The following is a 56,141-nucleotide window of genomic DNA, read 5'->3' as shown; positions in this document are numbered from 1 at the left end:
CGGCCTTCCGGCACCGGTCATGGCCCCGGCCCATGATCCGAAGTTCGAGCTTGCCGGCAAGGGCAAGGTGGAATTCGAACCGAGCCTCGCAGCGCTCAACATGATGCTGACCATCGCCGTCGAGCGCGGTCCGGCCTTCCGCTTCCGCGGTGACACGGGACGCGAACGCAAGCGCTGACGGGCCGTGGCGGGCGGGTGTCCATCACGTCAGCGGCGTTGAAAGCCGCGGCTGCCCTGACGGCGATAGCTCTCCGGTTCATCGCCGGTGATGTCGGGACGGGCGTCGAACACCAGCCGCCCGGTCCCTGACAAGGCCAGGAAACGTTCGCCGCGGGCACGTCCCAGCAGCGTCAGGCCGGCTCGGCGGGCCAGGTCCACGCCCCAGGCGGTGAAACCCGAACGGGAAACGAGGATCGGGATGCCCATCTGCACGGTCTTGATCACCATTTCGGAGGTCAGTCGACCGGTCGTGTAGAAGATCTTGTCGTGGGGAGGGATGCCATACCGGAACATGTATCCGGCGATCTTGTCGACCGCATTGTGACGGCCGACATCCTCCATATAAATCAATACGCGGTCCTGCTGGCAGAGTGCGCAACCATGAATGGCGCCTGACTTGAGATACAACGAGGGCGTGGTATTGATTGTCCTGGTCAGCGACGCGAGCCAGCTCGTGTGCAGCCGCGCATCCGGATCGAGGCCGATCTCGTCGAATCGTTCCATCAGGTCGCCGAAGACCGTGCCCTGGGCGCAGCCGGAGGTGCGGACCTTCTTTTTCAGCTTCTCTTCGTAGTCGGTCTCGCGTGCCGTGCGCACGACAATGGTTTCCAACTCGTCGTCATGGTCGATGGAGGTGATCTCGTCGTCAGGACGAAGCATGTTCTGGTTGAGAAGGTATCCTAAAGCCAGATATTCAGGATGGTCACCGATCGTCATCATGGTGACGATTTCCTGCGAATTGAGGAAGAGTGTCAAAGGGCGTTCATGGACGATGGGCGCTTCGACCGTGCGGCCGTCCTGGTCGATGCCGCTGATCATCCGCGTCAGGCGGGGATCGTCGGGATCGGGCAGCAGGATCGGGATGTCACTCATTGCCAGCCTCACTCCAGTCCGACGCGCTGAATTCTGCCGGATGCTAGCATTCCGTCCCTAGCCTTGTCACTCGATCGTGGAGCTTGTCCCCGTCGCGCCATGTCCTCCTCCTTGCGCATCGCCCGATGGTCGTGAAGCGGCTTCGGCGGAGCCTGCACCCTTGTCAACTGGCGAACGGAGTGTCATCTCGGATGGTGGATCTGCAATCGAAACGGTATCGACAGGCATGGCTCGCGACAGGAGTGGCCGCCGGAGCAAGCCGCGTGGCGGCGGCACGGCGTCGAAAACCCGATCCTCGTCGGGCACGGGGATCTTTCGCCGTCTGATCGGACTGATACCGGCATTGATGGTGCTGGGACTGGTTCTCTGGGTGGCCATTTTCTATTGGGTCGGTCCCGATCTTCCGGATACGAACGAGTTGTTCAAGAACGCCCGGCAGGCGCGGGTGACCGTCCTCGCGGCGGATGGCTCCATCGTCACCGAACGGGGGGCCGTCGGCCCGGACTATGTCCGGCTCGACGAGATCAGCCCCTATGTCGAGGCGGCCGTGATCGCGACCGAGGATCGCCGCTTCTACAGTCACTTCGGTCTCGACCTGTTCGGCACGGCAAGGGCGCTGGTGGCCAATCTCGGTGCCGGCGGCGTGGTCGCGGGCGGCTCCACCATCACCCAGCAGCTGGCCAAGAACCTCTACCTCACGCCGGAACGTTCCTTGACCCGGAAGCTCAAGGAACTGGTGCTGGCCCTGTGGCTCGAAGCGCGACTGACCAAACAGCAGATCCTTGAGGTCTACCTCAACCGGGTCTATCTCGGCGCGGGGGCCTATGGCGTGCAGGCTGCCGCCGAGCGCTATTTCGCCAAGAATGCGGCCGATCTGACATTGGCCGAGTCCGCCATGATCGCCGGCCTGCTGAAGGCACCGTCGCGATATGCGCCGACCAACGACCTCGCCCTTTCGCGGGCCAGGGAGAAGACGGTCCTCAACGGCATGGTCGAGACGGGGATGATCGACAGGGCGCAAGCCGATGCCGCCGCCAGCCAGACCGTGACGATCTCCGCTCGTGGCGGCGCCGATTTCGCCGGCTATTTCGTGGACTATGTTCTCGACGGTCTCACGCAGTATCTCGGCAAGCCGGATCGCGACTGGATCGTGTCGACGACACTCGACAGGCGGCTGCAACTCGCGGCCGATCGCGCGGTCGCCGATCGCCTTGCCGGCCATCCGGAACTTCAGGCCGCTGTCGTGCTCCTCGACGACCATGGTGCGGTGCGTGCCATGGTCGGTGGCCGAACCTATCGCGGCGACGGGTTCAACAGGGCGATCAGCCCCCGCCAGCCGGGCTCGGCATTCAAGCCGTTCGTCTACATGGCGGCGATGGACAAGGGGCTCCATGCGCAATCCAGGGTCGAGGATGCCCCGATCCGGATCGGCAAGTGGCAGCCGCGCAACAGCGGCAACAAGTATTACGGCGAGGTCACGCTGGAGACGGCGTTTGCCAGATCGCTGAATACGGCAGCCGTGCGCCTCAGCGAGGGGGCAGGGGTCGACCGGGTCATTGCAAAGGCGCGGCAGTTCGGAATCCAGAGCGAATTGCGCCCGGTGGCGTCGATCGCGCTGGGAACGTCCGAAGTGACACCTCTGGAACTCACGGCCGCTTACCTGCCTTTCGATTCGGGTGGTATCCGCCATCCGTCATTCGCTGTCGAGCGGGTCATGGATGCGTCGGCCGACCTTCTCTATTCCTACGTGCCAGCCGAAGTGAAGGTCATTGGCGAGCCGCAATTGTCCGAAATGCGGGAATTGCTCAAGGCGGTGGTTGTCGATGGAACGGGACGGGCGGCTGCCCTCGCCGGCCGGCAGGCCTTCGGCAAGACCGGTACCACCAGCGATGCCCGTGACGCATGGTTCGTCGGCTTCGCCGGCGATTATGTCGCCGGTGTCTGGGTCGGGCGGGATGACAACAGTGCCATGCATGGTGTTTCCGGCGCCAACCTGCCCGCGCAGATATGGCACGACGTGATGACCGCAACGCCGCGGGATGCGCCCGAGGCTCCCCTTCCGGTCGTCCGGCCTGCGCCGATGGATGGGGAAGAACCTCTTTCGACCGTGCTGGCGAAAAGGGGGCTCGACACGTTGCTCAACTGGATCGGCGAAAAGATCGACCAGATCACCCGCTAGTGCATCATTTCCTGCGCCCGAGGTGCTTCCGGCCGTCTAGCGCCGCTTCCAGGCAATGGTCACGCCGTCGCCAATGGGCACCAGTGTCGCCGAGAGGGTGGAATCGGCCATGATGCGGGCCTGGGTCTGGCGCAGGCTTTCCACCTGATGCGAGTGATCCCCGGGATCGGCGACGGCTCCATGCCAGAGCATGTTGTCGAGCGCGATGATCCCGCCGGGTCGCACCAGACGCAGGGCGTGGTCGAGATAGATGCCATAGCTCTTCTTGTCGGCGTCGATATAGACCAGGTCGAACGATGCATCCTCGTCGATCCCTTCCAGGCTCTCCTGCGCAAGACCGGTGCGCATGTCGATGCGGTCTTCCACTCCTGCTGCCCGCCAGTGCCTGCGGCCGACCTGCGCCCAGTCGTCATTGACATCGAGCGTGATGACCCGGCCATCTCCGGGCAGGGCCAGTGCCATGGCCAGGGTGCCATAGCCCGTGAAGCAGCCGATTTCCAGAACCTTGCGCGCGCCGATCATGCGGAGCATGAGGCCGATGAGCTGCATCTGTTCCGGCGAGCTCTGCATGCCGCCGTGAGCCATGCCCGCCGTTTCGAGACGCAGGGCACAAAGCTCGGGATGCTCCCGCATCCCGGCCTCGATCAGATAGTCCTGCAGCCGGTCATCGAGCGCAAGGCCGCGCGGACTCATGGGACAAGCGTTCGCGCGGCGTCCAGAACCTCGTCGACGTGCCCCGGTACTTTCACCTTGCGCCATTCGCGCAGCACCGTCCCGTCGGCGGCGACAAGAAAGGTCGACCGGTCGATGCCCATGTAGGTCTTGCCGTACATGCTCTTTTCGACCCAGGCACCAAGGGCCTCGACGAATGCGCCATCCTCGTCCGAGGCCAGCGTCACGCCCAGCCCGTGCTTTTCGCGAAACCTGGCGTGCTTCCTGATACTGTCCTTCGACAGGCCGATCACGCGCACTCCCAGGGCCTCGAAATCACCGAGCCGTTCCGTGAAGCCGATCGATTCCGTCGTGCATCCCGGAGTATCGTCCTTGGGGTACAGGTAGAGCACGAACGGTGTACCCTTGAGGCTCTTCTTGCTGATCTCGCCATCATTATCGGTCGGCAGGGTGAAGTCGGGCAGGCTGTCTCCCCGGGTGATGCTCATGTGCGATGTCCTCCGGCATGGGTATCTTCGATGGCGGTCGTCGGCGGGCACAGGATATCGAACAGGCCCGTCACTCCGTTCTGGGTGTCGGTCAGGAATGCTTCCAGTGCACTGAAATGGCTGATCGGCAGGGCCAGGTCGAGTTGCCTGTTGGCGGCCCGGACCAAGGCCTCGCGCAGGCCCGCGGGTGCCTCGGACGGCTTGAGCCGCGCGGCCGTCGAAAGCCGCAGGACGGCCTGCAGGGTCTGATGCAACCGGACGGCCCTGATGGCGAGATCGCCCTGCGCCTGATCGATGACACCGTGACTGACTCCTTCGGCGATCATGCCGCGGATGCTGGTTGTCCGTGCTGCGGGATCGTTCGGCAGGATCCGCAACTGGAGATACTGGGCGATGAACTCGACCTCCACCAAACCGCCACGTGCATGTTTCAGGTTCCACGGATCGTCATTGCCATGTTCCTTGAAGATGCGTTCGCGCATCCGCCGGACGTCGTGTTCGAGCTCCGCGCGATGGCCCCGCCGGCTGAGCGCGTGTCCGATGACCTGGTCGATGGCCTTGGCCAATGCCCGGTCGCCGGCAATGACCCGGGCGCGCGTCAGGGCCTGTCGTTCCCAGGTTTCCGCCGTCTCCGCGTGGTAGGCGCGGAAATTGGCCAGGCTGCAGGCCACCGGCCCGACGTTCCCCGACGGTCGGAGACGGGTGTCGATCTCGTAAAGTCGCCCTTCGGCAGTACGTGCGGACAGCGCAGAAACCAGCCTCTGTCCCAGCCTCGCATAATAGACCTGCGCCGGTAGCGGCCGCTGGCCGTCGGATACGGCATCTGTCGGTGCGTCATAGGCAAAGACGAGGTCGAGATCGGAGCCGGTGGTGAGTTCCCGCGAGCCGAGCTTGCCCATGCCGATGATGACGAAACTGCCGCCGTCGATGACGCCATGCTGTTCCGCCAGCCAGTCGATGGCCCGTGGCAGCAGGGTATTGACGATCACCTCGGCGATCACCGTGTGGGTCTCGTTCGACCGTTCGGTTTCGGTCAGTCCCAGAAGGCAGTGCAGTCCGGTCTGGAACTGGCGCCCGTGCGCCCAGCGGCGACCGATGTCGAGCACGTCCTCGATGTTGCGGGCATCCACCAGCCGTGCCTCGAACTCGGAGCGCAGCTCCTCGGCTGACGGCAGGCCTTCGAAGAAATCGGGAGCCAGCATCGCCTCGAACAGGCTTGTGTCGTTCGACAGGTGTCGCGCCAGTCGCGGTGCCGCACCCATGATGTCGCACAACAGGACCAGCAGCCGCGGATTGGCGCGGATCAGCGAAAACAGCTGGACGCCGGCCGGCAGGCTGCTGACGAAGGTGTCGAACAGGCGGAAGGCCTCGTCGATGTCCGCCTGCCGCTGCATCGCGGCGAGCATGCCGGGCATCAGTTCGGTGAGCAGTTCGCGCGCACGGGTGCTGCGTGTGGCGCGGATGTGGCCGTGATGCCAGGAACGGATGGTGCTCGCCACGTGCTCGGGATCCCGGAAGCCCATGTCGCGCAGGGTCTCAAGCGTGCCCGGATCGTTTTCGGTGCCGGTGAAGACCAGCTGGCGACCGGCCGCGAGGTCGGTCTCGCTCTCGAACAGGGCGGCGTAGTGCTTCTCGACGGTGCGCAGGACCCTGGAGACGGTACGTTCGAGGTCCCCGACGGTCTCGAAGCCGGCGAAGCGGGCGAAGCGGGCGAGTTCCTGCTCGCGTGCCGGCAATTGCTGGGTCTGCTTGTCGGCAATCATCTGCACGCGATGTTCTAGCGATCGCAGGACGATATAGGCGCTTTCCAGCTCCTCGGCGGCATCGCCGTCGATCCACTTGCCGGCGGCGAGGGACTTGAGTGTCTTCAGCGTCTGTCGGCTGCGCAACTCGCGATTGTGGCCGCCCAGGATCAGTTGCTGCGTCTGGGCGAAGAACTCGATTTCGCGAATGCCGCCACGTCCGACCTTGAGATCATGGCCGGCCACGCCCACCGTCCCGAAGCCGTGATAGGCGTTGATCTGCCGCTTGATCGAATGGATGTCGCGGATGGCGGCGAAATCGAGATGCTTGCGCCATATGAACGGCTGCGTGCGCTTGAGGAAACCCTCGCCGGCAGCGATGTCTCCGGCCACCGCCCGCGCCTTGATGAAGGCTGCCCGCTCCCAGTTCTGCCCGTGCCGCTCGAAATAGATCTCGGCATCGTCCACCGACAGCGCCAGGGGATGGCCGGGCAGATGGGGGCGCAGGCGGAAATCGGTGCGGAAAACGAAGCCGTCGCGGGTCCTGTGCTGGAGGATGTGCTCAAGCGCACGGGTGATCTTCACGGCACAGGCCATCGGCGTTTCGCGGCCGGTATAGCGGATCTTCTGTCCATCGAAGAGGACGATGAGGTCGATGTCGCTCGAATAGTTGAGCTCGCCCGCTCCGTGCTTGCCCATGGCGAGCACGAGGATGCCGCTCTCGCCCGGACCGCCTTCGCCGTCGATCTCGCCGCGCCTGGCGGCTTCGAGGATCAGGTGGTCGGTCGCCGTCCGGGTCGCCAGGTCGGCCAGCCGGGTCAATTCGCCCGTGACCCGTTCGAGCGGCCAGAGACCTTCGAGATCGGCAAGGGCGATGACCACGGCGGCATCGCGGCGCATCAGCCGCAGTCGGCTCATCAGACGGGTACGGTCCTGCTGCGGATCGACATTCCCCACATCGAGAATATCGTCAATCAGCACATCCGGGCCGTTGTCGACATAGTCCAGCAGAAGCGTCGGACGGGCCTGCATGGCATCGCTGAGGAAGCTGCTGGCAGCCCATATGCCATGCAGGACAGGCCCGATCCGTGGATCGTCGACAAGTGCGGCAATCCGCTCGCGCTCGCCGGGATCGGCCATGCGTGCGGCCGTGTCGCGCCATCGACCGATCCTGTTCAGCAGGTCGCCGTCGGCGGATGGAAGGGGGGGCATGAGGGCAGGGTGATGCAGCGGACGCCTCGTCAAGACCAATGGCCGGATCCAGTTTCCGGCATCATGGAGAGGCACTCGCCTTGCGGTCAAGCCCCGGAGCGCGGAACCGAACCGTTCATGCCGGCCTGACGATGACGTGCCGCTTCTTTCCGGCGGAAAGCTTGATCTGTCCACCGGTGATCCGGGCCGCACCCACGACCATCGTCTCGTCATCGATACGCTCGTCATCGAGACGCGCACCGCCGCCGCGTACCAGTCGCCGGGCCTCGCCGTTGCTGGAGGCCAGCCCGGCCAGCGTGAACAGCTCGACCACGGGCAGCCCGCCATCCGCGAAACGCGAGGCATCGATCTCGATGGTGGGAAGTCCCTCATTCGAGGAACCCTGTTCGAACACCGACCGCGCCGCCTCGGCTGCCGCCTCGGCCGCCTCGGCACCGTGGCACAATGCTGTCGTCTCGTTGGCGAGAACCTTCTTCGCCTCGTTGATCTCCGCCCCTCCCAGGGCTTCGAGCCGGGCGATCTCGTCCAGCGGCAGGTCGGTGAACAGCCGCAGGAAGCGACCGACATCGCCGTCCTCGGTATTGCGCCAGAACTGCCAGTATTCGAAGGGCGAGCGCATGTCGGCGTTGAGCCAGACAGCACCGGAGGCGGTCTTGCCCATTTTCGCGCCGGAAGCGGTGGTGATCAGCGGCGTGGTGAGACCATAGAGCTGCCGGCCGTCGATGCGCCGGCCAAGCTCCACGCCATTGACGATATTCCCCCACTGGTCGGAACCGCCCATCTGCAGGGCGCAGTCGTGGCGGCGGCCCAGTTCGAGGAAGTCATAGGCCTGCATGACCATGTAGTTGAATTCGAGCAGGGTCAGGGGCTGTTCGCGTTCAAGGCGCAGCTTGACCGAGTCGAAGCTCAGCATCCGGTTGATGGTGAAGTGGGTGCCGAAATCCCGCAGGAACGGGATGTACTTCAACTGGCCGAGCCATGCGTCGTTATCGACCATCAGCGCCCCGCCGCCATTGAAATCGAGGTATTTCGACAGGGATTCGAGCAATCCGTCCTTGTTCGTCGCGATCTGCCCGTCGGTGAGGAGTGGCCGGCTCTCGTCGCGGAACGACGGATCGCCGACCTTGGTCGTGCCGCCGCCCACCAGGGCAATGGGACGATGGCCTGTGCGCTGCATGATCCGCAACATCATGATACTGACAAGGCTGCCGACATGAAGACTTCTCGCCGTGCAGTCGAAACCGATATAGGCCGTGACCGGTCCTTCGCAGGCGCGGGCATCGAGACCTTCGGAATCGGTGCATTGATGGATGAACCCCCTCTCGTCGAGGGTGCGCAGCAGCTCGGACTTGAACGCCATGAATGCCTGTCTCTCGGGATGAACGTCTCTTGCCAGCGGAAAGTGCCCGCGATCGACGTTCCCTTGTCTGGTTATGTCAATGGAAGCGGGAGAAGCCGGGGCCTCGGTCCGATGGCGGGCTAGCGGCCCACCGCCATGCGGTTCGACGCGGGCTTCAACCGCCTGTCGAGATAGTTCTCGCAGATCGCGTCGAGCTCGTTCATCTGGTTGCCGAACACGTGGTCGGCTCCTTCAATCTGGTGGAAGTCGATGGTGATGCCACGTTGCTGCGACAGCTTGTTGACCAGCTTGACCACCGATTCCGTCGGGGTCACCGAGTCGCGCTCGCCATGCACGATGAGCCCGGATGACGGGCAGGGCGCAAGAAACGTGAAGTCGTACATGTTGGCCGGCAGGCCGGCACACATGAAGCCCTGGATCTCGGGCCGGCGCATCAGCAGCTGCATGGCGATCCATGCGCCGAACGAGAAACCCGCCACCCATGCGACATTGCTGTTGGGATTGTGGCTCTGCATCCAGTCGAGTGCCGCCGCGGCATCGCGCAGTTCGCCCTGGCCGTGATCGAACACGCCCTGGCTGCGGCCGACGCCGCGGAAGTTGAAGCGCAGCACGGAGAAACCCCGGCGCTGGAACATCCTGAACATGCCGTGCACCACGCGGTTGTTCATCGTGCCGCCATATTGGGGATGCGGATGCAGTACGATGGCCAGGGGAGCATTCGGACCCTCGCCATGGATATAACGTCCTTCTAAGCGTCCGTCCGACCCCTGAAAGATGACCTCAGGCATATTTTTTCTCTCTCTGCGCAAGGCGTGCAGCGCACGTTCCGCCATTCCATGCAGGGACCGCCCTTTTGTGGAATGTCCGGTCGTGACGCTTGATGATTGACCCGCTTTCTCGCCTCCCTATATGACATGGAGGACCGCTTTTCGACCATCCTGACCATCATTGCACACCAAGATGTGTCATGTGGGGAACAGGCCGGTTCAAAAACGCGAAGCTAAGCAGCTGTATCATATCGCATCGAGGGCCGCATGTTCAAGAGTTTGAAGGACGATGTCGACGCCGTTTTCGAGCGCGATCCCGCTGCGCGGTCGCGCTTCGAGATTCTCCTTTGCTATCCGGGGCTTCACGCGACCCTGTTCCATCGTTTCTCCCACCTCCTTTGGCAGAAGAACTGGAAGCTGACCGCGCGCTTCCTCTCCCAGGTGGGTCGTTTTCTGACCGGCATCGAGATCCATCCCGGTGCCACGATCGGCAAGCGTTTCTTCATCGACCACGGCATGGGCATCGTCATTGGCGAGACGGCCGAGGTCGGCGACGACGTCACCCTGTACCAGGGCGTGACGCTCGGCGGGGTGAAGTTCCGTCCGGGCAAGCGCCATCCGACCATCGGGGACGGCGTCGTCATCGGTGCCGGAGCGGCGGTACTCGGCCCTTTCACCGTCGGCAGGAACGCCCGGATAGGCTCCAATGCCGTCGTGCTCAAGGAGGTTCCGCCCGATACGACGGTGGTGGGCATACCTGCCCGAGCCGCGGGACCGAGGGTGGTGACGGGAGGAACGCCATGCTTTCCGGCCTACGGGACCGATCCGGGCGATACCAGCGACCCGGTCATCCGGGCCATCGACCGCCTTTGCGAGCGCGTGAGCGAACTGGAGTCGAGGCTGGCGGCGCGTGAACCCCTCGACGAGGACGGGAAAGCCGGCGAGGAATGCGATGACGCGAGGGTGGCGCGGCTGCGGGCCATCGGAGGCGGGAACTGAGCCGGACCGGGCGGGATCCGGTCTATCTCGATTATAATGCCAGCGCTCCCCTTCGTCCCGAAGCGATGTCCGCCTATTGGGAAGGGGCGGCAATTGTCGGTAATCCCAGTTCGGTCCATGTCTTCGGGCGGCGCTCAAGGGCGGCGCTCGAACGGGCCCGCCGGGTCATCGCCCGCGCCGTGGGCGGCCCATCCGCCGGGACGATCCTGACGAGCGGGGCGACCGAGGCCAACGGCCTTGCCCTGGCCCAGGCAGGCGGCGGTCCGATCCTGACCTCGGCGATCGAGCATCCTTCCGTTCTCGACGCCCGTGACGCCCTCCGTCTGGGTTGCAACGGGGACGGGCTGGTCGATCCCGATGATCTGGCCGTGGCCATGGAGCGTTATCATCCTGCCCTGGTATCGGTCATGCTCGCCAATAACGAGATTGGAACGGTGCAGCCGATGGAGGCTCTCGCCGCCATCGTTCACGAGTACGATGCCTTGCTGCATGTCGATGCGGTTCAGGCCTTGGGCCGCATGGATGTCGACATGTCAGGGCTCGGCGCCGACATGCTGTCCATCTCCGCCCACAAGATCGGCGGACCGAAAGGAGTGGGAGCGCTGGTCGTCCGCGACGGGCTCGACATCGCGCCGAACATGCGTGGCGGCGGACAGGAACAGCGGCGGCGCTCCGGTACCGAACATGTCGCCGGCGCCATGGGGTTCGCCGCCGCCATCGACGCCATCGACAGCCGCGAGCGCGAGCGCATCCGGCAGTTGCGGGACGCGCTTGAGAACGCGCTGGCAGGCGAGGCGGTGATCGTGGCGCGACAGGCTCCGCGCATTCCCAACACCAGTGCGATCGCCATGCCGGGCGTGACGTCGGCCATTCAGGTGATGAGCCTCGACCTCGATGGTGTGGCCGTCAGTTCGGGCTCGGCCTGTTCATCCGGCAAGGTCTCGCGTTCGCATGTGCTGGAGGCGATGGGCGTGGATGAGGCCATCATTTCCTCCACCATTCGCGTCAGTCTCGGTTGGGATACCAGTGACAGGGATATCGAATGCTTCATCGAGGCCTGGCGGCGTGTCCGCAACCGCTGCGGTTCGGGTGGCTGAACCCCTCCCTGACCGGACGGCGATATTCTACCAGCGCATGGCGGCGGTGTGGACCGGTGCGTCCCACAGGCGCCTGAGTTCGTCATCGAGGCGGGTGACAGTGATCGAGCAGCCGGCCATGTCCAGCGATGTGCAATAGTTGCCGACGAGGGAACGTCCGATCTTGATACCTTTCTCGTCGAGCCACCGGGTTGCCGAATCATGGAGCAGATAGAGTTCCATTGCCGGTGTGGCGCCGAAGCCGTTCACCAGCAGCAGCACCTCGTCGCCCGTCCGGACACCGAGGTCGCTGGCGATGGCATCGAGCATGGTCGAACAGAGCTCGTCCGCCGGTTGCATCGGGATGCGCTTGCGTCCGGGCTCGCCATGAATGCCGACGCCCATTTCAATCTCGTTGTCACCTATCTCGAATGTGGGAGTTCCGGCGGCAGGCACGGTGCAGCTGGTGAGGGCGACCCCCATGGACCGCGTCGCCGCGACCACCCGCCCGGCCATCGCCCGGCAGGCTTCGAGGTCGGCGCCTTCCTCCGCGAGCGCTCCGGCGATCTTCTCGACGATGACCGTCCCCGCGACCCCGCGCCGTCCCGTGGTGAACAGCGAGTCCTGGACGGCCACGTCGTCATTGACCAGCACGCTGGCATGGTTGCCCTCGTACATCTCGGCGGCCATCTCGAAGTTCATCACATCGCCTTCGTAGTTCTTGACGATGAACAGCACGCCCGCGCCGCTGTCGACCGCCTGGGCCGCCGCCAGCATCTGGTCGGGCGTGGGCGAGGTGAAGACCGCGCCGGGGCAGGCGGCATCGAGCATGCCCTTGCCGACCAGTCCCGCATGCATCGGCTCGTGGCCGGAACCGCCGCCCGAGATCAGCGCCACCTTGCCGGCTGGCGTCTTCCCGGCGCGGGTGACGAATGCGGGTTCGGCCGAAGCCCGGACGATGTCGGCATGGGCCCGGGCGAAGCCGCGCAGCGATTCTGCAAGAACATCGTCGACGGCGTTGATCAGCTTCTTCATCTCTCTCACTCCTCGAACGTGGCAATGGCCTGCTTGACCGGGCCGAGCATGGCGGGGGCCACGGAGATCTTGCCAAGGCCGGCCGCGAGCAGGGAGCGCAGCATGGCGGGATCGGAGGCCATGTCGCCGCACAGGCTCACCTCCAGACCTCGGGCCCGACCGGAATCCGCCACCTCGCCGATCAATCGCAGTACGGCCGGATGACGCGGATCGAGCAGCCGGGCGACGGCGCCGCTGGCATCGCGCGAGGCGGCCAGCACGTACTGGGTCAGGTCGTTGCTGCCGATCGACATGAAATCGGCCCGCAACCGGTCGGTGACGAGGGCGGCGGCGGGCGTCTCGATCATGACGCCGAGCGGCGGCCGGCGTGCCTCGATCCCGGCATCATTCAGCTTTTGGAGAAGGTCTTCAATAAGAGCGTTCGTCCGGTCGATTTCCTCCTGCACGCTCACCATGGGCAACATGATGCGCAGGTCGCCATGCACTGCCGCGCGCAGCAGGGCCCGCAACTGGACCGCGAAGATCGCCGGCCTTTCGAGGCAGAGGCGGATGCCGCGCAGGCCGAGGAAGGGATTGGTCTCGTGTGGCTGGCCCAGGGCGCGTATCGGCTTGTCGCCGCCGACATCAAGCGTGCGGATGATGGCCGGCTTGCCGTCAAGCCGTTCAAGCACGCTGCGATACAGCCGGTACTGGGTCTCCTCGTCGGGAAGGTCGCCATCGGCATCGAACAGCAGTTCGGTCCGGCACAGCCCGACCCCGTCGCAGGCACGCCAGGTCGCATCGCCAATGGCCGACGGATCGTCGATATTGATGTGCACTTCGATCCTTCTGCCGTCAGACGTCATTGCCGGACCGTGGAAAATCTCCTCACTGACAACATACCGGTCCTGCGACCGCGCAAGGGCGGCCAGTGTCGCCGTCGACGGATCGAGCACCAGCCGGCCGCTGTTGCCGTCGAGCACGGCCTTGCAGCCGGGCTCGAACCCGTCGCCGAGCCTGACCGCCATCGGCAGGCCGCGGCTGCGGGCGAGCATGGCCACATGACTGGTTACGCTGCCCTCGCGCAGGGCGATACCCTTCACTTTCGTCCGGTCGAGAGCCAGGAACCGCGAGGGTGCAAGGTCGACGTCAAGCAGGATCGCATCGTCCCGCAGTCCGGTCTGATCGCCTTCACCGCGGCCACCGAGGGCATCGGCGACCGACTGTGCCATATCCCGCAGATCGGCGGCTCGCGCGCGGAAATAGGCGTCTTCTTCGTTGGCGAACGGCCCGATCTGCGCTTCCATCACCTGATGCCACGTGGCCAGCGGCGATGCCGGTGAACCTCCGGTTGCCGTCATGACCTCCTCGATCAGGCTGTCATCGTCCAGAAATGCCATCTGGAATTCAAGAATTTCCGCGGCTTCGGCCTCGACCTGTCCGGCGAGTTCACGCAAGCGCTCAAGTGTATCGGCGATCGCCTTGCGTATGGCGCCGACAGCTTGGTCAGCCGGCAGCACGGCATCCCCGGCGCCCGTAGTCGGTGCCGGGACCCGCGCCCGCGGGCCCGTCAACACACCTCGCGCTATTCCCCCGGAGGCAGAAATCCCCTGAATGACATGTTCCTCAGTCATTGCCCTTCACATCATGAGCGGGTTCGTCGAAGTCGCGGGCGACAAGCCCGGCCATGGCTTCGACGGCCTCCCGTGCGTCCGTCCCGTGCGCCTCGATCTCGATGACGGCCCCCGTCTTCAATTTCAGGCCCATGACCTTGACGATGCTCCCGGCATCCACGGACTGCCCGTCGGGCAGGGCGCGCAGGCGTATGTCGGCATCGAAGGATTTCGCGAGTTTGGTGAAGGCGACGGCGGGTCGGGCATGCAGTCCGACCTTATGGGTAATCGTCACCTCTCGGCGAATAGTGTCGAGTGAAGATGATGGTGATGAGGCAATGGTTTGCGAAACAACCTCACCATCCGAGCGGGATCTTGCCTCCTGGACGACTTTCTCCAAACTGGCACCGCCTGACGCCGCCGTCCCGCCGAACACGGCCCCTTCGACCACCGGTGCGTCGACGATGCGGACCCGTGCCGCACGATCCTCGCCCAGCATCTCGATGGCCATCTCGCTGTTCATCTCGGCGGCGCCCATGTCGACGAACACCGCCACGCCGTCCTCGCTCCACACCCGCTCGATCGCTTCGAGGATGCGGCCGGGATCCGTGCCGAGCCCGCCACCGGGATCGCCGCCGGTAAACGCGACCTGCACCTGGTCGCCTGCCATCTGCCGCACCATGTCATGCGCACCCTCGGCCACCAGTGGCGAGTGGGAGACGATGACGATCCCGACACTCATGCTCCACCCCGCGCGTCGAGCACGTCGAGCACGGCATGCAGCAGGTGACGGGCCGACGTGGCGCCGGGATCGAGGTGACCGATCGAACGCTCGCCGAGAAACGATGCCCGCCCCCGTGTCGCCTGCATCGGCCGGGTATGCTCCAGCGCCTCGTCGGCGACATCGCGCAGTTCTGCGACACGGCCCTTGGCCAGCGCCCGGTGGACCGGCACCAGCACGTCCAGCATCGTCTTGGCACCGACATCCGACTTGCCGCGCGCCCTGATGGAGGCGATGCCCTCGCCAAGCTGCCCGGCGATGCCTTCGCCGCGCTTCGCCGCCTTGGACATGCCCATCAGCAGGCTGCCATAGAGCGGGCCCGATGCGCCACCCACCTTCATCACCAGCGTCATGCCGGCCTTGTGCAGCGCATCCGCGTAATCCATGGCGGCGATCGCCTCACGGTCGGCATGGATCGCATCGAAGCCCCGGCGCATGTTGATGCCGTGATCGCCGTCGCCGATCGCCTGGTCCAGTTTCGTCAATTCCCCGGCATGCTCGCCGATGGTCGCATGGGTCCGCACGATCAGCGCTTCGATCAACCCGTCACTCATCGGTCGACCCTCGCTTCGAAGACGCGGCTGGCCATTCGTTCCTCCCCCGGCATGTCGATTCTTTTGAACCTAGCGCGGAACATCGCTCAGGTGAAGACATCCCGCCATGCGCCTCAGGACTTCGACAGTCCCTGCGCACGCAGGAAATCCGCCAGCTTGTCCGCCTGCGCCCGGGTCAGCGGCCAGGCCGAGGGCGGACGGGTGGCGCCGCAATCCAGCCCGGTCATCGCCAGGGCCGCCTTCACACCCGTTACATTGGTGCCATTCATCTCCTGCGCGCGAACATCCTCGAATGCGGCCATTCCCGCGATCAGTTCACGCGCCCGCGCATAATCGCCGGCCTCCAGCGCCGCATGGATCGCTACCGACCGCTGCGGCCAGACATTGATCAGGCCGGAGGTGAAACCGCGTGCACCGACGGCATAGAATGCCGGCGCCCATACCTCGGCAAGTCCGCCGACCCAGACGATGTGCCCGGGCGAAGCCGCCATCGCCGCGGCCAGCTTCAGCGGGTTGGGCGTTGCCCACTTCACGCCGGCGACCCCCTCGACCGAGCACAGCGCGGCAATGGCCTCCGTCCCGATCAGGTCGTTGCGCAGGTAGAGCATGATCGGCAGCCCCGGCGCGGCGTCGCGCACCCGCTTCACGTAATCGACGATGCCCCGCGGCGACACGAACGGATCCGGCGGCTGGTGAATCATCAATCCGTCCGCACCGGCCCGCACGGATGCCCGCGCCAGCGAACAGGCATCGTTCACCGACCGCCCGATCCCCGCCAGCACCGGCACCCGCCCGCCGACGATCTCCGCCGCCTCGCACACATATTGCTCGGCTTCCGCCGTCGTCAGGCTGTAGAACTCGCCGGTATTGCCATTGGCCACCAGGATGTGAACCCCGGCATCGACCGCCCGGTCGACAATCGGTCGCAACCTGCCCGTCGCCAGATGGTCATCGCCATCGAACGGCGCCACGAGAATGCCGGAAATTCCATGCAACGAACCCGCCAGACGGGACATCTCAATCCTCCTCCCCGAAAACAGGCCCCAGAGGTGCAGCATCTCCTGAAAAATGTCCAATGCTTGCGAAAAGGGGCGGGGAACAGGCCAAATTCCACCATTTTCACTGTAGAATCAACTCGCACGAAGGCGTCAGGGGATGCCGGAGAGTGATTTTCCGAATACCGGGTGGGGTTTGCAGACCGGCAGCGGCCGCCTCGCCGACACGGGCCGCACGGGCGGCGGCGGCAGGTCGGGGAAATCGCCGGGCGGAAGCGCGCGGATCAGGCGCAACTCGTCCGGCGCGAAGATGGCAAACGCTCCCGACTGCGGGGTCGTCATCATCGCGTCGAGGATATGCTCGTGGAGACTTTTCAACAGGCGGGACCGTCCCCTTGCGCGGAGCCTTTCCTCCTCGCTGCGGGATTTCCTCGCTCTTGCGGGTTTCGCCGCCCCGGGAGTGTCCTTCGTGAGCGACCATGGCACCGGGCAGACATCCGGCACGTCGATCCCTCTGGCCACCGACTTCAGCAGCGAGGTGATGACATTCCCCATTCCCCTGCGTCCGGCACGATCCAGCCATGCCCTTTCGGCACCATCCGCCGATGCGACGGATTGCGCCAGGGAGTTGTCCTGCAACTGGCGGAACCAGTCGCGGGAGTGAAACAGCAGCAGACGGTGGAGGATCACCCGGAGGCCATGACCACCATGTGGGGATAGTCCCGCCCGCATCGCCGACAGGACACCCGCTACATGCGGCAGATGTTCCAGCCCGTCGACCTCCGCCACATCGAGCCGGACCGTCGGCCCCGACAGCACCCCGCGCCGCCCGGTCGCCACCAGCCAGCACACCTTCAAGAAGCGAGGCGCGCCCCAGCGAAAGACCCGGCCGGCGAGTTTGCGCGGCAATATGGGGGGTGTGGGAGAGGTGTGGGACATGGGGGGAGGTTATGATGGAAAGGCAGTGCGAGAGTCAAGGAATAAATTCTTTTATATCGATATTCATCCGTCCCGTGAGAGGGCAGGCCGCATTCCGTCGGAAACCTTGTCATCCGGACGGTTCGCGTAACAATGGAAGAGGACTGCCTGTACATAAACCAGGAAAATAGATCAATTAAAGGTAGAATTAACAAATCTCAAATCAAACAAGGCATTATAAAAAAGAATGAACATGGCCTGATTTTTATCTTGTGAGAATTTGCAATTGAATCTATTTAATGGACTGGTTTCACGGGAATTGAATTGGTGAAACTGGCAACATATCGCCGTGCCGGTGCAGGTGTTGCGTGCATGCTGTTTTCTTATTTTGTTTTGTCATCTCTGAGGGAGAGATCTTATGGCTGTAACCGAATCTTCTCTTGGCGGTATCGGTACCGACCAGACGCTCTATGTCACGATGAACAGTGACGGTGCGGGCGATACCGTCAATGCAATGGCGATCACCGATGGCAACATCGCCCTTGCCGTCGCCCTGCAGGCGGTCGTCGGTGGCACCGTCGAGTTCACCATCAACGGCAATGGCGGGAACGATACCCTCCTCGGCAGCAATTGGGGCGACACCATCAACGGTGGCAATGGCGACGATCTCATCCGCGGATACGGCGGTGACGACATCGTCAGCGGCGGCCGGGGCGACGATTCCATCTGGGGTGGCGACGGCAATGACGACCTGAGCGGCGATGGTGGTGCTGACACGATCGGCGGCGGTGCCGGCGACGACATGATCGACGGCGGCAATGGCGGCGACACGCTCTATGGCGGCGACGGCGACGATACCGTTGACGGCGGCGCGGGCCGTGACACCATCTGGGGTGGTTCGGGCAATGACGACCTCAATGGCGGTGCGGGCCGTGACACCATCTATGGCGGTGCCGGCAAGGACATGATCGACGGCGGCGAGGGCAACGACATCCTGTCCGGCGGCGGCGGTGCCGACGTCTACACCTTCGCGTCGTTCAGTTCCGATGCTCCCGAGCATGACCAGATCACGGATTTCGGCTGGAACGACCAGATCGACCTGACGTCCGTGGCGAAGCTCTCGACGGTGACCATCAGCAAGCTCGATGGCGATACCGCGCTGATCTCGCTGCACAACAAGGCCGGCTCGCTTCTCGGCGACATCCGCGTCGACGGTGCCGAGACCCTGCTCTACCAGGCCGGCGAGGTCACCGGAAACCAGGCGGGCGATGCGCTCCTTCCGGGCAGTGCCACGGTCATCCTCAACGACGCCGTCATCGTTCTCTGATGGGCAGCGTCATCGCCGTTCCGCAACGGGACGCGGTGACGAAAGGGCCGGCGGAAGCCGGCCCTTTTTCTTGTGTCCGCCGCGCCGGAAACAGGTTCCGGCACGGATCGGCCGTTCAAGCGGGCATTGTCCTTCGCCCGTCACCTACATGACGGTATCGCGGCCATCCAGGGAGAGCAGGGGCAGGTAGAGGTCGGGGCGGCGGTCACGGAATATCCCCCAGCCTGCCCGGGCGGTGCGAACCGCGTCGAGGTCGAGGGTCGCGGTGACGATGCCCGGTTCCCCGTCCATGCCGGCGATCATGGCACCGGTCTCGTCGGCGATGAACGAACCACCGTAGAAGGTCAGCGAACAGGTCTGCCCGTTTTCCGTCCCGACCCGGTTGGAGGCGACGAGAGGGGTGAGGTTGGCGCCGGCATGGCCCTGCATGACCCGCCGCCAGTGGTCGCGGCTGTGCAGTTCCGGGGCCTGCGGTTCGGAACCGATGGCCGTCGGATAGAGCAGGATCTCGGCACCCATGAGTGCCATGGCCCGGGCGGCTTCCGGGAACCACTGGTCCCAGCAGATGCCGACGCCGATCCGGCCGAATGCGGTCGGCCAGACCCGGAAGCCGGTATCGCCGGGATTGAAGTAGTACTTCTCCTGATAACCCGGCCCGTCGGGGATATGGCTCTTGCGATAGAGCCCCAGCACCTGTCCGTCGGCATCGACCATGGCCAGCGAGTTGAAATAGGCGTTGTTCGACGCCTCGAAGAAGCTCACCGGCAGGACCACACCCAGCTCGGCCGCCAGCCGGCTCATGCGGGCGATCGCCGGATGACCCTCATAGGGGCGGGCCAGGTCGAAATGTTCGGGCAGCTGGTCCTTGCAGAAATAGGGAGTCTCGAACAGTTCCTGCAGGAGGATGACCTGCGCACCGAGTCCGGCAGCCTCACGCACGAGCCGTTCGGCTTCGTCCATGTTGTCCTTGTGCGAGGTACCGCACGCCATCTGCGTTGCGGCCACCGTCACCTGTCGCATTCCTGATGGTCCCCCATATCGCGCGTTCAGACGTCACTGATCCCCGCAGCTTAGAGAAACGGGCGTTCAGGTCCAGAGGCGTTTGATCCCGTCGCGGACAAGAGTGAAGCGAACCCGCTTCGAGTCGAAAAATCTTAATCAGGGATTGTCATTTTATCAGAATCAACTTTAAGATGTGGCACAATCGAAATGAATCATGGAGGCAGTCATGACCATGGAACAGCGTCATCAGCGTTCGGGTACAAGGTCGCTGAAACTTCCCGTCGACTGGCGTTTCGGTGCACGGGCCTTTCTCTGGTTGCTCATCTTGACCCTCATCACGCTTTTCCTCACCAATGCGCGTTTCTACTGACGATCAAATTAACTTGTAATTGAAATTTCATCATGTGGGGGGATGGCCGACGATCCGTTCGTAGAGCACGGGGTCGGTCGCTCCCTCGCTGCCGAAGAGCAGGACGCGGCTATCGGGGCCGATACCGGTCTGCGCGATCTTCCGGTTGTCGGCGAGGACGGCGACCAGGCCGGCAAGTCCGGCGACGGCCGATTCGCCCGCAGTGACGGGAACATCGCCGTTCACACCCCGGGCGAGCAGGCGCATGCAGGCAGCGGCCGCATGGTCGGGCACGGCCATGAAGGCCGATGCGCCCTCGTCGAGGACTTCGATGGCGATGAGCGACGGTTCGCCGCATGACAGGCCGGCCATGATCGTCTCTTCACCGATCTCGACCGTGGCGAGCCTGCCGGCCCGGGCGGTGGCGAGGATGCAGGCGGCGAGTTCGGGCTCGACGATGACGAGTTCCGGGCGCCCCGCACCGTAGCGTTGCCAGCTGCGGAAGCACACCGCAGCGGCAAGGCCGCCGACACCGCCCTGGACGAAGATGTGTGTGGGCGGTTCGCCGATCTGGTCGAGGGCCTCCTCGACCATCACGCCATAGCCCTGCATGACCAGTCTGGGAATCTCGGTGTAGCCGGGATAGGACGTGTCGGAGACCACGATCCAGCCCTCGCGGGCCGCATCGGCGGCCGCCTGGCGGACACTGTCGTCATAGGTGCCCGCGACCCGCCGGACTTCGGCACCGAAGGCCTCGATGGCGGCCCTGCGTCCTTCGCTCACATGCTCGTGGATGTAGATCACGCAGCGGCATCCGAAGCGCCGCGCGCCCCAGGCCACGGAACGGCCATGATTGCCGTCGGTCGCACAGGTGACGGTGATGTCGCTGCCGTGCCGGCCGACGAGGCGCTCGACGGCGTAGGCACCACCGAGTGCCTTGAAGCTGCCGAGCCCGAAGCGCCCGCCTTCATCCTTGTAGGCGAGCGACGCGATGCCGAGTTCCCGGGCAAGTCCATCAAGGACGTGCAGCGGTGTTGCCGCATAGCCCTCCCATTCGCGGATATGCCGGCGGGCCTCGCCGAACCCTCCGTCGTCGAGCACAGCAGCCTCGCGGGGGCCGTAATCGCGCTCGGCATGACGGGGATTGACGAAGAGTTCCGCCTGTTCCAGCCGGCAGTTCGGGGGGATGATATTCGATAGCGGCATGAGTGGACGTCCCAGCGGTCGGGCGTTTCGGTCGAAATAGGGAAAGTCAACGCGCCGCGAAGATCTCGCGACGCGTTCCTTCAGCGGTTGGCCGGCCCGGGCCGGCACCGCATCCCCCGGGCGGTCAGGGGGCCGACTGCATGTACTCGTCCTGCTTGGCCTTGTCGATCTCGGCCAGGAACAGGTTGAGAAGTTCCTCACCGCTCTTGCCGTACTTCGACTTGATCAGCTCGATCACGGCCGGTTGTGCCGCTTCCTTGAACTTCTCGCGATCCTCGGGCGAGAGGGCCGTGATCTCCATCTTCTCGGCGAGTTTCGGCAGGCCGCGATCGGACGCCTCGATGGCACGGGCGATGCCGCGGCTGGCAACCACGCCGGACTTCGCCGCGTAGTTGACGATGTACTTTTCCTGGTCGGTGAGACTGTCGTAGAAGTCCGCGTTCATCAGCACGGTATATGGCGTGAACAGGTGCTCGGTGAGCGTGAGGTACTTCTGGACTTCCTCGAAGTTCGAGAATGCGATGATCGGAATGGGGTTCATCTCGCCGTCGATCACGCCGGTCTGGAGGCCCGAATAGACCTCCGCCCAGGCCAGCGGATAGGCTTCGGCGCCAAGCGCGTTGATCAGCGTCTGATGGCTTTCCAGCGTCATCGTGCGGATGCGCAGGCCCTTGAGGTCATCGAGATGGGCAACCGGATGCTTGGAATTGGTGATCGAGAAAAAGCCGCCGGTATCAGCGAAACCGAGAACCTTGACCTCGGGCACGTCGGTCTCGATGTCGCGTGCCAGCGCCTTGCCGAAGGGACCGTCGAACACGTCATAAACCGAAGAGATCTGCGGGAACGCGAAGGCGACGTCGATCACGCCGATCTTCGGGTAATGCGAGGCGAGGCCACCGACCGAGGCGAGGCTCATCTGAATGACGCCGTCACGCACCTGCTGGGCGATCTCGAAGTCCTTGCCGAGTTGACCATTGGGGAAGATCTCGACCTTGATCTCGCCGTTGGTCGCACTCTCGACGATGTTGGCGAAGACCCGACCGAAAGCACCGGCGGGATTCTCGAATGGGTCGTCATTGTTCAGGTGACCGAGCTTGATGACCTTTTCAGCCGATGCCAGCGACGGCAATACTCCCGTCGCAAGACCGGCCGCAACTGCTCCTGCGAGCATCGCCGAGCGGATGAAACCCATTTTGTTCTCCTTGTCGCGGTTTCCCTAGCCTTCTGAAACGGAAGCATAACCAACAAGGGGCGGCGTGGCCACCGACATGGCTTCCGCTTGCCGAAATAGCCGGAAGGCTGGCAATTTCTTAACATCTGGTGTGCCAGGATGCCGGCATGGAAGCGCCAAGAAAGACCACCTCGTCCCCGGGAGCAGCGTGGATGCCCGCATTGCTGCTGGCCGGATTCCTGGCCGGGTTCGCGCCCGTGCAAGCGATGCCGCCGGTGATGGGCAGCATGGCGCGGCACCTCGCGATCGAGACGGGCCTGTCGCGGATCATGCTCGACGAGACGCGACTGCGGAATATCGGTTTTTCCTCACTGGAAACTCATGCGCCGTGGATGCCCGAGCCACGACGGGTTCGGGGGATCGTGCTGGCGGACCTCTTGCGCAGGCTGTCGCTTGAGGGGGAACAGCTGTGCCTGCGCCGGGCCAACGGTTCGGCGGTAGGGCTTCCCCTCGGTGAAGTCCTGCGCAAGGGCGGCTTTCTGCAGGTCGAGACGGCAAAAGCGGATCGAGCCGGAAGCCGTGTCGATTTCGCCCTTGTGTTCCCCCGGATGGATCGTGACCGGCAGGACCTCGTGACCTCGGCGATGTCGGTCCGCCATGTCGAGGTCATCGAAATCCGCTGAAATCCATTTTGTTCATGTCGAATCGCCCGAATGGTCACGCAAGGCGTTCAATCGGGGAGTGGGGAGGCGATCGGATTGCATTCGGTTCGACCCTGCTCCTGGCCGGCACGACCGGAGGGCTTCCATCAGTCGAAGGCCGGGAGGTTGCGGCTGTAGCGCTCCATGCAGGCAAGGCCGAATGGGTCGGGCTTCTGGCAGGGGTCGCGATCGTTGACGTGCTCCAGCCCCAGCCGCCGGGCGGTGATTCGCTTGCCGTAGCACAGGAACTGGTCGACGGACTGCATCAGGAACGTGATGCAGGGCAGGACCTGGGCATAGAGCGCATCGGCCCGGGCGGCATCACCCGATACGTAGGCTGCATGAATGCGGAGGTGAATGTCGAGGAGTTCCGGGGCCGGGATCAGGCCGGCGCAGCCGGCGCGCAGGATATCGGGCAGTTCGAGGCCTCCGCGGCCATTGAAGATCGAGACCGTGTCGCCCAGTGTCGCATGCAGGTGCGCCAGTTCGACCGCCGAGGCTTCGGCCTTGAGAAGGCGGACATTCGCATGCTGGCGGCACAAGTCGATAATGCCGTCCGCTGTCAACCCGAAGCCGATATATTGGGGGGCGTTCTGGATGGCCACCGGGACCGGCGAGCGATCGGCGATGCGGCCGAAGAAGCGGATCAGCTCCGCCTCGTCGATGCGCTCGGGCGGCGGCTGGAGAATGACCCAGGCGGCACCCGCGGCGGCGGCCTCGGCGACGAAGGCGGCCTGCTCGTCGACGCTGCGGCCGTAGATCGTGATGGCCACCGGCAGTCGTCCGGCGACGTCCTCGATCAGCCAGTGCATCACCTGTCGACGTTCCCCGGGTGTCAGTTTTCGTACCTCGGTGGCCAGTCCCAGCGCGGCAATGCCGTGGGAGCCCGCGGCGATGCAGGCTTCCGCCTGCCGGCGCATGGCATGTCGGTCGAGTCGATCATCGCCATCGAAGAATGCATAGACGATGGGATGGATTCCGCCTGGAACGGGTTTCAAATCGTTGACCCTCTTCAACTGTTGGATCGATGCCGCGCAACCGGGTGGGACATCCTGCAAACAAGGGCTTTACCATGGCTTCTCGCCGTGTATGCTCCTCGCAATCAAGGATAATCCGATCAGGGCTTGAAAGCTGCGGCAAGCACGCTCTCGGTGACAGGGAGGTCCAATGGCGTTACTCGAACTGCGGGGAATAGCCAAGCATTTCGGTGCAATCGAAGCGTTGCGCGGGGTTGATCTCACGCTTGAGGCTGGCGAGGTTCTCGGCCTGATGGGCGACAACGGCGCCGGCAAGTCGACCATGGTCAAGATCATCGCCGGCAATTTTCCGCCGAGCCGGGGCGAGATCCGCATCGACGGCACTCCGGTCGTCTTCGACAAGCCCCTTGATGCCCGCGAGGCCGGAATCGAGGTTGTCTATCAGGATCTTGCACTTTGCGACAATCTCTCGGCGGCCGCGAACATCTTTCTCGGTCGGGAACTGAAGCGCAAGGTGGGCCCGGTCAATTTCCTGGATTTCGGCTCCATGTTCCGCCGTGCCGGCGAGTTGTTCGAGGAACTGAAGTCGGAGACGCGCCCGCGCGACCTGGTACGGCAGATGTCGGGCGGTCAGCGGCAGGCGGTCGCCATTGCCCGCACGCGGCTGAGTGCACCCAAGATCGTGTTGATGGACGAACCCACGGCCGCCATCTCCGTCCGGCAGGTGCACGAGGTTCTCGAACTGATCAAGCGCCTGCGGGACCAGGGCATCGCCATCATTCTCATCAGCCACCGCATGCCTGACGTATTCGAGGTGTGTTCGCACGTGGCGGTCCTGCGCCGTGGCGCGAAGGTGGCGGAAAAACGCGTTGAGGACACTTCGCCCGAGGAAATCACGGGCCTGATCACCGGAGCGATCGCGGCGGCATGAGCAATTCGGGCACATCGTCGGTTGATATCTCGGATATCACCGAGATCAAGGAGCAGAACTGGCTGCAGGCCATCCTCTCCAACCAGGCGTTCTGGGTGACTGTCGTCGTCATCCTGATCTGCGTCGCCACCGCTGCCGAGCAGGAGAGCTTCGCCACCAAGAACAATTTCTACAATATCACCCGGAACTTCTCCGCCATCGGCATCATCGCCATGGGCATGACGGCGGTGATCATCACCGGCGGCATCGACCTGTCCGTGGGGTCGGTGATGGCCCTCTCGGCCATCGTTGCCGCACGACTCCTGGAAGCCGGGGCGGGATGGTACGTCGCCGTCATCGCCGGCCTGCTTGCCGGAGGCCTGGTCGGTGCGGTCAACGGCATGCTGATCGCGCGGCTGAAGCTGCCGCCGTTCGTCGTGACGCTCGGCATGCTGTCCATCGCCCGGTCGCTGGCGATCGTTGCCTCGGAGAACCGGGTCATCTACCAGTTCGGCGATGGTGGCGAGGTCTTCAAGTGGCTCGGCGGCGGGCGGCTCATCCTGCCCTGGTTCGACGCCGAGGGGCTGCCGGTCTCCAATCTCTTCGTCGTGCTGATCGTGATGGCGCTGGTCATGTCGATCGTGCTGCGCACGACGTCATGGGGCCGCTATCTCTTCGCCATCGGCGGCAACGAGCAGGCGGCCCGCCTCACGGGCATTCCCGTCGACCGGATCAAGATCGAGGTCTACATGCTCGCGGGCATCACCGCGGCCATCGCCGGGGTCCTTACCGCGGGTTATGGAGGGTCGGCCAGCAATGGCATGGGCAAGACCTACGAGTTGTATGTCATCGCTGCCACCGTCATCGGCGGTGCGAACCTGATGGGCGGGAAGGGCAGCATCTACGGTGCCTTCATCGGCGCCGCGCTGATCTTCCTGATCCGGAATTCGCTCATCATGTTCGGTGTCGATGCCAATTGGTACGACCTTTTCGTCGGCTTGTTCATCATTCTCGCCGTCCTGCTCGAGAGGTTGCGCGCAAGGGCCAGCGGCTGAGCGCTTCCAACCTCAAGCACGTCGTCGATTGTCTTTCCTTGTCAATAGCCAGGCTTCATCCAACCGGGAGGTTATCCGAAAATGAAGAAGCTGCTTTTGGGTGCGGTCGCAACCGCGTTTGCCCTGTCGTTCGGCGCCGGCGAGAGCCAGGCCCAGGACAAGCTGATCTTTGCGCTGGTGCCGAAGAACACCAACAACCCGTTCTTCGACCAGGCCCGTGACGGCTGCAAGAAGGCCGAGGAGGAACTCGGCGACATCGAGTGCCTCTATATCGGCCCTGGCGAGCATGGCGGCGGCGAGGAGCAGGTGCAGGTGCTGTCCGACGTGGTCGCCCGCGGCGTTGCCGGAATCGCCGTTTCGCCTTCGAATGCCGCCGCGGTGGTGGCACCGTTGCTCGAAGCCAAGGCCGCCGGCATCCCCGTGCTGACATGGGACAGTGATCTCCTGCCCGAGAACAAGGACCTGCGCATCGCCTATGTCGGCACCAAGAACTACGACATCGGCGTGAATCTCGCCAAGCGCGCGATGGAACTCAAGCCCGATGGCGGGACGCTGTGCATCCAGTCGGGCGGTGCCGCTGCGGCCAACCACAATGAGCGCATGCAGGGCATTCGCGACACGCTGGCCGGCGAGGAAAGCTCTGAGCCGCCGGGGGAGCGTCTCACCGGCCAGAACGGCTGGACCGAGATCGACGGCTGTCCGCTCTACACCGATGATGACTTCATGCGCGCCAACCAGCAGCTTGAGGACATCCTCGCGCGCGAGCCCGATCTCGACGCGTTCCTGCCGACCGGCGGTTTCCCGCAATTCGTGCCCGACGCCTACCGCGCCGCTGTGGGCCCCTACAAGGATCGCATCGACAGCGGCAAGCTTGCCCTGGTTGTCGCCGACACCCTTCCCGTGCAGATGGACCTGATGAAGGAGGGGCTCTCTCTCGGCCAGGTCGGTCAGCGGCCATTCGAGATGGGCTACAAATCGATGTACTTCCTGCGTGACATCGTGAAGGACGGCAAGAATCCGGACGACCCGACCTATACCGGCCTGGATGTCTGCACGCCCGAGACGGCTGACACCTGCATCGGCGGCTGATTTCGGCGCATAGACCGGTTCATCTCGAACCCTGAGACCCCCGGGGTGAATGCTCCGGGGGTTTTCATTGCCGGTGCGGTCCTGATGTCGTCAGCGCGTCGCTGGGCTCATCACCAGAAACATGGTCAGGGCGCTCTCCTGTGCTTCGTCGAGTTCGAAGGCCAGATGGGCAACGCTGTCCGTGGCATGGACGACCCGTGCGGTGAGGCCGTCGTTGAGGCCGAGGTCGGTCCAGGCGAGACGGATGGTGGTGCCCTTCCAGTCGGGATTGCCCGGCTTCAGGGCTGCCCCTCCCAGCGACAGGTCCATGATGGCACAGGCGTGCCGGCATCCATGCCCGTCGGTCAACGCGGCTTTCAGGCCGAATTCGTAGCGCCGGAACAGTCTTCGTTCCTCGACGGGCGGCTGATTGTCCGGCAGGGTGGTCGGTCGACTTTCGTCAGTCACATCCATGGTCAATTCGCTCAAAGGGGACGGTTGAACCGGGCTCGGAATGTGGTAGGCGGGTCGCATCATGGCCGATGGAGTTAAACAAAGTCTTAATGGCGGGCGCCACGCGACGAAGAATCGGACAGCGTCCACCCGAATCCGCAACCTCGGCCGGATGATGCCGGCGGGTTTCTGTGCCGGGGCATGGAGCATCCATGCCTGCCGACCGGCATTCGGCCACTCAACCGGTCTGGCGGTATTTCAGGCACTTCTGCTATAGAACGCCCAATCACCATCCAACCTCCACATCAACGGGTCATCGCGAGTATGGCGGGTCATTCCCAGTTCAAGAACATCATGCACCGCAAGGGCAAGCAGGATGCCCTGCGTGCAAGGAAATTCACGCGCTTGCTGCGTGAAGTCCAGGTGGCTTCCAAAGCCGGATTGCCGGATATCGAACACAATCCCCGGTTGCGTACCGCGGTTCAGGCGGCCAAGGCGGCCAATGTACCCAAGGACAACATCGAACGTGCCATCAAGAAGGGGCAGGGTGCCGACGGCGAAAACTACGAGGAGGTGCGCTATGAAGGCTACGGCCCGGCGGGCGTGGCCCTGATCGTCGAGGCACTCACCGACAACCGCAACCGCACGGCATCCGAGGTCCGTGCGGCCTTTTCCAAGCATGGCGGGTCGCTGGGCGAGACCAATTCGGTGAGCTTCCAGTTCGACCGTATCGGCCAGATCCGCTTCCCGGCCGATGTGGCCGACGAGGATACCATGCTCGAAGCGGCGATCGAGGCGGGTGCCGAGGACTGCCAGTCGAACGAGGACGGGCATGACATCGTCTGTGCGCCGGACGAACTCGCCAGCGTTCGCGATGTGCTGGAAGCGCGCTTCGGATCGCCCGAGGAGGCCTATCTCGGGTGGCGGCCGCAGGTGAACGTCCCCGTTGACGACGACAGGGCACCCACGCTGTTCAAGCTGCTCGAACAGCTTGATGACAATGACGATGTCAATCGCGTCACCGGCAATTACGATGTCTCGGAGGCGGCTCTCGAGAAGCTCGGCAGCTGATGCGCATCATCGGTCTCGATCCGGGACTACAGCGCACGGGCTGGGGAATCATCGAGACGCAGGGCTCCAGGCTGGGTTTCGTGGCCTGCGGCACGGTCAACAGTTCCGCCGAGCGAGCGCTGGCCGAGCGGCTTGAGACCATCTATCAGGGACTTCGCGGCATCATTGCCTCCCATGGACCGTTCGAGGCAGCGGTCGAGGAGACGGTCGTGAACAGGAACGCGCTGTCATCGCTCAAGCTTGGCCACGCCCGCGGCGTGGTGTTGCTGGCGGCCAGTGTCAGCGGGCTGGTGGTCAGCGAATATGCGGCCAAGAAGGTCAAGAGGTCGGTGACGGGCACGGGCAATGCCGCCAAGGAGCAGGTGGGTCACATGGTACGGCTGTTGTTGCCTTCAGCGGGCGATCCCGGCCCGGACGCGGCGGATGCCCTGGCGGTCGCTATCTGTCATGCGCACTATCGTATGACTTCGCAGAAGGTGAACCGCAGCCTCGAGGGAGCGGCGCGATGATCGCATTGCTGCGCGGACGGGTGGCCGAAATCGGCGAAGATCACCTGGTGATCGACGCCCGGGGGGTCGGCTATCTCGTTCATTGCCCGGCGCGGACGCTGCACCGCGTGCCCGGTGCCGGCGGCGAGGTGGAGCTGCGGATCGTCACGCAGGTCCGGGAAGACGCGATTACGCTTTACGGTTTCACCGACCCGGCCGAACAGCGCTGGTTCCGTATTTTACAGAATATTCAGGGCGTTGGAGCGAGGGTGGCTTTGGCCATACTTTCCGTCCTGGGACCGGATGAACTTGCCCGCGCGGTGAGTGCACAGGATCGCGTGCCGTTGACCCGGGCCAATGGCGTCGGCCCGAAGGTCGCGGGTAGGATCGTCAGCGAGCTCAAGGACAAGGTCGGCAGCCTGCCGGCGTCGGTGTCTGCTGCCGGTACGACCGCCATTGCAGCCGGGCCGGGAAGTGCCGCGGGAGATGCGCTGGCCGCCCTGGCGTCGCTCGGTTATGGTCGTGGCGAGGCTCATGCCGCGCTGGCGCAGGTGCAATCACGGCTCGGCGATGGTGCTAGCCTCGACCTGCTCATCCGGGAAAGCCTCAGGGAGCTGTCGCGCTGATGGACCGTTCCGATCCCGATCGCCTGCTCGACGGTGCCGAGAAGCCGGAGGATGCCGACCTCAGCCTGCGGCCGCGTGCGCTCGACGAATTCATCGGCCAGCGTCAGCTCAAGGCGAATCTGAAGGTGTTCATCGAGGCTGCCCGCACGCGCAAGGAAGCGCTCGACCATGTGCTCTTTGCCGGCCCGCCGGGACTGGGCAAGACCACGCTGTCGCAGATCCTCGCCAGCGAGCTCGGCGTCGGTTTCCGCATGACGTCGGGGCCGATCATCGCCCGCGCGGGCGATCTGGCGGCCCTGCTGACCAACCTGCAGCCCCGCGATGTGCTGTTCATCGACGAGATTCACCGGCTCAGTCCACAAGTGGAGGAGGTCCTCTATCCGGCAATGGAGGATTTCCAGCTCGACATCATGATCGGCGAGGGGCCGGCGGCCCGCTCGGTGCGGATCGACCTTCCGCCGTTCACGCTGGTGGGAGCGACCACTCGCACGGGTCTGCTGACCACGCCCTTGCGCGACCGCTTCGGCATTCTCTCGCGACTCAATTTTTATGAACTGGATGAACTGGTGCAGATCGTCGTGCGCGGTGCCGATCTGCTGAAGCTCGATCTGGCCCGGGATGGAGCGATGGAGATCGCGAGGCGGGCACGCGGAACGCCGCGCGTCGCCACCCGGCTGCTGCGCAGGGTCCGCGATTTCGCCACGGTAGGCGGCGGTACGCCGGTGGATGCGGCGGGAGCCGATCAGGCCCTGCTGCAGCTCGATGTCGACAAGCTGGGGCTTGACGGCCTCGACAGGCGCTATCTGGGTGCCCTTGCCCATCATTACGGTGGCGGACCGGCCGGGATCGAGACCCTTGCGGCGGCACTGGGCGAGCAGCGCGACACCCTGGAAGAGACGATCGAGCCCTACCTGCTGCAGCAGGGGCTGGTTCAAAGGACGCCGCGCGGCCGGCTGCTCACCCGCTCGGCGTGGCAGCATCTGGGCCTGTCGGCACCAGCCCGGCTGGACGAACAGGCGTCGCTGTTCGAGGATGGTGAGTCGTGAGCGGTCGTGCGTCTTCCATCAAGTTTCGTGTGTATTACGAGGACACCGATGCCGCCGGTATTGTCTATTATGCCAACTACCTGAAGTTCGCCGAACGTGGACGTACGGAGCTTCTGCGTTCATTGGGATTCGACCATGTCCATCTGCGCGAGCAACACGATCTCGTCTTCGTGGTGCGGCGCTGCACCGCCGATTACCGCCGTCCCGCCCGGCTCGATGACGAACTTGAGGTTGTGACCGCGGTAAGCAGCATCCGGGGCGCGCGACTGGCCATGAGCCAGTCCATTCGCCATCGAGGCGAAGAACTTGTGCTCGTCGAGGTTGAACTTGCCGTTCTCTCCACCAATCTCCTTCCCAGGCGCCTGCCACCGGCCGTGGCGGCACGCCTGCGATCCGGCTGACAGGGTTTGCCGAGGATGACATGACAATCCGGAGTGACGTCCCGGCTTCCGGGAGCTATGCTTGACAGTTTGGATGGACACGACCATAGAGCAGTCTGGATCTGTGAAGGCGTTGGTTGCGCTTTTTGCCCCAAACGTCTGATTTCGCAAGACTTTCCCCGTAAACTCCGGAGTTAAAAGGGAAATCGGCTTGAACTTCGTCACGGAACGAACTGGAGACTGACGCCGTGCAAAGCACAGCGCTCGAAGACGTTGCGGCCGGGACCGACATTCTGACGCTGGTCCTGCAGGCCGATCTGGTTGTCAAGACCGTCATGCTGGTGCTGTTGCTGGCTTCCCTGTGGTGCTGGGCGGTCATCTATCAGAAATCCCGTGCGCTGGGCGGCATCCGGCACAAGACCGGCGATTTCGAGGAGAGCTTCTGGTCGGGAGTGCCTCTGGACGATCTCTATCATCGGGTGATGAAGTCAGCAGACCACCCCATCGCGATGATCTTCATCGCGGGTATGGAGGAATGGCGCGAGGCTCCCAAGGTCATTGCCGGCGATGCCATCGACCGGCTGCTGCAGCGGGTCGGCCGGGTGATGCAGCTCACCATGGACCGCGAACTCAGCCTGCTTGAAAAACATGTCTCCTCGTTGGCCACCATTGGCGCCGTCGCTCCCTTCGTCGGGTTGTTTGGTACGGTCTGGGGGATCATGAACAGTTTCCAGTCAATTGCGATGACGAAGAACACCACGCTTGCCGTGGTGGCCCCCGGTATCGCCGAGGCCCTTTTCGCGACGGCGCTGGGACTGCTTGCTGCCATTCCGGCGGTCATTGCCTATAACAGGATTTCCGGTTCCGTGGACGACCTCGCCGGCAGGCTGTCGAGCTTCAGCGACGAGCTGGTCGTCGTGATCGGTCGCGAGATTGACAATCGCAGCCGGGTCGCCGCCTGATGGCGATGGGCATGGCACGCGGCGGAGGCCACGGACGATCCCGTCGCAGCCGGCGGACCATGGCCGACATCAATGTTACGCCCATGGTTGACGTGATGCTGGTGCTGCTGATCGTTTTCATGGTCACCGCACCGCTGCTCACCACCGGCGTGAATGTCGATCTGCCCGAAGCGGCGAGTTCGCCGCTGCCGGGACAGGATGAACCCCTGAGCGTGTCCGTCGGAGCCGATGGACTCATCCACCTGCAGGATTCCGAAATCGCGGTCGACCAGCTGGCTCCGAGGCTCCTGGCCATCACGCAGAACAATCCGCAGGCGCGCATTTTCGTTCGTGGCGACCGCGCGGTGGATTATGGCGAGGTGATGGCGGTCGTCGGCGCCATTCATGCCGCGGGTTTCTCGAAGGTGGCTCTGGTTACCGAATCGCCCAGAGCCGGAGTGGAGTAACCGGCCATGCGGCGGGCGCTGACCCTTTCGGCTATCCTGCATGTGTGCCTCGGCATCCTGCTGCTGCTGGGGTTGCCCGAATTCGGCGAAAGGCTGAGGGTCGAGGACGCGGTGACGGTGGATATCGTCGCCGAGCCGGCGCGCATCCCCGATGAACCCGTCAAGCCGCCGGAGCCGGAGCCCGCTCAGGCCGCTCCCTTGCCCGAACGGGCAGCGGCAAGTCCCACGCAAGTGGCAGAGGTCCCCAAGGCGGCACCGAAGGAAGAGCCCAAGCCTGAACCACCACCACCACCGCCTCCCGAGCCTGCACCACCGCCGCCTCCGCCCCCCGAGCCGGCCCCGCCGCTGCCTCCACCGGAGCCGGCCCCGTCGCCACAGGCGAGGCCGGTCGAGCCTCCACCGGAGCCGGAACCCGTCGAGGTCGCGGAAGTCCCGAAGCCTCCGGCCGTGCCGATGCTGAAGCCCAAGCCGCCACCACCACCCAAGCCACCCACGGAGGTGAAGAAGGTCGAACCGGAAAAACCCGTCGAGGTCGCCAAAGCCGAGCCCAGGCCCGCCGCCAGGCCGGAAAGACCGGATGAAAAGGCAGTCGAGCCAGAAGACGATTTCGCCGCCATGCTGCGCAGCGTCGAAAAGCTCGAAAAACGGGTGAGGGCCGACGAGGAGCGCGATGGCAAGGGGACGGCGGATGCTGCTCAAGCTGCCCGCAACAACAGCGATGCGCCGCAGATCGCCAGCCTCAGCGCCAGCGAGATCGGGGCGATCAAGCAGCAGGTCGAGCGATGCTGGAACGTGCCGATCGGAGTCCGCGACATCGAGAACATGCAGGTGACCCTGCGCATCCAGATGACCATCGAGGGCGATGTGACCAGCGTGAACATCGAGGACCAGCGCCGGCTGGCGCAGGACAGCGGTTTCCGGATCGTTGCGGAGAGCGCACAGCGTGCGGTGCTGAGCTGCAAGCTCACCCTGCCGCCCGAGAAATACGCGCTGTGGCGCGATATCGTGATGACGTTCCACCCCAAGGATGCGATCAGCGGATGATTCCATGCGCCAGTTGACCAGACGAGCATTTCAGCAGGCCGGACTTGCCATGTTTACCGTCGGCGGGCTCGGGGCAGGGCAGGCGGAAGCACAACTGAAGGTCGATATCACCTCGGGCCGGGTCGAGCCGATGCCGGTCGCGCTCAGCCCGCTTGCCGGTGTGACCGCCGACGATGCTTCGCTCGGCGTTGCCATGATCGACGTGGTCGGTGCCGATCTCCAGGGCTCCGGCCTGTTCCGCGTGATCGACCGCCGGGCCTATATCCAGAGTCCGCAAGAGCTGCAGGGGATTCCCCGCTTTGCCGACTGGCGGCAGATCAATGCCCAGGCGCTGGTTTCCGGAACGGTGGGACGGCAGGGAGCCAATGGCATCTTTGTCGAATTCCGCCTGTGGGATATCTTTGCTGGATCGCAGATGCGCGGCCTGCGTTTCGACGGCGACGCGGGCGAATGGCGCCGCATCGCTCACAAGATCGCCGATGTGGTCTATGAACGACTTACCGGCGACAGCGGTTATTTCGACACGCGCATCGTGTATATCAGCGAGACGGGGCCGGCCACGCGGCGGGTCAAGCGGCTGGCGATCATGGATCAGGATGGCGCGGGCCACACGTTCCTCACCGATGGCGGCCAGCTCGTCCTCACTCCACACATCTCGCCGGACGGGCGCAGGGTGGCCTATCTCGTCTATCAGTCGCCGATGCCCAAGGTATTCATGCGGGATCTCGCGACCGGGCGTCAGAACGCGCTTGGCAGCTTTCGCGGCATGAGCTTCAGCCCGCGCTTTTCGCCGGACGGGTCGCGCCTGCTGATGACGCTGGCCGCCGACGGCAATTCCGACATCTTCGCATTCTCGGCCAGCGGCGGCGACCCGCGCCGACTCACGTCGAGTCCGGCCATCGACACCTCGCCGAGCTATTCTCCGGATGGCCGGTCCATCTCGTTCAATTCCGATCGTGGCGGGAGCCCGCAGCTCTACGTCATGGACGCCGATGGCGGGAATGTCCGCCGGATCAGTTACGGTGCCGGGAATTATGGCAGCCCGGCCTGGTCGCCACGGGGCGACCTCATTGCGTTTACCAAGATCAAGGGCGGAATGTTCCATATCGGCGTGATGGAGCCGGATGGCGGCAATGAGCGGCTGCTCACTCGCAGCTTCCTCGACCAGGGGCCGACCTGGTCACCCAATGGCCGGGTGATCATGTTCAGCCGTGAAGATCCGATACGTGATCGAACGCGTCTTTTTACAATCGATATCACGGGCTACAATGAACGGGAGGTTCCGACACCGCTTGATGCCTCGGATCCGGACTGGTCGCCCTTGATCTCCTGAGGTTCTCGCGTGTATTGACCATGTGGTTTACCAGATTAACACTCACTCGACCGTGAAGTGATCTGTCGTCCCGACATCTCGTTAGGGTTCCAAGGATATGATGAACAGAATCGTTCCCCTTTTTGCCGTACTGCTCCTTCTTGGCGCCTGCACCGGCGGCGATGAGGGGGACATCATTTCCGGCACCGGTGCAGGAACGGACAGTGGTACGCTCAATCCCATCGACGGCGCCGATGCGAATGGCACGGGTATCGGATCGTCCGATCTCACCGCATCCGATCTGGCCGGTCAGGCACCACCCGGCACCGTACAGGACTTCGAGGTCAATGTCGGCGATCGGGTACACTTCGATGTGGACAGTTCCTCGATCAACGACGAGGCCCGCACCGTCCTCGACCGGCAGGCGGCCTGGCTGCTGCAATATCCGTCGGTGACCGTCACGATCGAGGGCCATTGTGACGAGCGCGGCACGCGAGAATACAATCTTGCCCTGGGCGAACGGCGAGCGGCCTCGGCCAAGGCGTATCTGGTGGCGCTCGGCGTCGATCCTGCCCGAATCCTCACCTTCAGCTATGGCGAGGAGCGTCCGGTCGATCCTGGCCATGACGAGCGGGCCTACGCGGAGAATCGTCGGGCCGTCACCGTCGTCAATCTGGTCAACTGACAATGCTGGATCATCTTCGAGCGGCGCAGGTTACCCGGCGCGGACTTTTCCTCGCCCTGGCCCTGCTGGTCCTGGTGTCCGATATCACCGGGTTGCGTGGTGCGGCGGCGCAGACCGGCGATGCGGCACGCATGGCCGCCCTGCAGTCGAAGATCATCCAGATCGAAGAAGAACTCCGCCGGTTGACCGGACGGGTCGAGCAACTGGAGTACGAGAAGCGGGAGATGAGCGACCGCATGGACCGTCTCGTTGCCGATCTCGACAATCGCCTGCGCGGCCTTGACGGAACCTCCACCACGTCCGGCAACGTTTCGCTACCGGACGCCGCACGGGTAGAACCGTCGGTCGAGCGGTTGCCCGAGGTTTCCGCCGTGGACGCCCGGGCGCCAGCCGGGCCGGTTGTGACAAGAGGTGGCGGGGTGGCGCAACCGATACCGTCTGCCGCTGGTGCGGCGGATGCCGGGCATGCGGTGTCCGGCGATAACGGGGTGGTTCTGGGCACGATTCCGCGCGATGCGCTTCTCAATCTGCCCAAGCCGTCGCAGGAACAGATGGCCGCCGCCGCGAACCTGCCGCCGGATGTGCTTTCGGGTGGTGAACAGGAGCGATTCCAGCGGGCCTCGGCGCTGTTGCGCGCCGGCAGTATCGACGCGGCAGGGACGGCTTTTCGTCGCTTTGTCGAGGATTTCCCCGATAGTGCAGAAACCCCGGTGGCGGCTTACTGGGTTGGCGAAACCTATCTTGCACGTGGGGATTATGCCGAGGCTGCGGCTACCTTTGCGCGCAATGTTCGTACCTATCCCGTGGATTCAAGGAAGGCTCCCGACAACCTGCTCAAGCTCGGTGTCGCCCTCAATGCGTTGGGCGATTCGCAAAAGGCCTGTGCGAGCTTCGACGAGCTCGAACGACGCTACGACGACCTCAGCGTTCCCCTTCGCCAGGTGCTGGCGAAGGAGCGCGCCTCGGCCGGTTGCGGCTGAACTGGGCGACTGTCCTTCCGTCGAGAAGGTCTTCAATACGGCGATGGCGCGGTTCGAGCCGTTCGAGGATCGTCCCCGGTTGGCGGTAGCCGTCTCGGGTGGAGCGGATAGCACGGCCCTGGCCATCCTCGCCCGCGAATGGTGTGCGAAGAGGGATGGTCGCATCGTGGCACTGGTCGTTGATCATGGCCTTCGCCCGGAGTCGCCCGATGAGGCTCGCGCCGTCCTGCGCCAGCTGGTGCATCGGGGCATCGAGGCGGTGCTGCTCGAATGGCGTGGCGACAAGCCGGTGACGGGTATCCAGGCCATTGCCCGCGATGCGCGACTGTCCCTGCTCCGGGAAGCCTGTCATCAGCGGAAGATCGCCCATCTCCTGCTGGGTCATCATCGGGACGACCAGAACGAAACCATCGCCATGCGCGCCGAGCGGCAGAGTGGGGTGATCGGCCGGGCCGGGATGAGTGCCTGCCGCGAGCTGGACCACCTGCGCCTTCTCCGCCCCTTGCTCGAAGTCCGCAAGAGCGCCCTGCGGGCCTATCTGGAGCATCGTGGCGAAAGCTGGGTCGAAGACCCCTCCAACACCGATCCACGCTTCTGGCGCGGTCGTTACCGGGCCGCGGGCAAGGGTACGGAGCCGCGATCGACGGTTGCGGAGCGAATGGCCCTTGAGCGGGCGCTGGCGCGGTTTGCCGCCGAAGCCGTGAGTTTCGACAGTCTGGGATATCTGAGCATCAGCGGTTCGGAATTCGATCGGCGGGACCGCGAATTGCGGCACCTGATCGTGACGGCGGCCGTCACGGCCGTCACCGGCAGGGCATGCCATCTGCGCCGCGAGCGGCTCGAACGGCTGATGGACGAGCTTTCGTCTTGCCCGGTTCGGCGGACGCTTGGTCATGCGATGTTCGAGCGGCGCGAAAACGAGATCCGCGTCGTGAGGGAGATCCGCCACCTGCCGAGGGCGGCCCCGCTTCCTCCGGCAATGTCGACAAGGTGGGACGACCGCTTCACGATCGAGACGGGGAGCATTGGCGATGGCTGGATGATCGGGCCGGCCGATGCAGAATCGATTGTCCGCTTGAGGGAGAATGGGGACTGTCAGGGAAAACTGCCGGTCGAAGCATTGGCATCCTGGCCTGCCTTGTGTGCGCCCGGGTGTGCCGAATGGCAACACATGCTCGCTTTTCGCGCCAGAAAGGATATAAAGGTGTTGTTCGAGCCTGCCCGGGGTTTGACTGGCTCATGCTTCATGGGATGTGCAGTTGTTTGCGGCGGCAAAGTTCCTATGTAATCTCCTGTATGGCCGGGTCGGCATCTGTTCCTTGAATCGTGCTTGGGAAACGCGATATCGAGGGCGGTCCCGTGCCATCGACCGGAATACATCCCAGGAAACCCAGTATGTCTGACGAGGTCAAACGGTGAACAATTTCAGCAAGAACCTTGCACTGTGGATCATCATCGGTCTCTTGTTGATCGCGTTGTTCAATCTGTTTCAGGGCCCATCAACCAGGGGTACCCAGACGCCGCTGGCGTTTTCCGACTTCGTCTCCGAGGTCGAGGCAGGCCGTGTAAGCGATGTCACGATCCAGGGCGACAATATTTCGGGACATTTCTCCGATGGTCGGCCATTTGCCACCTACGCACCGAACGACCCGAACCTGGTCGAGCGCCTGACCAAGCATGGCGTGACCATCCGGGCAATGCCTCTCGATGATAGCATGCCGTCGTTGCTGGGTGTCCTGGTGTCGTGGTTCCCGATGCTGCTGCTGATCGGCGTGTGGATTTTCTTCATGCGGCAGATGCAGTCCGGTGGCGGCAAGGCCATGGGATTCGGCAAGAGCCGGGCGAGACTGCTGACCGAGAAACACGGACGCGTCACGTTTTCCGACGTCGCCGGCATCGACGAGGCCAAGGAGGAGCTGCAGGAGATCGTCGAGTTCCTCAAGAACCCGCAGAAATTCCAGCAGGTCGGTGGGCGCATTCCGAAGGGCTGCCTGCTCGTCGGGCCTCCGGGCACCGGCAAGACGCTGCTTGCCCGCGCCATCGCGGGTGAGGCCAATGTGCCGTTCTTCACGATTTCCGGCTCCGATTTCGTGGAAATGTTCGTCGGTGTCGGCGCGAGCCGCGTGCGCGACATGTTCGAGCAGGCCAAGAAACATGCGCCGTGCATTGTCTTCATCGACGAGATCGACGCTGTCGGCCGGCATCGTGGTGCCGGTCTCGGTGGTGGCAATGACGAGCGTGAGCAGACGTTGAATCAATTGCTGGTCGAGATGGACGGTTTCGAGGCCAACGAGGGCGTGATCCTGATCGCCGCGACCAATCGTCCCGACGTTCTCGATCCGGCCCTTTTGCGTCCGGGGCGTTTTGACCGCCAGGTTGTGGTGCCAAATCCGGATGTTCTCGGGCGCGAGAAGATCCTCAATGTGCATGTCAAGAAGATCCGTGTCGGCCCCGATGTCGATACCCGGGTCATTGCCCGCGGCACGCCCGGCTTCTCGGGTGCCGACCTTGCCAACATCGTCAACGAGGCGGCGCTGCTGGCCGCCCGGCGTGGCAAGCGGGTCGTGACGATGGTCGACTTCGAGGCAGCCAAGGACAAGGTCCTGATGGGCGCCGAGCGGCGGTCGATGGTCATGTCCGACGAGGAAAAGAGGTTGACTGCCTATCATGAGGGCGGTCACGCGGTGGCAGCCTTCTTCACCAAGGGGGCGATGCCGATCCACAAGGCCACCATCATTCCGCGGGGGCGTGCGCTCGGTCTCGTCCAGTTCCTTCCGGAAGGGGACCGTCATTCCCAGACCCGGCAGGAGATGGAAGCGCAGATCACGGTCGCCATGGGTGGCCGGGTGGCCGAGGAGCTGATTTTCGGGCACGACAGGGTGACATCGGGTGCCTATGGCGACATCAAGCAGGCGACGCAGATCGCGCGGGGCATGGTCACGCAGCTCGGCATGAGCGAGAAGCTCGGTCCCGTGGGATATGGCGAAAACCAGCAGGAGGTGTTCCTGGGGCATTCCGTGACGCAGCAGAAGAACGTTTCCGAAGCGACCGCCCAGCTGATCGATGCCGAAGTCCGGCGGATCATCGAGGAAGGCCACGAGAAGGCGCGGAACCTGATCACCGAAAAGCTTGATGTCCTGCATGAGCTGGCGACGGCACTGCTGGAGCATGAGACGCTCACAGGCGAGGAGGTCGCATCGATCCTTCGTGGTGACGGCATGCCCGAGGCGCGCAGCAAGCAGGATGGTTCGCCATCGGCTTCGGCTCCCAGCGGCGGCGGCAAGCGAGGTTCGGTCCCGACGACCAACAAGCCGCGCGACGATGACAGTCCGGGCGATTTCACACCGGAGCCCCAGCCGGGTACCTGATGTCATCAGGCCAGATTATCTTGTGAACGGGCGGCCAGCTCTCCATCTGGCCGCCCGTCTGCATGCGGGATGCAGGGGGCAATGTGGCGAATTCGCTGACGATGGGTCCCTTGATCCAACCGGATGTTGGTCATCGACACTGGTGGAAAATCCCGGTGCGCTATATTGTCACCTCGGGTTTCACAACCGGCGCAAGGGAGAAACTACATGTCTGTCGATGTGAAATATATGACCGAGGCAACGGCCACCGGCGGCCGTGACGGGTCGGCGCGAACGGCCGATGGCAAGCTTGAGGTCAAGCTGTCGGTGCCGAAGGAACTGGGGGGTGACGGAGGAGCGGGCACCAATCCCGAACAATTGTTCGCGGCCGGTTATTCGGCCTGCTTCCTCGGCGCGATGAAGGCGGTGGCGGCACAGGACAAGGGGCCGGCCATTCCACCGGACACGAGCGTGACGGGCACGGTCGGTATCGGACCGCGCTCGGAAGGCGGCTTCGGCATCACTGCCGCGCTGGAAATCAGTCTTCCCGGATTGGACAGGGCGACGGCCGAGACACTGGTGCAGAAGGCCCACCAGATCTGCCCCTATTCCAATGCAACTCGAAACAATGTCGATGTGAAGCTCACCGTCGTCTGACACTGTCCATCTACTTCAAGCGAAATGCGAAAGGCGCTTCACTTCAGGCGGGCGAAGCGCCTTTCCCGTCCGTGCCCGGATCAGGGCATCATGCGATGGTGCAGGTCGATCATGGCCCACATGCCTCCTCCCACCATGATCGTGGCGAGCAGTCCCGCGAGGAACAGCGCGATGCGGGCCTCGATCGGGGTGCGGCTGGTGGAGTAGTGCAGGAAGAACCGCAGGTGCACGCCCATCTGGATCACGGCGAGAAAGGAGATGATCATGATGGTCGGGGTGCGGCCGATCCCGCCAAGGGAGGCAATCGCGAAGGCGAGTGCGGTGAGGATAATGGCCAGCAGGAAGCCTGTGATATAGTCGCTGATTTCCGGTTTGCGCAGATAGGGAGGGATCATGGCAGGACTCCCGGCAGATAGACGAACGAGAAAATGCCGATCCAGATGATATCGAGGAAATGCCAGAACAATCCGACCCGATAGAGGCGGGACAATACGGGCTCGGTCGTTCCCTTGACGAGAAGCTGCAGGACGAGCACGGCCAGCATGATCATGCCGACGCTCACATGCAGCCCATGGGCTCCGACAAGCGCAAAGAAGCCGGAAAGGAAACCGCTGCGCCAGGGCCCGGATCCTTCGGCCACGAGGCCCGCAAATTCATGGAATTCGAAATACAGGAAACAGGCTCCCAGTCCCATCGTCACCAGCAGCCAGAAGATCGCTGCGAACCGTTTTCCGGAAAGTGCGCAGATCGACACGAACCCGAAGGTGAGGCTCGAGATGAGCAGTGCGGCCGTTTCATAGGCGGCGGTATCGAGCGAAAATACTTCGTGGGGGCGTGGTCCACCGGCGACGCCATAAAGAAGGACGCCGTAATTCGCGAACAGGATCGCGAACAGGATGGCGTCGCTCATCAGGTAGAGCCAGAAGCCGAGCGCGCGCTCGCGATGGTCGGCGTGCGTACGCTCGTTGCCGATGATCCGGCAGGGCTCGCTGACATCCGGATCCGCTACGATGTCGGCCGTACTCACGCTCATGATGTCGCTCCGGCAACGGCCATGCCCTCTGCCCGGGAAGATTGCATGATCCGCTCGACCTCCGAAGCGGGAACTTCATGTTCGTCATGGTCGATGAAGCTGCGGGCGATGACGATGAGCAGCATGCCCGCGGCACAGATGCCGAAGAGCCACCACATCTCCCAGATCGCTCCGAAACCGCCCAGAAAGGCCAGGACACCGGCGGCCATGGCCGAGCGGGTCGGGTTCGGCATTTCGATATCCTCCGGCGGACCCACCGGCACAGGCTCGCCGGCGCGCTTGGCCATGGCGAAACTGTCGATGCCGTCGACCCGCGGTATCCGGGCGAAATTGAATTCGGGCGTGGGCGAGGGGACCGACCATTCGAGTGTACGTCCGTCCCAGGGGTCGCCGGAGGTGTCGCGAAGGCGGTTGCGGTCGCGGATACTGACCCAGAGCTGGACGCCGAGTGCGATGATGCCGAAAAGAACGGCACAGGCACCGATGAACGAGACGGTCAGCAACGGCCAGAGAGAGGAGTCGTAGATCTGTCCGGTCCTGCGTGGCAGTCCCATGAGCCCCAGTGCATAGAGTGGCATGAACACCAGCAGAAAACCGGAGAACCATCCCCAGAAGGAGAGCTTGCCCCATTTCTCGTCGAGGGTGAAGCCGATCGCCTTGGGGAACCAGTACTGATAGCCGGCAAGAAAGCCGAACAGGACGCCCGGGATCAGCATGTTGTGGAAGTGGGCGACGAGGAAGGTCGTGTTGTGCAGGTTGAAGTCGAGCGGCACGATGGCGTGCATGACACCGGTCGCACCACCGATGACGAACAGGACGATGAAACCGACGGTCCAGTAGATTGCCGAATGCAATCTCACCCGGCCGCGATACATCGTGAACATCCAGTTGAAGACCTTCAGTCCGGTCGGAACACCGATGATCATGGTGGCGATGCCGAAAACGGCGTTGACCGTGGCACTGGAGCCCATCGTGAAGAAGTGATGCAGCCACACGAGGGCCGACACGACCGTGATGACCAGGGTGGCCCGGACCATGGCACTGTATCCGTAGAGGGGCTTGCCCGAGAACGTCGCGGTCACCTCGGAGAACACGCCGAAGGCTGGCAGAACCAGCAGATAGACCTCCGGATGTCCCCACATCCAGAACATGTTGGCGAAGTTCATGAAATTGCCGCCGGCATCGCTGGTGAAGAAATGCGTGCCGATGACCCGGTCGAGGCCCAGCAGGGTGATGGCCACGGTCAATGCCGGAAAGGCGATGAGGATGATGACGCTGGTGCAGGCCGCCGTCCATGTGAAGACCGGCATGCGCATCAGCGTCATTCCCGGTGCCCGCCGCCGCAGGATCGTGACGAGGAAATTGATCCCCGACATGGTGGTGCCCCAACCCGAGATGAACAGGGCCCAGATCCAGTAATCGACGCCGACGCCCGGCGTGCGCGCCGCTCCGGAGTAGGGTGGATATCCGGTCCATCCGGCCGTGGAGAACTTGCCGAGGACCAGCGAGATGAGCACGAGCCCGCCGGCACCGGCGGTGAGCCAGAAACTGAGGGCGTTGAGATAGGGGAAGGCGACATCGCGGGCACCGATCTGCTGCGGCATGACGAAGTTGATCAGTCCGGACATGAATGGCGTGGCCATGAAGAATATCATGATCGTGCCATGGGCGGAGAATACCTGCGCGAAATGATCACCTTCGAGGAAGCCGCCGCCGAAGGCCGAAAGCATCTGGTGGGCGCGCATCATGATCGCATCGACAAAGCCGCGGACCAGCATGACAAAGGCGAATACGATGTACATGATGCCGATCTTCTTGTGATCGACCGTTGTCAGGTAGTTGTGCCAGAGCCAGCCCCAGAGGCGGAAATAGGTCAGCAATCCGACGGCGGCGACGGCACCGAGCACGGTGACCAGCGCGCCACCGAAGGCAACAGGGCTGTAGAACGGCAGAGAATCGTAGGTAAGACGGCCCAGCATCAGTTTCCCCCGTCGTATTCGGCGGTCGATGGCAGTGGATTCATCGAATAACCCGGATCGAACAGCCGCACGATCTTTGCGAACAACCCGGTTTCGACACTGGCAAAATGGGTGAGCGGATAGCCCTGGGTCCTTTCAGCGAGCTTCCTGTAGCCTGCCATGTCGAGAAGCGGTTCATTCTTCACTTCCTTCACTTCGGCATCGTCCGGGAGCGAGGCCGAACCCGCACCCATTGACCTGATCCAATTGTCGAATTTCTCTCGACCGAGAAGCCTGGTCTCGAACCGCTGGTTCTCGAAACCCGGACCTGAAAACATGGCATTGGCCCCGTCGAGAACGCCTTCCCGGTCGGCATGGAAGTTCGCACGGGTTTCCATGCCGGGCATGGCATAGATCTGGCTGGTGAGGCCGGGAATGAACAGGGCCGTCATCATCGGGTCGGAGGTGATGCGGATGGTGACCGGTTCGTCCACCGGAGCCACGAGTTCATTGACCGTGGCGACACCGGCATCGGGGTAGATGAACAGCCACTTGTAGTCGAGGCTGACGGCCTGGATTTCAAAGGGACGTTCTTCAGCATCGACCGGCCGATAGGGATCGAGCCTGTGGGTATAGACCCAGTTGAGGCCCCCCAGGGCAATGATGATGACCAGCGGAGCGAACAGGGTCACGCCGTGTAGGAACTTCGACTCGCGGAACTCGGGATCGTAGGTTGCCTTGCCGGATGTCGACCGGTAATGCCAGACGATCCACAATGTTCCCATGATGACGGGCACGATGATCGACAGCATGATCAGCGTCGACCACATCAGCAGCTCAAGCTGGGCGGAGGCTACCGTGCCGATCGGGTTGAGCATCGGCATTCCGGCAGTGGAACAGGCCGGGAGGATCGCGGGCAGGGCAACAGATGCCATTGTTTTCCATCGCAATCTCAAGAATTTCTTCCCCCGGTGATGCAAAGCTGGCGGACAATCGGTCCCGGCGATGAAAGTGGATACAATCGGCGGCATGCCCCGGTCGATACCCCGACTCACATGTCGGTATTCGACCCATGATTTGTGGACCCCCCGAGGCCCCGTTCTTCGGAGAAGGAAAGGCCCATCCGGTCAAAGGTTCCACCCGGTCAGTTTTTTTCCCGCGGATACGGGGCAACATTGTCGGCCACGAACGCGCCCCGCTGCCCCATGGGACGTGGCTCTCCGGTTGTCGTGTCGACGGAGGTCTCCAGCTCGATCTCGCTGTTGAGCTTGGCACCGATGATGATGGCGAAGGCCGATATATAGAGCCACAACAGCACGATGATGATGGCGCCGAGCGAGCCGAAGGTGGCATTGTAGTTGACGATGTTGCCGACATAGTAGGAAAAGAGGATCGACGCGCCGAGCCACAGGACCATGGCCACCACCGAACCGACCGAGATCCATCGGAACTTCGGCGCCGAACGGGATGGCCCGAACCTGTAGAGCAGGGCAAGACCGAGCATGACGAAGGCCGCGATGATCGGCCAGCGAAGCATGGCCATCGACATGGCGGCGGCCTCGTTCAGGCCAAGGATGGCAAGGGCGGCCGGAACGACGACGATGGTCACGATGGCGGCGGCCAGTGCAAGGATGCCGGCGAACGTGAAGCCCAGTCCCAGCAGGTTGAAGACGATGAAATTCCGTCTTTCCCGTTCGTGGTAGGCGATGTTGAGCGCTGCGATAAGCGCCTTGGTCGCCGCCGACGACGACCAGAGCGCGACGGTGGCCGCCACGACCAGCCCCCACCCCAGCGCCTGATGCGATTGCCGGGCGACCCGCTGCAACTGCTCCGACATGAGGCGGGCGACATCGGGTGGCACGATGCCGTTGAGCATGGTCAGTTGCTCCTCGACCTGCAACGGATCCGAAACGAGACCGTAGACAAGAAGAAGAATTGTCATTCCCGGGACCATCGACAGCATGGCGTAGAAGGCGCAGCCGGCGGCAGCCAGTGACAGGTTGTCCGAGCCGATGCCCGTGACCACGCGGAACAGGACACGATACCATTGGCGCCAGCCGAAGCGCGCGGGTGCGTCCAGATGGTGGCATTCCGTCATGCTGCTCATGATGGCGATATTCCCCGATACGGTCATCTATTCCTGCGGCACCATTCTGCCCCGCCCCTGTTGGCGGAGCTGTCCCGCGTCGTCAATGTTCGCGGCGCCGGGGACCGGATGCAGCCGGTGAACATCGACGGGCCGCGCATGAAGTCGCGCATCGAGCGATGCCGGTACCGGGAGGGAGATGGGTTTGCGTTGCCAATACAGCAACGGCAAGTGCGAAAATATGCGCTTCTTGTGAACGCCCCGGAGTGATAACCTCTCCGGCAACCCAAGATGTTCTTGAACTGGTGCTCGTGTCATCTCGCCGGCCGGGAGCAACCTTGCCGGATAAAAAGGGAGGAAGTGATGTTCGATTCGATGGTCTCGCGTCGTACCCTGTTGCGTTCATCGGCCGCGCTCGGCGCCCTCGCGGGCATGCCCGGCCTGCTCTCGGTCGGTGCACGCGCGGGTGACCTGACGACGGTCAACATGCAGCTCGGCTGGCTGGCGTCCAACGGCATTCTCGGCGAGACCGTCGCCATGGCCAAGGGGTTCTACGCCGAACGGGGGGTCGAGTTGCAGGTCACTCCCGGCGGTCCGAATGTCGATGGCGTCGGTGCCACCGCCGCCGGTCATGCGCAGGTGGGCCAGTTGTCGTCGAGCCCCTCGCTGATGCTTGCGCGATCGGCGGGCATCCCGGTCAAGGCCATCGCCGCCGGCTACCAGAAACACCCCTACACCTATTTCTCGCTGTCCAGCGACCCGATCCGCGAACCTGCGGACATGGTCGGCAAGAAGATCGGAGTCCAGCCTACGGGCCAGATCCTGCTGCGTGCCCTGCTGGCCAAGAACGGCATTGCGGAGGATCAGGTCGAGATCATCAATGTCGGCAGCGACATGAACCAGCTCCTGACCGGACAGGTGCAGGCGATCACCGGCTGGCAGACCAACACCAACGCGCTCAAGGTCCTTGGCGACCAGCGCGTCGACATGATGTTGTGGGATACCGGCATCCGGCTCTATGCCAATGTCTACTATACGACGGACGACATGCTGGACAATCACGGCGACGTGCTTGCCGGCTATCTCGCGGGCTCGGCGATGGGCTGGGGCTACGCCCGCGAAAATCCCGAGGAAGCGGTCGACATCCTGGTCAACACCTATCCCAATCTCGAACGTGCTTCCGAACTCGAAGCTGTAGGTTCGGTCCTGTCCTTCAGTTTCGACGACAACACGAAGAAGAACGGCTGGGGCACGATGGATGCGGCCAACTGGGAGGAGCAGATCGACATCTATGCTTCGCTCGACCAGTTCAAGGGCGAGACCCCGACCCTCGACGACGTGATGTCGATGGCGGTTCTCGATGCGACCGCGGACATTCGCAAGAAGGTCGGCTGATGGCCCTGGCGGCGGTCGACGAGGTCGGTGCTATGCCGGCCTCGGCTGTCGACATACGCGAACTCAGCGTACGTTTCGACAGTGAAGCCGGGGAAGTGACCGCCCTGGACAACGTCACGGTCAACATTCCCGAAGGGAGCCTGTTGACAATGCTGGGACCTTCGGGATGCGGGAAATCGACGCTCCTGAGGGCCATCGCCGATCTGGTTCCCGCTTCGCAAGGGGAAATCAGCGTTCTCGGGAAGGCGCCGGAGCAGGCCCGGCAGGACCGGGATATCAGCTTCGTCTTCCAGGATGCGACGCTGCTCCCCTGGCGCAATGCCGTCGACAATGTCCGGCTTCCGCTGGAAGTGGGCGGCGGCGGAACCGCCCATGGCGAACCCGAGGAATTGTTGCGGCTGGTGGGGCTGGCCGGCCGGGAGAAGGCGATGCCGGACGAGTTGTCGGGCGGCATGCGCCAGCGGGTGGCCATTGCCCGCGCGCTGGTGTGCAAACCCCGCATCCTGCTGATGGACGAGCCATTCGGCGCTCTCGACGAGATTACCCGCGACAAGCTCAACGAGGAGTTGCTGCGGATCTGGCAGGAGACCGGCACCACCATCGTTTTCGTCACGCATTCGATCCCCGAGGCCGCCTTTCTCGGCGAACGGGTACTGGTGCTGGCGGCTCATCCGGGCCGGGTTCGCGATCTGGTCGAGGTCGATCTCCCTCATCCGCGTCGCCTTGCGGATCGCGACACGATCGAGTTCGTGCGCATCGCCGCTCACCTGCGCCAGCTGCTGGAGACCTGCTGATGGCCACGAATGTCGCAAGCCCCGCGCCGCGCAAGGGCGAAAGCGCCTGGGCGGCACGGTTGCCGGCCATCGGTGCCGCTGTGGGGATCATCGTCTTCTGGCAACTGGTGGTTTCCGTGTTCGGTGTTCCGAACTACATCGCTCCCGGGCCCATCGAGGTGATCCGCACCTTCCGGAGCGAAGGCGGGATCCTGCTGCTGAACTTCTGGCCGACCTTGATGGAAGCGTTGCTGGGCTTCGTTTTCGGCAATCTCGTCGCCATCCTGCTGGCCGTCTGGTTCGTCCACAACCTTACCGCCGAACGCGCCTTCTACCCGATCGCGGTGTTCATCAACACCATCCCCATCATCGCCATAGCACCGGTGCTGGTCCTCATCTTCGGCAATGGCTATGCGCCCAAGATCATCATTGCCGGGCTGATATGCTTCTTCCCCACGCTGGTGAACATGGTCCGCGGGCTCAAGGCGGTGAACCCGGCGATGCTCGACCTGATGCGCATCCTCTCGGCCACCAAGCGCGAGGTGTTCTGGAAGGTGCGGTTGCAGAGTTCGCTGCCGTTCCTGTTCGCCGCCCTCAAGATCGCGTCCACGACCTGCGTCATCGGTGCGATCGTCGGCGAGTGGATCGGTTCGAACTTCGGTCTCGGCGCGCTCATCATCGAAGCCACCTACAATTTCCGCTCGCCGCTGCTCTATGCCACGGTTTTCCTCGCTGCCGGCCTGGCGGTGATGCTGTTCGTGTTCGTGGCCCTGGCCGAGCGCTATTTCATTCGCTGGAAATCCAGCGCCGTTCACTAGGCTGTCGTTTTGTGACAGACGGAGGAGTTCCTCAATGAATGATAGTCCAACAATCAGGGAAGCTGCGCGCGATGCGCGTATCGTCGACCGTAGCGACGTCGTCGTCGTGGGCGGCGGTCCCGCCGGCATTTCGGCCGCCGTATCGGCCGCACGCAACGGGGCCAGCGTGACCCTGCTCGAACGCTATCCCTATCTGGGTGGCCTCGCTGCGGGCGGCATGGTGCTGGTGCTCGACGACATGCACAACGACCTCGAGCTGTCGGTCAAGGGCATCGGCTTCGAGATCATCGAACGGATGCAGGCCATGGGGCTGTGCGTGGTGCCGGACGAGCGGGACATGCAGCCCGACATCCGTGCCACCGAGGAGATGTGGCGCAAGTGGTCGCGCTGGGGGCTGTTCGACTTCCACACCCACAGCCTGCCGCATCCCGTCGTCTATTCGGCGGCCTTCGACCCCGACGGGTTCAAGCGGGCCGCCTATGCGATGACCGGCGAATCCGGTGTGAAACTGCGGATGCACAGCTGGTTCTCGTCCTCCATCGTCGAGGACGGGAAGATCAAGGGAGTCGTCGTGGAGACCAAGGATGGCCGTCAGGCGATCATGGGCGACGTCGTCATCGACACCACCGGCGACCTCGATGTGGCAGCCAGCGCTGGCGCGCAGTTCCAGGAGGGATCGTTCATCCTCACCACGGTCTCGCGCTGGGGCGGGGTCGATACCGAGGCTGCCGAACGCTATCAGTACGAGGAACCGGAGCGCTTCAAGGAGACCGAACGCGAGGCGACCCGTATCATCGGCGGCTCATGGAACTACTGGTGGCTGAAGACGCCGTTGCCCGGCATCGTCTGGCTCAACTGTCCGCACATGCCGAATCTCAACGGCACCAGGGTCGAAGATCTGACGAAGGCGGAGCTTGAAGGGCGGCAGCGGATCGAGCGGCTGCTTGAGTATACGCGTGCCAACAATCCCGGTTTCGAGAAAGCCTATGTTATCGACTTCGCTCCACAGACTGGCGTTCGCCAGACGCGGCTGTTGCAGGGTGAGCATATTGTCACCAAGGAGGAAGTCGTCAAACGACAACATTTTCCCGACAGCGTCTGTCGCGGTCGCGATTACTACACACCCTACCGGGCCATGCTGCCGAAGGGGATCGACCAGCTTCTGGTCGCCGGCCGCCACTACTCGGCGACGCCGCAGGCACAGAAGATGAGCCGCGAGATCCCGCCCTGCATGGCCATGGGCGAAGCGGCGGGCGTCGCCGCGGTCGTGGCGCTCGACGCCGGTGCCACGGTACGCGATGCCGATGTCGGTGCGATCCAAAAACAGATGCGCAAGCAGGGGGCCGATCCCGGAGACCGGCCTTCGGACAACGCTCGTCGATATGCGGAGGCTGCGGAATGAAACTGCCACTGGACGGTATAAGGGTGATCGATTTCACCCAGGTGATGCTCGGACCCTGCTGCACGCAGATGCTGGCGGATTATGGAGCCGAGGTGATCAAGGTCGAAAAGGAGAAGATCGGCGACCTGTCGCGCTGGTCCCTCGGCGAGGACCCCGACGGGCTCAACAATCCGGTGTTCTCCTCACTCAACCGCAACAAGAAGAGTCTCGCGGTCGATCTCAAGAATCCCGAACACAAGGCGGCCGTGCTGGAGCTGGTCGACGGGGCCGATGTCGTGGTCAACAATTTCCGCCCGGATGTGATGGATCGCATCGGCTTCGGTTACGACGCGCTGAGAAAGCGCAATCCGCGGCTGATCTATGCCGTGGGCACGGGGTATGGCATCGAAGGCCCCTATACCCACAAGGGCGGACAGGACGTGCTGGCGCAGGCGATGACCGGAGTGATGTTGCGCAAGGCCGGACCGGAGATTCCCACCTCGATCTATCCCACCGCCCTTTGCGACTACTCCGCGGGCATGCATCTGGTGCAGGGCATCCTGCTGGCGTTGCTCCAGCGCGACCGGACGGGCGAGGGGCAGCAGGTGTCGGTATCGCTCTACAGTTCGATGATCGCCATGCAGATGCAGGAGGCGGCCATGTGGATGATGCGCGGCAAGGATCTCAACTGGGCCGCCATGCCGCTCACAGGCGTGTTCGAGACCGCCGATGGTGCGATCGTCATGGTCGGCGCGTTCAAGGCCAATCCGCTGCAGGACATCTGCAAGGCGCTGGAAATCGATGACCTGAGCCGGGACGAGCGGTATTCCGATCTCGAACGGCAGCGTGCGCATCGCCCCGAACTCCAGAAGATCTTCCGGGAAAACTTCTCGACCAACACGACCGCCCACTGGGTGGCGCGCCTTGAAGGCGTGGACATCCTCTGCGCGCCGGTACGCTCGCTGGCCGAGGCGCTGGAGGACGAGCAGACGCTGGTCAACCGCATGATCGTCGAGGCCGGGTCCACCGAGGCCGGTCCCGTGCGCCTCATCGGCTCGCCCATCATGATGTCGGCGGCGCCGCTGGAGGTCCGCCAGGCACCGCCGAAGCTCGGCGAACACAACGGCGAAATCCTCGGCGATGCCATGGAGAAGGTGGCTTGAGCGTTTCCCTCGACATTCGCGACCACGTCGCCCGGGTCACCATCGATCGTGCCGATCGGCTGAATGCCATCGATTCCGCGACAGAACGGCGCCTCATGGAGATCTGGGAGGCCATCGAGAACGACCGCGACGTGCGCTGCGTCGTGCTGACCGGCGCCGGCGACCGGGCTTTCTGCGTCGGCGCGGACATGAAGGACGTCAGCAAGTCGGGCCTCGAATACTGGGCCGACCCGCGTCCCGGCGGCTTCGGCGGCATCGCCCTGCGCCAGACGCTCGATATCCCGGTCATCGCGCGGGTCAACGGCTTCGCACTCGGTGGCGGTTTCGAGATGATCCTCGGCTGCGACATCGTGATTGCCTGCGAGGAAGCGGAGATGGGGCTGCCGGAGCCGCGGGTCGGGCGGATGCCGCTCGATGGCGGCATGGTGCTGCTGCAACGCAAGATTCCCCACAACATCGCCATGGGTATGATGCTCACCGCCAGGCGGGTCAAGGCGACCGAACTGGCGCGCTGGGGTGTCGTCAACGAGGTGGTGCCGCGCGCGGAGCTTGATGCCACGGTCGATCGCTGGATAGGGGATATCCTCGCATGTGCACCGTTGTCGCTGCGAGCCATCAAGCAGACGGCAAGGCACACTGCTCACCTGCAACCCGTCGAGGCGCAGGCGCTGAAGTTGCCGGCGGTCATCGAGGCACTGTGCAGCGAGGATGCGAATGAAGGGGTCCGGGCCTTCCAGGAAAAGCGCAAGCCGGCCTGGAAGGGCTGCTGACCGCCCGCCAACGGAGCGCTGACCGTGGCCTACGTGATTGCCGAGACCTGCATCGACGTGAAAGACGGGGCCTGCACGCAGGTCTGTCCCGTCGACTGCATCTACGAGGGCGGGCGGATGTTCTACATCCAGCCCGAGGAATGCGTGAACTGCGCGCTGTGTGTCTCCGTCTGCCCCGTGGAGGCCATCTTCGAAGAGAGTGATCTGCCCGAACGGTGGCAGGCGTTCAAGGCCGCCAATCGCGAATTCTTCGGCGAGAGGGTCACCGGCTGGGGCGCGCCCGGCGGTCTGTCGGACACCTATCGCAGCAGCGAGGATGCCCCGCTGGTCGCTGCCTGGCCACGGCGCTGACATGCCCCTGCACGCCGCGGCCCTGGCCTATCTCGATGAGGTCGCCCGCTCGGGGTCGATCCGCCAGGCGGCACGCCGGCTCAACATCGCCGCCTCGGCGGTCAACCGCCAGATCCTCAAGCTGGAGGTCGAGTTCGGCACCCTGCTGTTCGAACGCCTGCCCTCGGGCCTGCGCCTGACACCCGCCGGCGAGCTGGTCGTGCGCCATGCCCGCGCGACGCTGCACGAATATGGCCGGATGCGCGCGGAACTCGACGCTCTCGACGGGATACGCTCCGGCCTCGTGCGGATCGCCACCCTCGACAGCCTGCTGCTGCGGGTCGTGCCGGAGCTGCTGATGCCCTATGTCCGGGCCAATCCCGATGTCCGCTACGCCGTCAACGCCTGCGGACCCGGTGAGATCGTCCGGCGCGTCGCCGCCGGCGATGCCGACATCGGGATTGCCTTCGATCTTGAGGAACACTCCGCCATGCGCGTGGAATCGCTGGTGGAGATGCCGATCAGGGCCATGGTCGCGCGCGATCATCCACTGGCGGCCCGCGAGCACACCACGCTGCTCGAATGCGCCAGCTATCCCATGCTGTTCCAGGAAGACACCCAGCCCATCGGCAGTCTGCTGCTTCACGAACTGGAGGAGGCGCGGATGGCGGCCACTCCGCTGATGGCCTCCAACAATCTCACGCTCATCAAGCAACTGATCTGCGCCGGGCTGGGTGTGGCGTTCTTCACGGCCATCGGCTTCCTCGACGAGCTGGCCGATGGCCGGGTGGTGGGCGTGCCGCTGCTCGAGCCACGGCTCAATTCACTCAACATCGTCGTCATCACCGCCCGTTCGCGCCACCTGGCCCCGGCCACCAACGATCTCGTCCAGCTGATCTCAACCGCGCTGGCCGGACTTGCGAACCACTACAATGGCCATTGAAGTTACGGGCTGACCCGCTTCGATGGCGTCGTGCGACCCGGGTCATGTCTCATGATTATCCGGAATAAGGTATATATACCTAAATCAAATGAACATGTCAAGCGCCATGATCCCTCGACGGCATCATTCCCTTCCGTCGTCGAGCCAGCGAAAGGCGGGGCCGGCCATCATCACCACGAGGCAGATGCGGATGATGTGATGGGTGGCGACATAGGCGGGCTCGATGCCGAGCGCCAGGGCGACGAGACTCATTTCCGCCACGCCGCCGGGCGACAGCGCGAGAAAGAGGGCCAGTGGCGGCGCGCCGGTGAGGTAGTGGGCGAGTGCGCCCACGGCAAGTGTCGCGCCGAACATGGCCAGCACCAGACCGAGACCCGAACGCAGGGTCCTGGCCACCTCCCGCAGGGTGAAGCCGCTGAAGCGAGCGCCGATGCCCGAACCGATCACCAGCTGGGCGACGGCAATCATGAAAAAGGGTGGTGCGGTGTGGGCAAGGCCGGCGATATGGGCGATGGCGGAGAGGATCATCGGTCCGACGATGGTGCCGCCCGGCAGCTTGATCCTCTGGCCGATCGTATAACCGAGTACGGCGCAGCCGAGTAGCACGGCAATTTCGGAGAGCTGCCATTCGAACGCCGTGCCGGTTGCCGCGGCGACCGGCATCGTCCCGTCCACGAGCATGTGGCGGGCGATGAACGGCACGGTCATGACGATCAGCAGGATACGGGTGGAGTGCATCAGGGCGATGCGGCGGATGTCTCCGCCGGCCTGTTCGCCCATGATGATCATCTCGCCGAATCCGCCCGGCATGGCGGCAAAATACGCGGTGCGCGTATCGAGCCGGGTCACCTTGCGCAGATAGAGGAAGCCGACACCGCCGACGATGAGCACGTAGAGGGGAAGGATGGCGATGGTCGGCAGCCAGTCGATGGCTGACAGCACCAGTTCCATGCTGAAGCCGGAGCCCAGCAGCACGCCCAGAATCGCCACCATCGGATCGCGAAGGGTCCGGGGGATCTGCAACGACAGCCCGGCCATGCTGGCCACGGTATTCGCGACGATGGCCCCCAGCATCCAGGCCAGAGGCAGGTGCATCAGGTGGAACAATGTTCCGCCGACGGTGCCGAGGCCGATCGCCAGCAGGAAGGGCCGCGTCCGGCGCGGGTCGGGCCAGGGGATGTTCATGACAGCCGGTATCGGTCCGTCAAAGCCCGGCCATGGTCGTCAGGACCGTCCAGTGCCTGTCGCTTACCGGCATCACCGACAGCCGCGACTGGCGGATCAGGGCAAGGCCCTCCAGCGCCGGCTCGGCCTTGATCGCCTTGAGCGGTACCTCGTTCTTCACCGGCCTCAACGGTTCGAGGTCCACCTGCACGAACTTGCCGGTATCATCGTCCGGGGCAGGATAGGCCTCCCGGATCACCCGCATCACGCCGACGATGGCCGGATCCTTGAGCGAGCGGTAGAAGAATACCTCCTCGCCCGTCTTCATCGCCCGCATGTTGGCTGCCGCCTGATGATTGCGCACGCCGTCCCATTGCGTGCTGCCATCCTGAACGAACCTGTCCCAGTCATAGTCGCCGGGTTCGGTCTTCATCAGCCAGTGTGCCATGCGCGTCTCCTTCGTTGCGGCATCTTGATAGCTGTGTGACGGCGCCTGCACCAGTCGCTTGCCTCGCCTGCATGCCAGCTGGTATCGGGCTCGGGAAGGAAGGGGAGGACGCATGAGCCTGCATTTCGACGACACCGAGTTCGCCGCCCGGCTGGAGAAGGTCCGGGATGCCATGGACAGCGCCGGTCTGGACGGCCTGCTGCTGTTCAATCAGGCCAGCATGTTCTGGCTCACCGGCTACGACACGTTCGGCTACTGCTTCTTCCAGTCGCTGGTGGTGCGTGCCGATGGCCGCATGATCCTGCTCACCCGCGCGCCCGACCTGAGGCAGGCGCAACTGACCTCGATCATCGATGATATCCGGATCTGGGTGGATCGCGACGGTGCCACGCCCGCCGACGACCTGCGCGACCTGCTGGCGGAGCTGGAGTTGACCGGCAAGCGGATCGGCATGGAGAGCGAAACCCAGGGGCTCACCCATGCCAATGGCCGGCGCATCGAGGCAGCACTCGACGGCAGGGCGGAACTGGTGGATGCCTCCGGTCTCGTCACGCACCTGCGTCTGGTCAAGTCACCGGCCGAGCTGGCCTATGTCCGCCGTGCGGGCGAGTTGTGCGATGCCGCCCTGGATGCGGCCATCGCCGCCACCGGACCGGAAGCGGACGAGGGCGTGATCCTCGCCCGGATGCACGACGCGATCTTCGAGGGCGGAGGCGACTATCCGGGCAACCCGTTCATCATCGGCTCGGGACGCCATGCCCTGCTGTGTCGCTACCAGTCCGGTCGGCTGAAGCTCGGTCGTCGCGATCAGCTCACCCTGGAGTGGGCGGGCGTCTACAGGCAGTACCATGCGGCAGCCATGCGCACGCTGGTGGTCGGCCAGCCCGACGACCGGCACAAGGCACTGCACGAGGCTGCCCGCGACGCGCTGCTCGCCTGCGAGGAGGCCCTGCGCCCCGGCCGCAGCATGGGCGAGGTATTCGATGCCCATGCCCGCACGCTCGACGCCCACGGCCTCGCAGCCCACCGCCTGAACGCCTGCGGTTATTCGCTGGGCACCGTCTACGCGCCCTGCTGGATGGACTGGCCGATGTTCTACGCCGGCAATCCGGTCATCATGCAACCGGGGATGGTCTTCTTCCTGCATATGATCA

57 protein-coding genes (2 of these 57 only partly in view) are annotated in these 56,141 nt (G+C 63.8%); 33 read left to right on the top strand and 24 right to left on the bottom strand.

The window, feature by feature from the left end; genetic code table 11:
* Positions 1–178, top strand: partial view of a 4-hydroxythreonine-4-phosphate dehydrogenase PdxA gene (locus tag H6851_16455; protein MCB9945199.1) — the 3' end only. It extends 860 nt beyond the left edge of the window; 178 of the gene's 1,038 nt are visible here — the last part of the coding sequence; its start codon lies beyond the left edge, outside the window; its stop codon occupies positions 176–178.
* Positions 179–207: 29 nt separating this feature from the next.
* Here H6851_16455 and fdhD read toward each other — a convergent pair whose 3' ends face one another.
* Positions 208–1,092 carry a formate dehydrogenase accessory sulfurtransferase FdhD gene (gene fdhD, locus H6851_16450; protein ID MCB9945198.1) on the bottom strand — a complete coding sequence of 295 codons (885 nt, stop codon included), beginning with the start codon at positions 1,090–1,092 and terminating at the stop codon, positions 208–210.
* Between the two features lie 160 nt (positions 1,093–1,252).
* On the opposite strand from fdhD, the gene H6851_16445 reads away from it, so the two are divergent.
* Positions 1,253–3,271 carry a PBP1A family penicillin-binding protein gene (locus H6851_16445; protein ID MCB9945197.1) on the top strand — a complete coding sequence of 673 codons (2,019 nt, stop codon included), beginning with the start codon at positions 1,253–1,255 and terminating at the stop codon, positions 3,269–3,271.
* Between the two features lie 36 nt (positions 3,272–3,307).
* Here H6851_16445 and H6851_16440 read toward each other — a convergent pair whose 3' ends face one another.
* The 5 genes from H6851_16440 to H6851_16420 form a co-directional block, all read right to left on the bottom strand.
* Entirely contained in the window at positions 3,308–3,964 is a 657-nt protein-coding gene (locus H6851_16440) for an O-methyltransferase (protein ID MCB9945196.1), read from the bottom strand.
* Positions 3,961–4,431, bottom strand: a complete 471-nt coding sequence (locus H6851_16435) for a peroxiredoxin (GenBank protein ID MCB9945195.1) — start codon at positions 4,429–4,431, stop codon at positions 3,961–3,963. Before H6851_16435 ends, H6851_16440 begins: the two co-directional genes overlap by 4 nt.
* The gene (locus H6851_16430; protein ID MCB9945194.1) at positions 4,428–7,385 is read right to left on the bottom strand and encodes a bifunctional [glutamine synthetase] adenylyltransferase/[glutamine synthetase]-adenylyl-L-tyrosine phosphorylase; all 2,958 of its coding nucleotides are present in this window, start codon (positions 7,383–7,385) and stop codon (positions 4,428–4,430) included. The genes H6851_16435 and H6851_16430 overlap by 4 nt, the downstream gene beginning before the upstream one ends.
* A gap of 115 nt (positions 7,386–7,500) precedes the next feature.
* Positions 7,501–8,745 carry a tyrosine--tRNA ligase gene (locus tag H6851_16425; GenBank protein MCB9945193.1) on the bottom strand — a complete coding sequence of 415 codons (1,245 nt, stop codon included), beginning with the start codon at positions 8,743–8,745 and terminating at the stop codon, positions 7,501–7,503.
* A 119-nt stretch (positions 8,746–8,864) separates the two neighbouring features.
* Positions 8,865–9,533 carry an alpha/beta hydrolase gene (locus H6851_16420; GenBank protein ID MCB9945192.1) on the bottom strand — a complete coding sequence of 223 codons (669 nt, stop codon included), beginning with the start codon at positions 9,531–9,533 and terminating at the stop codon, positions 8,865–8,867.
* A gap of 246 nt (positions 9,534–9,779) precedes the next feature.
* Between H6851_16420 and cysE the strand changes: the two genes are divergently transcribed.
* Together cysE and H6851_16410 are read left to right on the top strand one after the other, a co-directional pair.
* Positions 9,780–10,511 (top strand): serine O-acetyltransferase, encoded by a 732-nt coding sequence (cysE, locus tag H6851_16415; protein MCB9945191.1) that lies wholly within the window; start codon positions 9,780–9,782, stop codon positions 10,509–10,511.
* Between the two features lie 65 nt (positions 10,512–10,576).
* The gene (locus H6851_16410; GenBank protein MCB9945190.1) at positions 10,577–11,608 is read left to right on the top strand and encodes a cysteine desulfurase; all 1,032 of its coding nucleotides are present in this window, start codon (positions 10,577–10,579) and stop codon (positions 11,606–11,608) included.
* Between the two features lie 27 nt (positions 11,609–11,635).
* Here the strand turns inward: H6851_16410 and dhaK are convergent, their stop codons facing one another.
* From dhaK to H6851_16380, 6 genes are all read right to left on the bottom strand, one after another.
* Positions 11,636–12,622 (bottom strand): dihydroxyacetone kinase subunit DhaK, encoded by a 987-nt coding sequence (dhaK, locus tag H6851_16405; GenBank protein MCB9945189.1) that lies wholly within the window; start codon positions 12,620–12,622, stop codon positions 11,636–11,638.
* Between the two features lie 5 nt (positions 12,623–12,627).
* Positions 12,628–14,235: a phosphoenolpyruvate--protein phosphotransferase gene (ptsP, locus tag H6851_16400; protein MCB9945188.1), complete on the bottom strand. Its 1,608-nt coding sequence runs from the start codon at positions 14,233–14,235 to the stop codon at positions 12,628–12,630.
* Positions 14,228–14,956, bottom strand: coding sequence for a PTS-dependent dihydroxyacetone kinase phosphotransferase subunit DhaM (gene dhaM / locus H6851_16395; protein ID MCB9945187.1), 729 nt, complete (start codon positions 14,954–14,956; stop codon positions 14,228–14,230). Before dhaM ends, ptsP begins: the two co-directional genes overlap by 8 nt.
* Positions 14,953–15,549: a dihydroxyacetone kinase subunit L gene (dhaL, locus tag H6851_16390; protein ID MCB9945186.1), complete on the bottom strand. Its 597-nt coding sequence runs from the start codon at positions 15,547–15,549 to the stop codon at positions 14,953–14,955. The genes dhaM and dhaL overlap by 4 nt, the downstream gene beginning before the upstream one ends.
* 113 nt (positions 15,550–15,662) lie before the next feature.
* On the bottom strand, positions 15,663–16,565 hold the full coding sequence (locus H6851_16385) for a dihydrodipicolinate synthase family protein (protein MCB9945185.1): 903 nt from the start codon (positions 16,563–16,565) through the stop codon (positions 15,663–15,665).
* A 132-nt stretch (positions 16,566–16,697) separates the two neighbouring features.
* Complete coding sequence (locus tag H6851_16380) at positions 16,698–17,483, bottom strand: hypothetical protein (GenBank protein MCB9945184.1); 786 nt, start codon at positions 17,481–17,483, stop codon at positions 16,698–16,700.
* Between the two features lie 397 nt (positions 17,484–17,880).
* Between H6851_16380 and H6851_16375 the strand changes: the two genes are divergently transcribed.
* Positions 17,881–18,789 (top strand): hypothetical protein, encoded by a 909-nt coding sequence (locus H6851_16375; protein MCB9945183.1) that lies wholly within the window; start codon positions 17,881–17,883, stop codon positions 18,787–18,789.
* Positions 18,790–18,933: 144 nt separating this feature from the next.
* On the opposite strand, the gene aguB is transcribed toward H6851_16375, so the two are convergent.
* Positions 18,934–19,809 carry an N-carbamoylputrescine amidase gene (gene aguB / locus H6851_16370; protein ID MCB9945182.1) on the bottom strand — a complete coding sequence of 292 codons (876 nt, stop codon included), beginning with the start codon at positions 19,807–19,809 and terminating at the stop codon, positions 18,934–18,936.
* Between the two features lie 208 nt (positions 19,810–20,017).
* On the opposite strand from aguB, the gene H6851_16365 reads away from it, so the two are divergent.
* Positions 20,018–20,161 carry a hypothetical protein gene (locus H6851_16365; protein ID MCB9945181.1) on the top strand — a complete coding sequence of 48 codons (144 nt, stop codon included), beginning with the start codon at positions 20,018–20,020 and terminating at the stop codon, positions 20,159–20,161.
* A 30-nt stretch (positions 20,162–20,191) separates the two neighbouring features.
* On the opposite strand, the gene H6851_16360 is transcribed toward H6851_16365, so the two are convergent.
* Entirely contained in the window at positions 20,192–21,346 is a 1,155-nt protein-coding gene (locus tag H6851_16360) for a diaminopropionate ammonia-lyase (protein ID MCB9945180.1), read from the bottom strand.
* 124 nt (positions 21,347–21,470) lie between these two features.
* Positions 21,471–22,538, bottom strand: coding sequence for a DctP family TRAP transporter solute-binding subunit (locus H6851_16355; protein ID MCB9945179.1), 1,068 nt, complete (start codon positions 22,536–22,538; stop codon positions 21,471–21,473).
* A gap of 146 nt (positions 22,539–22,684) precedes the next feature.
* Here H6851_16355 and H6851_16350 point away from each other — a divergent pair, with 146 nt between their 5' ends.
* Positions 22,685–23,200: a hypothetical protein gene (locus tag H6851_16350; protein ID MCB9945178.1), complete on the top strand. Its 516-nt coding sequence runs from the start codon at positions 22,685–22,687 to the stop codon at positions 23,198–23,200.
* Positions 23,201–23,325: 125 nt separating this feature from the next.
* Here the strand turns inward: H6851_16350 and H6851_16345 are convergent, their stop codons facing one another.
* On the bottom strand, positions 23,326–24,216 hold the full coding sequence (locus tag H6851_16345; protein MCB9945177.1) for a dihydrodipicolinate synthase family protein: 891 nt from the start codon (positions 24,214–24,216) through the stop codon (positions 23,326–23,328).
* 169 nt (positions 24,217–24,385) lie between these two features.
* Between H6851_16345 and H6851_16340 the strand changes: the two genes are divergently transcribed.
* The 3 genes from H6851_16340 (at position 24,386) to H6851_16330 (ending at position 27,249) form a co-directional block, all read left to right on the top strand.
* Positions 24,386–25,126 (top strand): sugar ABC transporter ATP-binding protein, encoded by a 741-nt coding sequence (locus H6851_16340; GenBank protein MCB9945176.1) that lies wholly within the window; start codon positions 24,386–24,388, stop codon positions 25,124–25,126.
* Complete coding sequence (locus H6851_16335; GenBank protein MCB9945175.1) at positions 25,123–26,160, top strand: ABC transporter permease; 1,038 nt, start codon at positions 25,123–25,125, stop codon at positions 26,158–26,160. Before H6851_16340 ends, H6851_16335 begins: the two co-directional genes overlap by 4 nt.
* 81 nt (positions 26,161–26,241) lie before the next feature.
* On the top strand, positions 26,242–27,249 hold the full coding sequence (locus tag H6851_16330) for a sugar-binding protein (protein ID MCB9945174.1): 1,008 nt from the start codon (positions 26,242–26,244) through the stop codon (positions 27,247–27,249).
* 90 nt (positions 27,250–27,339) lie between these two features.
* Here the strand turns inward: H6851_16330 and H6851_16325 are convergent, their stop codons facing one another.
* Positions 27,340–27,702 carry a PilZ domain-containing protein gene (locus tag H6851_16325; protein ID MCB9945173.1) on the bottom strand — a complete coding sequence of 121 codons (363 nt, stop codon included), beginning with the start codon at positions 27,700–27,702 and terminating at the stop codon, positions 27,340–27,342.
* Between the two features lie 303 nt (positions 27,703–28,005).
* On the opposite strand from H6851_16325, the gene H6851_16320 reads away from it, so the two are divergent.
* From H6851_16320 to H6851_16255, 14 genes are all read left to right on the top strand, one after another.
* A complete protein-coding gene (locus H6851_16320) occupies positions 28,006–28,752 on the top strand; it encodes a YebC/PmpR family DNA-binding transcriptional regulator (GenBank protein ID MCB9945172.1) in 747 nt (248 codons plus the stop codon).
* The gene (gene ruvC / locus H6851_16315; protein MCB9945171.1) at positions 28,752–29,261 is read left to right on the top strand and encodes a crossover junction endodeoxyribonuclease RuvC; all 510 of its coding nucleotides are present in this window, start codon (positions 28,752–28,754) and stop codon (positions 29,259–29,261) included. The genes H6851_16320 and ruvC overlap by 1 nt, the downstream gene beginning before the upstream one ends.
* The gene (gene ruvA / locus H6851_16310; protein ID MCB9945170.1) at positions 29,258–29,866 is read left to right on the top strand and encodes a Holliday junction branch migration protein RuvA; all 609 of its coding nucleotides are present in this window, start codon (positions 29,258–29,260) and stop codon (positions 29,864–29,866) included. The genes ruvC and ruvA overlap by 4 nt, the downstream gene beginning before the upstream one ends.
* Positions 29,866–30,912, top strand: coding sequence for a Holliday junction branch migration DNA helicase RuvB (gene ruvB, locus H6851_16305; GenBank protein ID MCB9945169.1), 1,047 nt, complete (start codon positions 29,866–29,868; stop codon positions 30,910–30,912). Before ruvA ends, ruvB begins: the two co-directional genes overlap by 1 nt.
* A gap of 17 nt (positions 30,913–30,929) precedes the next feature.
* Positions 30,930–31,313 (top strand): tol-pal system-associated acyl-CoA thioesterase, encoded by a 384-nt coding sequence (ybgC, locus tag H6851_16300; protein MCB9945168.1) that lies wholly within the window; start codon positions 30,930–30,932, stop codon positions 31,311–31,313.
* Positions 31,314–31,582: 269 nt separating this feature from the next.
* Complete coding sequence (gene tolQ, locus H6851_16295) at positions 31,583–32,254, top strand: protein TolQ (protein MCB9945167.1); 672 nt, start codon at positions 31,583–31,585, stop codon at positions 32,252–32,254.
* Between the two features lie 5 nt (positions 32,255–32,259).
* Positions 32,260–32,700 (top strand): protein TolR, encoded by a 441-nt coding sequence (gene tolR, locus H6851_16290; protein MCB9945166.1) that lies wholly within the window; start codon positions 32,260–32,262, stop codon positions 32,698–32,700.
* Positions 32,701–32,706: 6 nt separating this feature from the next.
* Positions 32,707–33,744 (top strand): hypothetical protein, encoded by a 1,038-nt coding sequence (locus H6851_16285; protein ID MCB9945165.1) that lies wholly within the window; start codon positions 32,707–32,709, stop codon positions 33,742–33,744.
* 4 nt (positions 33,745–33,748) lie between these two features.
* On the top strand, positions 33,749–35,077 hold the full coding sequence (tolB, locus tag H6851_16280; protein ID MCB9945164.1) for a Tol-Pal system protein TolB: 1,329 nt from the start codon (positions 33,749–33,751) through the stop codon (positions 35,075–35,077).
* 97 nt (positions 35,078–35,174) lie between these two features.
* Complete coding sequence (gene pal / locus H6851_16275) at positions 35,175–35,741, top strand: peptidoglycan-associated lipoprotein Pal (GenBank protein ID MCB9945163.1); 567 nt, start codon at positions 35,175–35,177, stop codon at positions 35,739–35,741.
* Positions 35,742–35,743: 2 nt separating this feature from the next.
* Positions 35,744–36,721: a tol-pal system protein YbgF gene (gene ybgF / locus H6851_16270; GenBank protein MCB9945162.1), complete on the top strand. Its 978-nt coding sequence runs from the start codon at positions 35,744–35,746 to the stop codon at positions 36,719–36,721.
* Between the two features lie 43 nt (positions 36,722–36,764).
* Entirely contained in the window at positions 36,765–38,009 is a 1,245-nt protein-coding gene (gene tilS, locus H6851_16265; GenBank protein ID MCB9945161.1) for a tRNA lysidine(34) synthetase TilS, read from the top strand.
* 127 nt (positions 38,010–38,136) lie between these two features.
* On the top strand, positions 38,137–40,089 hold the full coding sequence (locus H6851_16260) for an ATP-dependent metallopeptidase FtsH/Yme1/Tma family protein (protein ID MCB9945160.1): 1,953 nt from the start codon (positions 38,137–38,139) through the stop codon (positions 40,087–40,089).
* 207 nt (positions 40,090–40,296) lie between these two features.
* Positions 40,297–40,725, top strand: a complete 429-nt coding sequence (locus H6851_16255; GenBank protein ID MCB9945159.1) for an organic hydroperoxide resistance protein — start codon at positions 40,297–40,299, stop codon at positions 40,723–40,725.
* An 80-nt stretch (positions 40,726–40,805) separates the two neighbouring features.
* Here the strand turns inward: H6851_16255 and H6851_16250 are convergent, their stop codons facing one another.
* The 5 genes from H6851_16250 to H6851_16230 all read right to left on the bottom strand — a co-directional run bounded on the left by H6851_16250 (position 40,806) and on the right by H6851_16230 (position 45,823).
* Positions 40,806–41,120 (bottom strand): cytochrome C oxidase subunit IV family protein, encoded by a 315-nt coding sequence (locus tag H6851_16250; GenBank protein MCB9945158.1) that lies wholly within the window; start codon positions 41,118–41,120, stop codon positions 40,806–40,808.
* Complete coding sequence (locus tag H6851_16245; GenBank protein MCB9945157.1) at positions 41,117–41,758, bottom strand: cytochrome c oxidase subunit 3; 642 nt, start codon at positions 41,756–41,758, stop codon at positions 41,117–41,119. Before H6851_16245 ends, H6851_16250 begins: the two co-directional genes overlap by 4 nt.
* Entirely contained in the window at positions 41,755–43,737 is a 1,983-nt protein-coding gene (locus H6851_16240) for a cbb3-type cytochrome c oxidase subunit I (GenBank protein ID MCB9945156.1), read from the bottom strand. Before H6851_16240 ends, H6851_16245 begins: the two co-directional genes overlap by 4 nt.
* Entirely contained in the window at positions 43,737–44,651 is a 915-nt protein-coding gene (locus H6851_16235; protein MCB9945155.1) for a COX aromatic rich motif-containing protein, read from the bottom strand. Before H6851_16235 ends, H6851_16240 begins: the two co-directional genes overlap by 1 nt.
* A 209-nt stretch (positions 44,652–44,860) precedes the next feature.
* Positions 44,861–45,823 (bottom strand): YihY/virulence factor BrkB family protein, encoded by a 963-nt coding sequence (locus H6851_16230; protein MCB9945154.1) that lies wholly within the window; start codon positions 45,821–45,823, stop codon positions 44,861–44,863.
* 342 nt (positions 45,824–46,165) lie between these two features.
* Between H6851_16230 and H6851_16225 the strand changes: the two genes are divergently transcribed.
* Genes H6851_16225 through H6851_16190 form a run of 8 tightly spaced genes read left to right on the top strand, consistent with a single transcriptional unit; the run spans position 46,166 to position 53,375 of the window.
* Positions 46,166–47,197: an ABC transporter substrate-binding protein gene (locus tag H6851_16225; protein ID MCB9945153.1), complete on the top strand. Its 1,032-nt coding sequence runs from the start codon at positions 46,166–46,168 to the stop codon at positions 47,195–47,197.
* Positions 47,197–47,991 (top strand): ABC transporter ATP-binding protein, encoded by a 795-nt coding sequence (locus H6851_16220; protein MCB9945152.1) that lies wholly within the window; start codon positions 47,197–47,199, stop codon positions 47,989–47,991. The genes H6851_16225 and H6851_16220 overlap by 1 nt, the downstream gene beginning before the upstream one ends.
* The gene (locus H6851_16215; GenBank protein ID MCB9945151.1) at positions 47,991–48,788 is read left to right on the top strand and encodes an ABC transporter permease; all 798 of its coding nucleotides are present in this window, start codon (positions 47,991–47,993) and stop codon (positions 48,786–48,788) included. The genes H6851_16220 and H6851_16215 overlap by 1 nt, the downstream gene beginning before the upstream one ends.
* Positions 48,789–48,822: 34 nt before the next feature.
* Positions 48,823–50,190: an FAD-dependent oxidoreductase gene (locus H6851_16210; GenBank protein MCB9945150.1), complete on the top strand. Its 1,368-nt coding sequence runs from the start codon at positions 48,823–48,825 to the stop codon at positions 50,188–50,190.
* Positions 50,187–51,332 carry a CoA transferase gene (locus H6851_16205; protein ID MCB9945149.1) on the top strand — a complete coding sequence of 382 codons (1,146 nt, stop codon included), beginning with the start codon at positions 50,187–50,189 and terminating at the stop codon, positions 51,330–51,332. Before H6851_16210 ends, H6851_16205 begins: the two co-directional genes overlap by 4 nt.
* Positions 51,329–52,102 carry an enoyl-CoA hydratase/isomerase family protein gene (locus tag H6851_16200; GenBank protein ID MCB9945148.1) on the top strand — a complete coding sequence of 258 codons (774 nt, stop codon included), beginning with the start codon at positions 51,329–51,331 and terminating at the stop codon, positions 52,100–52,102. Before H6851_16205 ends, H6851_16200 begins: the two co-directional genes overlap by 4 nt.
* A gap of 24 nt (positions 52,103–52,126) precedes the next feature.
* Positions 52,127–52,453 (top strand): ferredoxin family protein, encoded by a 327-nt coding sequence (locus tag H6851_16195; protein MCB9945147.1) that lies wholly within the window; start codon positions 52,127–52,129, stop codon positions 52,451–52,453.
* A 1-nt stretch (position 52,454) separates the two neighbouring features.
* Positions 52,455–53,375 carry a LysR family transcriptional regulator gene (locus tag H6851_16190; protein MCB9945146.1) on the top strand — a complete coding sequence of 307 codons (921 nt, stop codon included), beginning with the start codon at positions 52,455–52,457 and terminating at the stop codon, positions 53,373–53,375.
* A gap of 123 nt (positions 53,376–53,498) precedes the next feature.
* On the opposite strand, the gene H6851_16185 is transcribed toward H6851_16190, so the two are convergent.
* Together H6851_16185 and H6851_16180 are read right to left on the bottom strand one after the other, a co-directional pair.
* Positions 53,499–54,560 (bottom strand): AbrB family transcriptional regulator, encoded by a 1,062-nt coding sequence (locus H6851_16185; protein MCB9945145.1) that lies wholly within the window; start codon positions 54,558–54,560, stop codon positions 53,499–53,501.
* A 19-nt stretch (positions 54,561–54,579) separates the two neighbouring features.
* A complete protein-coding gene (locus H6851_16180; GenBank protein ID MCB9945144.1) occupies positions 54,580–54,987 on the bottom strand; it encodes an EVE domain-containing protein in 408 nt (135 codons plus the stop codon).
* Between the two features lie 112 nt (positions 54,988–55,099).
* Here H6851_16180 and H6851_16175 point away from each other — a divergent pair, with 112 nt between their 5' ends.
* Positions 55,100–56,141, top strand: the 5' portion of a protein-coding gene (locus tag H6851_16175; protein MCB9945143.1) for an aminopeptidase P family protein. Its footprint extends 110 nt past the window's final position; 1,042 of the gene's 1,152 nt are visible here — the first part of the coding sequence; its start codon is at positions 55,100–55,102; its stop codon lies off the right edge, out of view.

It is taken from the genome of Geminicoccaceae bacterium (assembly GCA_020638465.1).
Classification (GTDB): domain Bacteria; phylum Pseudomonadota; class Alphaproteobacteria; order Geminicoccales; family Geminicoccaceae; genus JAGREO01.
The sequence above is the reverse complement of the archived record's forward strand: the minus strand, read 5'-3'. Positions and strand labels throughout refer to the sequence as shown.

Bases quoted from the DNA above. Each gene is read 5' to 3' on its own strand.
- fdhD (MCB9945198.1), bottom strand. From the start codon at position 1,092: ATGAGTGACATCCCGATCCTGCTGCCCGATCCCGACGATCCCCGCCTG.
- H6851_16440 (MCB9945196.1), bottom strand. From the start codon at position 3,964: ATGAGTCCGCGCGGCCTTGCGCTCGATGACCGGCTGCAGGACTATCTG.
- H6851_16435 (MCB9945195.1), bottom strand. From the start codon at position 4,431: ATGAGCATCACCCGGGGAGACAGCCTGCCCGACTTCACCCTGCCGACC.
- H6851_16430 (MCB9945194.1), bottom strand. From the start codon at position 7,385: ATGCCCCCCCTTCCATCCGCCGACGGCGACCTGCTGAACAGGATCGGT.
- H6851_16425 (MCB9945193.1), bottom strand. From the start codon at position 8,745: ATGGCGTTCAAGTCCGAGCTGCTGCGCACCCTCGACGAGAGGGGGTTC.
- H6851_16420 (MCB9945192.1), bottom strand. From the start codon at position 9,533: ATGCCTGAGGTCATCTTTCAGGGGTCGGACGGACGCTTAGAAGGACGT.
- cysE (MCB9945191.1), top strand. From the start codon at position 9,780: ATGTTCAAGAGTTTGAAGGACGATGTCGACGCCGTTTTCGAGCGCGAT.
- H6851_16410 (MCB9945190.1), top strand. From the start codon at position 10,577: ATGTCCGCCTATTGGGAAGGGGCGGCAATTGTCGGTAATCCCAGTTCG.
- dhaK (MCB9945189.1), bottom strand. From the start codon at position 12,622: ATGAAGAAGCTGATCAACGCCGTCGACGATGTTCTTGCAGAATCGCTG.
- ptsP (MCB9945188.1), bottom strand. From the start codon at position 14,235: ATGACTGAGGAACATGTCATTCAGGGGATTTCTGCCTCCGGGGGAATA.
- dhaM (MCB9945187.1), bottom strand. From the start codon at position 14,956: ATGAGTGTCGGGATCGTCATCGTCTCCCACTCGCCACTGGTGGCCGAG.
- dhaL (MCB9945186.1), bottom strand. From the start codon at position 15,549: ATGAGTGACGGGTTGATCGAAGCGCTGATCGTGCGGACCCATGCGACC.
- H6851_16385 (MCB9945185.1), bottom strand. From the start codon at position 16,565: ATGTCCCGTCTGGCGGGTTCGTTGCATGGAATTTCCGGCATTCTCGTG.
- H6851_16380 (MCB9945184.1), bottom strand. From the start codon at position 17,483: ATGTCCCACACCTCTCCCACACCCCCCATATTGCCGCGCAAACTCGCC.
- H6851_16375 (MCB9945183.1), top strand. From the start codon at position 17,881: ATGGCTGTAACCGAATCTTCTCTTGGCGGTATCGGTACCGACCAGACG.
- aguB (MCB9945182.1), bottom strand. From the start codon at position 19,809: ATGCGACAGGTGACGGTGGCCGCAACGCAGATGGCGTGCGGTACCTCG.
- H6851_16365 (MCB9945181.1), top strand. From the start codon at position 20,018: ATGACCATGGAACAGCGTCATCAGCGTTCGGGTACAAGGTCGCTGAAA.
- H6851_16360 (MCB9945180.1), bottom strand. From the start codon at position 21,346: ATGCCGCTATCGAATATCATCCCCCCGAACTGCCGGCTGGAACAGGCG.
- H6851_16355 (MCB9945179.1), bottom strand. From the start codon at position 22,538: ATGGGTTTCATCCGCTCGGCGATGCTCGCAGGAGCAGTTGCGGCCGGT.
- H6851_16350 (MCB9945178.1), top strand. From the start codon at position 22,685: ATGGAAGCGCCAAGAAAGACCACCTCGTCCCCGGGAGCAGCGTGGATG.
- H6851_16340 (MCB9945176.1), top strand. From the start codon at position 24,386: ATGGCGTTACTCGAACTGCGGGGAATAGCCAAGCATTTCGGTGCAATC.
- H6851_16335 (MCB9945175.1), top strand. From the start codon at position 25,123: ATGAGCAATTCGGGCACATCGTCGGTTGATATCTCGGATATCACCGAG.
- H6851_16330 (MCB9945174.1), top strand. From the start codon at position 26,242: ATGAAGAAGCTGCTTTTGGGTGCGGTCGCAACCGCGTTTGCCCTGTCG.
- H6851_16325 (MCB9945173.1), bottom strand. From the start codon at position 27,702: ATGGATGTGACTGACGAAAGTCGACCGACCACCCTGCCGGACAATCAG.
- H6851_16320 (MCB9945172.1), top strand. From the start codon at position 28,006: ATGGCGGGTCATTCCCAGTTCAAGAACATCATGCACCGCAAGGGCAAG.
- ruvC (MCB9945171.1), top strand. From the start codon at position 28,752: ATGCGCATCATCGGTCTCGATCCGGGACTACAGCGCACGGGCTGGGGA.
- ruvA (MCB9945170.1), top strand. From the start codon at position 29,258: ATGATCGCATTGCTGCGCGGACGGGTGGCCGAAATCGGCGAAGATCAC.
- ruvB (MCB9945169.1), top strand. From the start codon at position 29,866: ATGGACCGTTCCGATCCCGATCGCCTGCTCGACGGTGCCGAGAAGCCG.
- tolR (MCB9945166.1), top strand. From the start codon at position 32,260: ATGGGCATGGCACGCGGCGGAGGCCACGGACGATCCCGTCGCAGCCGG.
- H6851_16285 (MCB9945165.1), top strand. From the start codon at position 32,707: ATGCGGCGGGCGCTGACCCTTTCGGCTATCCTGCATGTGTGCCTCGGC.
- tolB (MCB9945164.1), top strand. From the start codon at position 33,749: ATGCGCCAGTTGACCAGACGAGCATTTCAGCAGGCCGGACTTGCCATG.
- pal (MCB9945163.1), top strand. From the start codon at position 35,175: ATGATGAACAGAATCGTTCCCCTTTTTGCCGTACTGCTCCTTCTTGGC.
- ybgF (MCB9945162.1), top strand. From the start codon at position 35,744: ATGCTGGATCATCTTCGAGCGGCGCAGGTTACCCGGCGCGGACTTTTC.
- tilS (MCB9945161.1), top strand. From the start codon at position 36,765: ATGGCGCGGTTCGAGCCGTTCGAGGATCGTCCCCGGTTGGCGGTAGCC.
- H6851_16255 (MCB9945159.1), top strand. From the start codon at position 40,297: ATGTCTGTCGATGTGAAATATATGACCGAGGCAACGGCCACCGGCGGC.
- H6851_16250 (MCB9945158.1), bottom strand. From the start codon at position 41,120: ATGATCCCTCCCTATCTGCGCAAACCGGAAATCAGCGACTATATCACA.
- H6851_16245 (MCB9945157.1), bottom strand. From the start codon at position 41,758: ATGAGCGTGAGTACGGCCGACATCGTAGCGGATCCGGATGTCAGCGAG.
- H6851_16240 (MCB9945156.1), bottom strand. From the start codon at position 43,737: ATGCTGGGCCGTCTTACCTACGATTCTCTGCCGTTCTACAGCCCTGTT.
- H6851_16235 (MCB9945155.1), bottom strand. From the start codon at position 44,651: ATGGCATCTGTTGCCCTGCCCGCGATCCTCCCGGCCTGTTCCACTGCC.
- H6851_16230 (MCB9945154.1), bottom strand. From the start codon at position 45,823: ATGAGCAGCATGACGGAATGCCACCATCTGGACGCACCCGCGCGCTTC.
- H6851_16225 (MCB9945153.1), top strand. From the start codon at position 46,166: ATGTTCGATTCGATGGTCTCGCGTCGTACCCTGTTGCGTTCATCGGCC.
- H6851_16220 (MCB9945152.1), top strand. From the start codon at position 47,197: ATGGCCCTGGCGGCGGTCGACGAGGTCGGTGCTATGCCGGCCTCGGCT.
- H6851_16215 (MCB9945151.1), top strand. From the start codon at position 47,991: ATGGCCACGAATGTCGCAAGCCCCGCGCCGCGCAAGGGCGAAAGCGCC.
- H6851_16210 (MCB9945150.1), top strand. From the start codon at position 48,823: ATGAATGATAGTCCAACAATCAGGGAAGCTGCGCGCGATGCGCGTATC.
- H6851_16205 (MCB9945149.1), top strand. From the start codon at position 50,187: ATGAAACTGCCACTGGACGGTATAAGGGTGATCGATTTCACCCAGGTG.
- H6851_16190 (MCB9945146.1), top strand. From the start codon at position 52,455: ATGCCCCTGCACGCCGCGGCCCTGGCCTATCTCGATGAGGTCGCCCGC.
- H6851_16185 (MCB9945145.1), bottom strand. From the start codon at position 54,560: ATGAACATCCCCTGGCCCGACCCGCGCCGGACGCGGCCCTTCCTGCTG.
- H6851_16180 (MCB9945144.1), bottom strand. From the start codon at position 54,987: ATGGCACACTGGCTGATGAAGACCGAACCCGGCGACTATGACTGGGAC.